47 protein-coding genes (2 of these 47 only partly in view) are annotated in these 57,671 nt (G+C 51.5%); 10 read left to right on the top strand and 37 right to left on the bottom strand.

All coding sequences use genetic code 11. The features are described from left to right. From BLR08_RS18965 to BLR08_RS18950, 4 genes are all read right to left on the bottom strand, one after another. The coding region annotated (locus tag BLR08_RS18965; protein ID WP_143014415.1) for an extracellular solute-binding protein crosses the window boundary (this coding region is incomplete at its 3' end): on the bottom strand, positions 1 to 864 show 864 of its 968 nt. Its footprint begins 104 nt before the window's first position. 59 nt (positions 865 to 923) lie between these two features. Next, positions 924 to 1,649, bottom strand: coding sequence for a carbohydrate ABC transporter permease (locus BLR08_RS18960; RefSeq protein WP_256257661.1), 726 nt, complete (start codon positions 1,647 to 1,649; stop codon positions 924 to 926). Between the two features lie 183 nt (positions 1,650 to 1,832). After that, the gene (locus BLR08_RS18955) at positions 1,833 to 2,801 is read right to left on the bottom strand and encodes an ABC transporter permease (protein WP_072331622.1); all 969 of its coding nucleotides are present in this window, start codon (positions 2,799 to 2,801) and stop codon (positions 1,833 to 1,835) included. 357 nt (positions 2,802 to 3,158) lie between these two features. Continuing rightward, complete coding sequence (locus tag BLR08_RS18950; protein ID WP_143014414.1) at positions 3,159 to 3,524, bottom strand: hypothetical protein; 366 nt, start codon at positions 3,522 to 3,524, stop codon at positions 3,159 to 3,161. Between BLR08_RS18950 and BLR08_RS18945 the strand changes: the two genes are divergently transcribed. Then, on the top strand, positions 3,513 to 3,695 hold the full coding sequence (locus BLR08_RS18945) for a tyrosine-type recombinase/integrase (RefSeq protein WP_371117496.1): 183 nt from the start codon (positions 3,513 to 3,515) through the stop codon (positions 3,693 to 3,695). The genes BLR08_RS18950 and BLR08_RS18945 overlap by 12 nt on opposite strands. Before the next feature lie 469 nt (positions 3,696 to 4,164). On the opposite strand, the gene BLR08_RS18940 is transcribed toward BLR08_RS18945, so the two are convergent. From BLR08_RS18940 to BLR08_RS18845, 19 genes are all read right to left on the bottom strand, one after another. After that, the gene (locus BLR08_RS18940; protein ID WP_072331614.1) at positions 4,165 to 5,166 is read right to left on the bottom strand and encodes a DUF3895 domain-containing protein; all 1,002 of its coding nucleotides are present in this window, start codon (positions 5,164 to 5,166) and stop codon (positions 4,165 to 4,167) included. A gap of 258 nt (positions 5,167 to 5,424) precedes the next feature. Beyond that, positions 5,425 to 7,134 carry a hypothetical protein gene (locus BLR08_RS18935; RefSeq protein ID WP_072331611.1) on the bottom strand — a complete coding sequence of 570 codons (1,710 nt, stop codon included), beginning with the start codon at positions 7,132 to 7,134 and terminating at the stop codon, positions 5,425 to 5,427. Between the two features lie 41 nt (positions 7,135 to 7,175). After that, positions 7,176 to 8,462, bottom strand: a complete 1,287-nt coding sequence (locus tag BLR08_RS18930; RefSeq protein WP_072331608.1) for an efflux RND transporter periplasmic adaptor subunit — start codon at positions 8,460 to 8,462, stop codon at positions 7,176 to 7,178. A 22-nt stretch (positions 8,463 to 8,484) separates the two neighbouring features. Then, positions 8,485 to 11,595 carry an efflux RND transporter permease subunit gene (locus tag BLR08_RS18925; RefSeq protein WP_072331605.1) on the bottom strand — a complete coding sequence of 1,037 codons (3,111 nt, stop codon included), beginning with the start codon at positions 11,593 to 11,595 and terminating at the stop codon, positions 8,485 to 8,487. Between the two features lie 124 nt (positions 11,596 to 11,719). Then, positions 11,720 to 12,364, bottom strand: coding sequence for a response regulator (locus BLR08_RS18920; protein ID WP_072331602.1), 645 nt, complete (start codon positions 12,362 to 12,364; stop codon positions 11,720 to 11,722). Next, entirely contained in the window at positions 12,361 to 13,584 is a 1,224-nt protein-coding gene (locus BLR08_RS18915) for a sensor histidine kinase (protein WP_072331599.1), read from the bottom strand. Before BLR08_RS18915 ends, BLR08_RS18920 begins: the two co-directional genes overlap by 4 nt. Positions 13,585 to 14,040: 456 nt before the next feature. Continuing rightward, on the bottom strand, positions 14,041 to 14,796 hold the full coding sequence (locus tag BLR08_RS18910; RefSeq protein WP_072331879.1) for an SDR family NAD(P)-dependent oxidoreductase: 756 nt from the start codon (positions 14,794 to 14,796) through the stop codon (positions 14,041 to 14,043). Positions 14,797 to 15,764: 968 nt separating this feature from the next. Further along, positions 15,765 to 16,337: a class I SAM-dependent methyltransferase gene (locus BLR08_RS18905; RefSeq protein WP_072331596.1), complete on the bottom strand. Its 573-nt coding sequence runs from the start codon at positions 16,335 to 16,337 to the stop codon at positions 15,765 to 15,767. A 386-nt stretch (positions 16,338 to 16,723) separates the two neighbouring features. Next, positions 16,724 to 17,143 (bottom strand): GNAT family N-acetyltransferase, encoded by a 420-nt coding sequence (locus BLR08_RS18895; protein ID WP_072331876.1) that lies wholly within the window; start codon positions 17,141 to 17,143, stop codon positions 16,724 to 16,726. Between the two features lie 182 nt (positions 17,144 to 17,325). Then, positions 17,326 to 17,610, bottom strand: coding sequence for a DUF1572 family protein (locus tag BLR08_RS18890; protein ID WP_072331590.1), 285 nt, complete (start codon positions 17,608 to 17,610; stop codon positions 17,326 to 17,328). Positions 17,611 to 17,763: 153 nt separating this feature from the next. After that, the gene (locus tag BLR08_RS18885) at positions 17,764 to 18,228 is read right to left on the bottom strand and encodes an arsenate reductase/protein-tyrosine-phosphatase family protein (RefSeq protein WP_072331588.1); all 465 of its coding nucleotides are present in this window, start codon (positions 18,226 to 18,228) and stop codon (positions 17,764 to 17,766) included. 158 nt (positions 18,229 to 18,386) lie between these two features. Further along, entirely contained in the window at positions 18,387 to 18,935 is a 549-nt protein-coding gene (locus tag BLR08_RS18880) for a hypothetical protein (protein ID WP_072331585.1), read from the bottom strand. A gap of 79 nt (positions 18,936 to 19,014) precedes the next feature. Then, positions 19,015 to 19,521: a GNAT family N-acetyltransferase gene (locus BLR08_RS18875; protein ID WP_256257659.1), complete on the bottom strand. Its 507-nt coding sequence runs from the start codon at positions 19,519 to 19,521 to the stop codon at positions 19,015 to 19,017. A 103-nt stretch (positions 19,522 to 19,624) separates the two neighbouring features. After that, positions 19,625 to 20,050: an NUDIX hydrolase gene (locus tag BLR08_RS18870; RefSeq protein ID WP_072331582.1), complete on the bottom strand. Its 426-nt coding sequence runs from the start codon at positions 20,048 to 20,050 to the stop codon at positions 19,625 to 19,627. A 92-nt stretch (positions 20,051 to 20,142) separates the two neighbouring features. Continuing rightward, positions 20,143 to 20,523, bottom strand: a complete 381-nt coding sequence (locus BLR08_RS18865) for a VOC family protein (protein WP_072331580.1) — start codon at positions 20,521 to 20,523, stop codon at positions 20,143 to 20,145. 50 nt (positions 20,524 to 20,573) lie between these two features. Further along, entirely contained in the window at positions 20,574 to 21,095 is a 522-nt protein-coding gene (locus BLR08_RS18860) for a DinB family protein (protein ID WP_072331869.1), read from the bottom strand. A gap of 144 nt (positions 21,096 to 21,239) precedes the next feature. After that, positions 21,240 to 22,037, bottom strand: a complete 798-nt coding sequence (locus BLR08_RS18855; protein ID WP_072331577.1) for an aminoglycoside phosphotransferase family protein — start codon at positions 22,035 to 22,037, stop codon at positions 21,240 to 21,242. 506 nt (positions 22,038 to 22,543) lie between these two features. Beyond that, complete coding sequence (locus BLR08_RS18850) at positions 22,544 to 23,488, bottom strand: SPFH domain-containing protein (RefSeq protein ID WP_072331575.1); 945 nt, start codon at positions 23,486 to 23,488, stop codon at positions 22,544 to 22,546. Beyond that, positions 23,489 to 23,923, bottom strand: a complete 435-nt coding sequence (locus BLR08_RS18845; protein ID WP_072331572.1) for an NfeD family protein — start codon at positions 23,921 to 23,923, stop codon at positions 23,489 to 23,491. It lies immediately after the preceding gene. A gap of 195 nt (positions 23,924 to 24,118) precedes the next feature. Between BLR08_RS18845 and BLR08_RS18840 the strand changes: the two genes are divergently transcribed. Next, positions 24,119 to 24,499 (top strand): hypothetical protein, encoded by a 381-nt coding sequence (locus tag BLR08_RS18840; RefSeq protein WP_072331569.1) that lies wholly within the window; start codon positions 24,119 to 24,121, stop codon positions 24,497 to 24,499. A 363-nt stretch (positions 24,500 to 24,862) separates the two neighbouring features. Here BLR08_RS18840 and BLR08_RS31200 read toward each other — a convergent pair whose 3' ends face one another. The 5 genes from BLR08_RS31200 to BLR08_RS18820 form a co-directional block, all read right to left on the bottom strand. Further along, a complete protein-coding gene (locus BLR08_RS31200; RefSeq protein WP_176835552.1) occupies positions 24,863 to 25,024 on the bottom strand; it encodes a hypothetical protein in 162 nt (53 codons plus the stop codon). A gap of 115 nt (positions 25,025 to 25,139) precedes the next feature. Beyond that, positions 25,140 to 26,393 carry a threonine ammonia-lyase IlvA gene (ilvA, locus tag BLR08_RS18835; protein WP_072331566.1) on the bottom strand — a complete coding sequence of 418 codons (1,254 nt, stop codon included), beginning with the start codon at positions 26,391 to 26,393 and terminating at the stop codon, positions 25,140 to 25,142. Between the two features lie 153 nt (positions 26,394 to 26,546). Beyond that, positions 26,547 to 27,785, bottom strand: coding sequence for an S-layer homology domain-containing protein (locus tag BLR08_RS18830; protein WP_072331563.1), 1,239 nt, complete (start codon positions 27,783 to 27,785; stop codon positions 26,547 to 26,549). Positions 27,786 to 27,994: 209 nt separating this feature from the next. Further along, positions 27,995 to 34,957 carry an S-layer homology domain-containing protein gene (locus BLR08_RS18825; RefSeq protein ID WP_072331560.1) on the bottom strand — a complete coding sequence of 2,321 codons (6,963 nt, stop codon included), beginning with the start codon at positions 34,955 to 34,957 and terminating at the stop codon, positions 27,995 to 27,997. A 15-nt stretch (positions 34,958 to 34,972) separates the two neighbouring features. After that, positions 34,973 to 39,955, bottom strand: a complete 4,983-nt coding sequence (locus BLR08_RS18820; protein WP_090586343.1) for an S-layer homology domain-containing protein — start codon at positions 39,953 to 39,955, stop codon at positions 34,973 to 34,975. Between the two features lie 239 nt (positions 39,956 to 40,194). Here BLR08_RS18820 and BLR08_RS18815 point away from each other — a divergent pair, with 239 nt between their 5' ends. Both BLR08_RS18815 and BLR08_RS18810 read left to right on the top strand, forming a co-directional pair. Then, on the top strand, positions 40,195 to 41,844 hold the full coding sequence (locus BLR08_RS18815) for an FAD-dependent oxidoreductase (RefSeq protein ID WP_072331554.1): 1,650 nt from the start codon (positions 40,195 to 40,197) through the stop codon (positions 41,842 to 41,844). Between the two features lie 233 nt (positions 41,845 to 42,077). Beyond that, the gene (locus BLR08_RS18810) at positions 42,078 to 43,577 is read left to right on the top strand and encodes a DHA2 family efflux MFS transporter permease subunit (RefSeq protein ID WP_072331866.1); all 1,500 of its coding nucleotides are present in this window, start codon (positions 42,078 to 42,080) and stop codon (positions 43,575 to 43,577) included. A gap of 697 nt (positions 43,578 to 44,274) precedes the next feature. On the opposite strand, the gene BLR08_RS18800 is transcribed toward BLR08_RS18810, so the two are convergent. Next, positions 44,275 to 44,811 (bottom strand): hypothetical protein, encoded by a 537-nt coding sequence (locus BLR08_RS18800; RefSeq protein WP_072331548.1) that lies wholly within the window; start codon positions 44,809 to 44,811, stop codon positions 44,275 to 44,277. A 24-nt stretch (positions 44,812 to 44,835) separates the two neighbouring features. Continuing rightward, the gene (locus tag BLR08_RS18795; protein WP_083537202.1) at positions 44,836 to 46,320 is read right to left on the bottom strand and encodes a DEAD/DEAH box helicase; all 1,485 of its coding nucleotides are present in this window, start codon (positions 46,318 to 46,320) and stop codon (positions 44,836 to 44,838) included. Positions 46,321 to 46,488: 168 nt separating this feature from the next. Here BLR08_RS18795 and BLR08_RS18790 point away from each other — a divergent pair, with 168 nt between their 5' ends. Next, the gene (locus BLR08_RS18790; protein WP_090586352.1) at positions 46,489 to 47,145 is read left to right on the top strand and encodes an MOSC domain-containing protein; all 657 of its coding nucleotides are present in this window, start codon (positions 46,489 to 46,491) and stop codon (positions 47,143 to 47,145) included. 17 nt (positions 47,146 to 47,162) lie between these two features. Here the strand turns inward: BLR08_RS18790 and BLR08_RS18785 are convergent, their stop codons facing one another. Next, the gene (locus tag BLR08_RS18785) at positions 47,163 to 48,020 is read right to left on the bottom strand and encodes an alpha/beta hydrolase family protein (RefSeq protein WP_371117500.1); all 858 of its coding nucleotides are present in this window, start codon (positions 48,018 to 48,020) and stop codon (positions 47,163 to 47,165) included. 311 nt (positions 48,021 to 48,331) lie between these two features. Between BLR08_RS18785 and BLR08_RS18780 the strand changes: the two genes are divergently transcribed. Then, positions 48,332 to 48,592: a DUF2573 family protein gene (locus tag BLR08_RS18780; RefSeq protein WP_072331537.1), complete on the top strand. Its 261-nt coding sequence runs from the start codon at positions 48,332 to 48,334 to the stop codon at positions 48,590 to 48,592. Positions 48,593 to 48,600: 8 nt separating this feature from the next. Here the strand turns inward: BLR08_RS18780 and BLR08_RS18775 are convergent, their stop codons facing one another. The 5 genes from BLR08_RS18775 to BLR08_RS18755 all read right to left on the bottom strand — a co-directional run bounded on the left by BLR08_RS18775 (position 48,601) and on the right by BLR08_RS18755 (position 52,636). Further along, positions 48,601 to 49,377 carry an SDR family NAD(P)-dependent oxidoreductase gene (locus BLR08_RS18775; RefSeq protein ID WP_072331534.1) on the bottom strand — a complete coding sequence of 259 codons (777 nt, stop codon included), beginning with the start codon at positions 49,375 to 49,377 and terminating at the stop codon, positions 48,601 to 48,603. 94 nt (positions 49,378 to 49,471) lie between these two features. Next, complete coding sequence (locus BLR08_RS18770; protein WP_072331531.1) at positions 49,472 to 49,930, bottom strand: chemotaxis protein CheX; 459 nt, start codon at positions 49,928 to 49,930, stop codon at positions 49,472 to 49,474. A gap of 259 nt (positions 49,931 to 50,189) precedes the next feature. Continuing rightward, the gene (locus BLR08_RS18765) at positions 50,190 to 50,666 is read right to left on the bottom strand and encodes an NUDIX hydrolase (RefSeq protein WP_256257657.1); all 477 of its coding nucleotides are present in this window, start codon (positions 50,664 to 50,666) and stop codon (positions 50,190 to 50,192) included. Positions 50,667 to 50,705: 39 nt separating this feature from the next. Beyond that, positions 50,706 to 52,004: a serpin family protein gene (locus BLR08_RS18760; protein WP_083537201.1), complete on the bottom strand. Its 1,299-nt coding sequence runs from the start codon at positions 52,002 to 52,004 to the stop codon at positions 50,706 to 50,708. 125 nt (positions 52,005 to 52,129) lie between these two features. Next, the gene (locus BLR08_RS18755; protein ID WP_072331525.1) at positions 52,130 to 52,636 is read right to left on the bottom strand and encodes a cysteine dioxygenase; all 507 of its coding nucleotides are present in this window, start codon (positions 52,634 to 52,636) and stop codon (positions 52,130 to 52,132) included. A gap of 272 nt (positions 52,637 to 52,908) precedes the next feature. Here BLR08_RS18755 and BLR08_RS18750 point away from each other — a divergent pair, with 272 nt between their 5' ends. From BLR08_RS18750 to BLR08_RS18735, 4 genes are all read left to right on the top strand, one after another. After that, complete coding sequence (locus tag BLR08_RS18750; RefSeq protein ID WP_072331523.1) at positions 52,909 to 53,601, top strand: response regulator transcription factor; 693 nt, start codon at positions 52,909 to 52,911, stop codon at positions 53,599 to 53,601. Then, a complete protein-coding gene (locus tag BLR08_RS18745; RefSeq protein WP_256257656.1) occupies positions 53,594 to 55,432 on the top strand; it encodes a sensor histidine kinase in 1,839 nt (612 codons plus the stop codon). Before BLR08_RS18750 ends, BLR08_RS18745 begins: the two co-directional genes overlap by 8 nt. A 19-nt stretch (positions 55,433 to 55,451) precedes the next feature. Then, positions 55,452 to 56,240 (top strand): HAD-IIA family hydrolase, encoded by a 789-nt coding sequence (locus BLR08_RS18740; protein ID WP_072331517.1) that lies wholly within the window; start codon positions 55,452 to 55,454, stop codon positions 56,238 to 56,240. A 155-nt stretch (positions 56,241 to 56,395) separates the two neighbouring features. Further along, on the top strand, positions 56,396 to 56,827 hold the full coding sequence (locus BLR08_RS18735) for a MarR family winged helix-turn-helix transcriptional regulator (RefSeq protein ID WP_072331514.1): 432 nt from the start codon (positions 56,396 to 56,398) through the stop codon (positions 56,825 to 56,827). 35 nt (positions 56,828 to 56,862) lie between these two features. Here BLR08_RS18735 and BLR08_RS18730 read toward each other — a convergent pair whose 3' ends face one another. Further along, positions 56,863 to 57,671 carry the 3' portion of a helix-turn-helix transcriptional regulator gene (locus BLR08_RS18730; RefSeq protein ID WP_072331511.1) on the bottom strand. 40 nt of this gene lie beyond the right edge of the window, so 809 of the gene's 849 nt are visible here — the last part of the coding sequence; its start codon lies beyond the right edge, outside the window — the gene reads right to left on this strand; the stop codon is at positions 56,863 to 56,865.

Below are 57,671 nucleotides of genomic sequence, written 5' to 3'. Positions count from 1 at the left end.
CCGCTGAAAGTTTTTGTCCGTCAAATATTCCTTGTCAACTAGCCCAGCTTCATACATTTGCTTCTCCAGATCCATCGCATCTCCGAACCGGTCAAGCGTTGCCCCGTATTTCATTCTGCCGTTCTCGAGGTACCACTGATTGCTGATCGCCGCGTTCATCGCCGCATAGCTGTCAAAAACCGTGCTGCCTACCAGCGCCGTTGTATCGTTCTGATTGTTGCCGTCCGGATCCTGCTCCTTGAACGCCTTTGCCACATCGATCAGTTCGTCCATCGTTGTTGGCGTCTTGAGGCCCAGCTTATCCAACCAATCTTGCCGGATCCACAGACCATGATTGGCGATGCCATCTGTCGTCCGAGCGGTCGCGACCGCATACATTTGGCCGTCGAAGGTCAGGTAAGGCAACAACTCGGGATGCTCCTGCAAATATTTTTTGTAGGATGTGCTGTACTGCTCGATATAAGCGTCGATCGGCTGCAGCGCGCCTTGAGTAATCAGCTTGCCGATATAAGCCCGATCGTACTCCCAGATCAGATCCGGCGCCTGATTCGAAGCGATGAGTACATTCAGCTTGTCCTGAGCCTGGTTGCGGGGCACGGGTACCATCGTAACGTCAATCCCGGATTGCTCCCGGATCCATTTCACCCATCGATTGTTTTCATAAGTCCCCTCATCGCTGGATACGGCCCCCCGGTCGAATGCGGAGATGCTGACCGCTTTCGGCAGATCGGCATACGGATCCGCAGTAGGCGATACGGATGAGCTATCCGCTCCTTTCCCTGAACATCCTGCCAATGTCGTTCCCGCCAGCATACATAAGGCAGCTGTTAAAACAACCCACTTTTTTTGTTGACTGAATTTCATGCACAGACCTCCTAAATAAATGCTATATATATATCAGGACCGCCTGGCGGTCGACGATATCAACCTTTGACAGAACCAAGCAGAACTCCCTTTACAAAATACTTTTGCAAGAAGGGATATACACACAGAATAGGTATAATCGAAAACACGATCGCTGCAGCGCGTATCCCCTCCGGCGTCATGCTCTGTTCGGTGACTCCCTCCCCGCTTCGCAGCATCTCGGGGCTGACCAAGTCAATCATCTGATAGAGCTTCACCATCAAAGACATCTTGTCGGTGCTTCGGATGTAAATCAGCACATTCATGTAGGAGTTCCACCAGCCCACGGCATAAAACAGGGTCAGTGCTGCGATCACCGGCATAGACAACGGGATAATAATCTTCAGCAGCAGCACCCATTCATTGGCGCCGTCAATAGATGCCGACTCCTCCAGTTCTGCCGGAATTCCTTCAAAGAAGGATTTCATCACGAACATGTTATAGACGCTAATTAAAGCAGGCAACCAGATTGCCCAGTAGGTATTGACCAGTCCCAGACTGTTGATGAGCAAGAAATGAGGAATCATACCGCCGCCGAATAACATGGTGAACAGCACACCCTGCAGCATGATACTTCTGCCCCGAAGCCTCGATTTCGACAAAGGGTACGCCGCCAGAATGGTAAACACCATATTCAGCAGAGTGCCCACAACCGTTATTAGAACTGTATTTTTCATAGCTACGATTAATTGGCCATCGTCAATCAGATTGCGGTAAGCATCCAAATTAAATTCGATAGGCCACAAGAATACCTCCCCTCCCGAGATCGCTCTGCTGCCGCTGAAGGATACCGCAATAATATTAAGGAAAGGAAATACAGTTGCAGCGGCGCATAACGCCAAAAAGATGTAGTTGAACCAGCGGAAAAGGCTCGCTGAGCTAAAATATTTCGTCCTCACGAAACAGTCATCCCCTTTCTTTCTAACGGTTTACCATAACCCTCGTTCTCCCATGATCTTTATCAGCTTGTTCACGCTTACGATCAAAATTAAGGCAACAATCGACTGGAACAAACCAAGGGCTGTGGTGTAGCTGTATTGGAGATTCTCAATGCCGCGAGTATACACAAAAGTGCTGATCACTTCGGCTACCTGGGTAACAGCAGGATTCTTCATCGTAAATACTTGCTCGAAGCCTACATCCATGATGCGGCCCACCTGGAGGATCAAAATAATCGCTGCCGTGCTGCGAATCCCGGGCAAAGTCACATGCCAGATCTGGCGAAGCTTATTGGCTCCGTCCATCTTGGCCGCTTCATACAGAGTAGGATCAATCCCCGCCATGGCCGCCATATAGAGAATGGTGCCAAAGCCTGCCTCCTTCCAGATCCCGGAGCCTACGAAGGATATCGGCCACCAGAATGGACTCGCCATAAAATAGATAGGCTCTACACCAAACAACCCCAAAATCGTGTTGATAATACCAGTGGAGGGGGACAACATTGCAATAACGATAGTACCCAGCACCACCCAGGATATAAAATGGGGGATGTAGAGCAGATTTTGCAGCACCCGCTTGTATCCATTCCAGCGAACCTCATTTAGAAGAATCGCCAGCACAATGGGCACCGGGAAAGCAAATACCAAATTGTACAGATTAAGCAGAAGCGTATTGCGCAATACAATATAAAATTCTTTGCTGGAAAACAGCTGACGGAAATGATCCAGTCCCGCCCAACTGCTTCCCCAGATGCCATCGGTCAGACGATAGTTCTTGAAGGCAATAATTTCCCCATAGAGGGGCGCATACTTGAATAGCAGAAAATAGACCGCCACCGGCATGAGCATCAGGTACAAGTATTTATCCCGAATGATATGCCTCTTTAGGCCCCGTTTAGGGACGGCTGCGGCCAAAGCAGTTTCGGTTGGCTGCGGGTGCAGACTTTGGGAATGCCGCATGGGAGTTGCTCCTTTCATGTGCTGACCATGTATTGAATCTGCCCTAACGATAGCACGAGGCAAAGGAGCCACGAAATCGCTACAATTTTTTTCATAAACGATTTTTGCGTATTTTCCATCTTTATTTTTTGCTGAAGTCTTTATTAATTGAGGAAAATAGGTTTTGGGGGTCCGGATACAGACCAGGCGTATGAGCACCACAGAACTGTCCGGTAACACAATTTGTGGACGCATGAAGACGTACCAGCACTTTTTGAAATTTTTGGCCCAGCGCAGCACCGGGAACCAGTCCGCATAACGCGAATCATTCAGCGTTTGCCGCAACTGACCGGCGTATTCGCCACTGACAGGAGCCGCTTACGCTTGATGCTGCAACAGCGCTTCCGCATCCATCCGACGGGGGCGCACCAGGAAAAATCCGGACCAAAGCCATTCGAAAATACGGATGCCCCAGATCGATATCGCCCCAGTGGAGAAAGCTTTGCAAAGTGCGATGCGGGTATTCTCCCGTATCGTGATCGGCGCTCCGGCGACGGCGGCGGCCTCGAGCGGCTGCAGCTCGCTCTCCTGGTGCTTCCGGATGAAGCCCGGCTTCCCCTCCTTCGCGCCGGAGACGGCGGCCTGCTGCGTGTCGAAGCTGCTGCTTCGGTCCCTAGAGGTTTTACCGTAGGTGCCCTGGGCTGATCGGCTCCAGCCGGTCTTGTACAAAAATTGTCGCCTCACAAGCTACGACATTTCCTGTTGACCTGGCTTAAAAAGCAGGGCATCGATGACGCGCTCATACAGCCTTATTCCGGGCACGAAAACCGTAAGTCGTTGGAAGTCTATTCAAAGCTGGCGATCATCGATGCCCAGCAGGAGTACAACGAGGTCATCAATAAATTTCCCACTTAATTCCTATCTACTTTGCGGGTGGTATCAGCTTCGCTGGTACTACCCCTATATATTAAATGATGTTTTTCAATGCAAATTAAAATGAAAGACTTAAAAGACGGTTGACTTAAAGTACCCGGCCGCTAATAAGCAAAGGTGTACTTTAGATCACGCGGCAGCACGGAGAGGTCGTCCGATCCGGAAAATCCTAATCATGCCATTCTCCAATTTTCTTCAGCAATTGGTTTATCGCCTGCACCGAGAGCCGACCATCCGGCTTCCGGGCAGGAATCTCACCGCGCTCAGGAAAAAAGCAGCCGTCTAATCTTTGGCGTCTCACGATCGCAGTTAGTAGAACTGGTGTTTGTATACATGTTTTATCATATTTTCATAATTTTCATAGAAAAAAGCTGCCTAATTCACCGGCAGCTCAACGTATTTGATGTCTTTCTTTATTTATAATAGAAATGAAGTTTAATGCTACGAATGCTTAATTCGCAATTTCATACTCTCGGTCTTCCATGGATTGATGTACTAAACGAAGCTGGCCAGAGTGAACTAATTCATCCAGGTAGATACACACAGGAACGTAAAGATGAAGTTTACCCGTAGAGTATCGGCGCCGATCGACTCCTGCAGCCTCCTGAAGCTGCTCGGTTATCACTCGAACGCTTTTTATTCCCTTCTGCAGTTCTCTCCAGACGATTGGCTTCAAATCCTCTTGCACCTTTGTTTCATGACCTTTATAGTATCTACCTTGAGCGCTGCTTCTTTCAATGGAATCAGGCGCTGAAATGATATCTTCGAACAGAGTGCCTTGGAATAAGGAGGTATTATTCTCGCTAACATGCTGCTCAAAATTTTCAGGAACTGGCCTCGCAAACCTCTCTCTCCTTGCTGCAGCTCGTTCAGTTTGCATTTGCTCCATATATATTCGCAGCTTTCGTCTCAGACGCTCCACTTGACGATCTAACAGGGGTAGATTCAATTCCAGATGGGCCTGAATATCGCTTGGTATTTCAAAGCCATCTTGAAAAAACCACTCATCTAGCCGCCAACCATCTTCGATCTTTAAAAGAATCTCATCAAGCTCATAATCAAGCGTTTGAAACCCTTTCATAATAAGAGCAACAATTTTAGGGTCTAGCCCGAGATGATCCCCTAAGTGTTTGATGCCAAAATGCATGATTTGTCCAGTCTCTTTGTGCTGAACCTGGTGCTGGTACCTCAATTGATGTCCACACTCACATAAGAGATCCGGAGACACTTTCCCGGCATCGGTGTAGCCCGTATAAATCCACCCATCGAGATATTTTTCGATGTCTTCCGGATCAGCCTCTTCCGGAATTACGGCTCCCTTTGCTTTTGCCATCTGTTGTGCAAAGATAGTCCTTCGACTACGAGTCATATTATGAATTAAAAAGTTCCGTTGTTCCTCACTCAATCGACTTAAGTAGTCATCCCGCTGTTCAACCCCTAATGTTTCTGCCATTGTATCCCCCACTTGTTTTAATATCACTCTTATTGTAGCAAAATTCTGACAACTGGCCAGCGGTGATTCAACCCCGGTTTCTGAAATTCCTTCCGTATGCCTCGGTATGATCGACTCGCCTGGCGATCCTCCTGCGAACCTTATATAGCTCATTGATGTATACTTAGTCCTATAAAATGAGAAGCTTTTCATTCTATAAAAATAGAGAAAGCTAAGAACTATTAATCGTTCAAAGATTTCCTGTCTTCGTTGTATATATTACTTGATGGTTTTCAATAACCGCTTCGATATGCCGTTTTTAGTCTCAAAGACCTCATACATGAGGATAGTAAAGGGGTAGTTGAATTGTTCTGTGGTCAGATCACTTGTCTCCAGGACTTGCTTACCACTAATCAGTTTTTTATTACCTGTCAAGACTGCGTCTTGTGAGCCTAAGATACGACCAGAATTATCAACAACTTCGAATCTAATTCGTGAAAAGTTCGGATCAATTACCACATTTTCCGATTGTTTAATATCAAGATCTAAATTAAATTTATAATGATATGTTCCAGAGTTATAAAGAAAACTGACCTGGACATCATTGACCTTTAAAGTAAATGGATAGAGCGATAGGGTACCATCTGCCTCTTCTTCCTGAATCTGTGCTTGGAATGCGGCAACCGACGTTGTATATGGTGTTGCAGATGTTTCATCCAACAGTTTCATAGTAAACCTGCTGGCCTCTTCATCCTGTGGCAAAGTGTAAGAATAATTTACCACATAGCTCAAGCCTGGATTCATAATCGTATCGGTAAGCACCTGCCTCGATCCTATATAGGCTACTCCTCTATCATTAAGCAACTCCGATCCAAATTCAGGTGTAGAGACCGGAAGTTTGCTTGTATTTGTCATTTTAAATTTAGCTATAGCCGTCTTGTAGCCTTCACTCTGGTTATCATGTACATGAAACTCCATGAGTGATACTTCCGTTTGTTGATCAATTACCTTCGTTAACGGATCAAATGAAATGGGTTGCCCCGTTGAATAGTTAGGCGTGTTTTCGATGGTTTGCATATTTTGCTGCCAAGCCAGAGCGAGTTTGCCCGTAGATACAGTTTGGTTTTCACTTCCTGATGCACCGACAAAAGTGTCTGTTGACATAACTAATAATTCTGATATGGGTTCGTTTGTTTTAATGGGAATAATATAATGAAGATAAGTTTCCCCACCGGCATCCAGTATATTCTTATCTGTTTCAACCCTGCTTCCCTCAAACGTGCTTCCATCCGTAGCGGCATCTACCCGAAAGGAAGGAATGATTTCGCGGCCTTCACCATTATTTTCAACTAGCACCTTAAAGACGACAGCCTTACTGTTATTGGCGTTTTGAATCTTGGCCTCTGTAGGAGTATAAATTAGTGAAGAATTAATACCAGGAATTCGAAAAGACTCGCCCCAAGCCAACCGGTCTAATTGATTGAAAGCTGTTTTCTCCTTTCCGTACCAAACAGCTCCTGCTGGTATTGATAACAAATTCGTTTCAGTCTTCGGATAGGTAAAGAGATTTACCTTCGTAAAAGATAGTTGATCAATAGCTCCAATTTCCTTGCTATCCACCACAGTTAAGTACACCAGCTCGATGATCTCTTTTGGCTGTAAAACGTTTTTATTAACCGCACTTGGGGATAGAACATAGGTTGTACCTTGTAGCGTTTTTACTCGAAATTCATGTTCCGGCACCCGATTCGGTGTATCACCTCCATTATATAAACGAATGGTTGCAGAGATTTGGGAGCCGTATTCGGTCTGCGTAACAGAGAGATTCTTGATTGCAGCTCTTATATGTTCCGTAAGTCCGTAGTTCACGCTTTGAGTGTTCTGTACCGTGTCCTTTATTTGCTCGGCAAGTACCGGTAGTCCACTCTGCAGCAACATAGAGCCAAGAATGAATACAGATAAACTTTTTTTCAATAACTTTGTTTTCATGTTTAGTTCCTCCTCTTTATTTTATGGGCAAACAATTTTATTTAGATCTTGGGTGTTGTCTCCGGTGCTGCCCGATTTTCAGACTGCTGCCCGTCTTTTAGTGTATTTTGGCCATTTATCACAAGCAGCTCGCCTTCCTTTACACCTTCTAAAACCTCTTGGAATTGCCCATTAATGCGTCCAAGCTTTACCATCCGCTTATGATACTGGTCCCCCTCAAGAACAAAAACGTAGGTATCGGACTCCTCGCGAATGAGGCTGAGGAGTGGTACAGCCACGACCTGTTCCTCCTGTTCAGTGGTTAATTGAATCATATACCTATTGCCAGGTTGCAGTTGGAGATCGGGGTTTGCAATCTCAAGCTCCAGTGTAAAAGTTTTAGTCGTTGCACTCATAATAGGAGCCAGGTAACTAATTTTGGCCTTTCCTTTTCGGTCAGGCGTATCTGGATCATAATATACGAGTTCTTGTTTACCCTTTACCATATTGTAATTAGTTTCGCTAAGCTCCGTTTTTATTTTGACTGGATCGACTTTCTGAATCTGTCCAATAGCGCCGGATGCCGCTGACACGGACTGTCCAGTTACCAAATTGAAATCAGTTAGTACTCCACTTTCCGGTGCTTTCACGCTATAGTCTTGCAACGCGCGGATACTATCCTCCAAGGACAATTTTGTTGATTCTAGCTGTGTTTTTGCGGATGATACTGAATCCGTATGATCAAATGAGGTTAATTTATTTTTGGCTGATTCCAGACTCATTAATGCGTCATCAGAGGCTTGCTTCGCTTGATCCACCTGATGTTGAACAGCAAGTCCCGCATCAAATTCATTTCGGATCTTGTTGTATGCCTCCTGAGCATTCGTGTAGGCAACCTCTGCACGGGTTACCCCATCCTGCAAATCACTACGATTATTTACTTTACTGTCCCTTGCTTGCTGTAAAGACTCCTCAGCATTCCGCACAGCAAGTTCATTTTTTCGTTTAGCCGAATCGGCGACTGAGCTGTCTACAATGAAGAGAACCTCCCCCTTTTCGACTGGCTCTCCTCGTTTTTTCAAGACCTTCAGGACTTCGCCGCTTACTTTTGGAACGATATCAAAACTTGTTCCCGCCATAACATCAGCTACCTGTTCAATTGGTTCACTAATTTGATAGGATTTAATGACCTCCGTTTTGACTGGCCTAGTCGCCAATTGAACATCAGCAGTCCCGGCTGCCCCTCCTAGTGAACAGCCTGTTACCAGGATAACCGCTGATATCAACACAGCCGCATACGGAACCCATTTGGTACTATATTTCTTTGTCAACTGTCTCTCATTTTTCATCTGTGCCTCTCCCCCTAGAATCTCAAGCCTGGATCTCTACGGAATCCAAAACTCCAGATTTTTTCTTTGATTTACTTCCAAGAGTTTTTCGTTTCAAGTTCTCAATCATTTCATAGATAATCGGAACAACTACAAGCGTCAGTACTGTCGAGGTAATCAATCCCCCAATGACAACCACTCCTAATCCCTTGCCGATCAATACACCTTCTCCAGCCATGCCAAGTGCTAATGGCAGCAAAGCAGTAATAGTAGCTCCGGCAGTCATTACAATAGGTCTAAGACGTACCTTGCCTGCCTCAATCAATGCCGAACGTACCGTATAGCCAGCTTCCCTCAGTTGTTGCGCACGATCTATCAGTACTATTGCATTGGTAACGACGATGCCGATGAGCATCAAAAATCCTATCATTGAGGTAGCGTTTAATACTTCGCCAGTCAAGAATAAGCCAAGCAAACCGCCGATTACCGCTAGTGGTAGTGAAAATAAAATCGCGAATGGCGCGCTAGCATTGCCAAATGAAAGCACCATAATGATATAGACCAGGAAAATCGCGACCCCCATGGCTACGAACAACTGTGAAAAGCTATCATTAATATCATCCGTTACCCCGCCGGCCTTTGGCGTAACCCCATCTGGCAGTTCAATTTCATCCAACGCAGCGGCAACCTTTTGACTGACTCCGCTTTTATCCTCCCCTTTGATCTTGGCTGTTACTTTGACCAATTGCTGCTGGTCTTCACGCGCGAGGGATGCAGAGCCGCGGGTTTCTCCGATTTTTGCCACTTCTTTTAAGAGTACAGTGGATCCATTACTGCTTTGCATTGGGATATTTCCCAATTTTTCAAATGTATCCTTGTCCGATTTATCTAGTGAAACTGTGGTTGTATAGACAATTGAGTCGAACTTCAGATCGCCAAGCTCCTGTTTTTGAATCCAAGCAGCAGCACGATCGCGTACGACGGAAGGATTTAATCCATATACTTTCGCTTTCTTCTGGTCCACAGTGATTTCAATTTCTGTTTTTTTATCAGACAAGTTATCCTCTATTTCCATAAGCTCGGGGAAAGTCCTAAGCTTATCTTTTACGATAAGAGCCGCCTTTTCCAGTTGAGTCTGATCTTCGCCTTGAAGGGAATACGCAAAGTCAGGAGATAAAGCTCCCGCATCGCTTTCCATCGATTTCGGTTCTACTTCTGAACCGGGTGGTAATTCAGTCAAGATAAATGCTTTTATTTTATCTTTTACTTGAGCAGGATCTAGATTTTCGTTTATTTCAACGAATAGTTGCGAAGCGTACGGAACACGGCTGTCATCATCCCCCGCATAGCCAACCAAAGCTTCCACGAATTTGAAGACGGGCTCGCCATTAGAATCCTTTTCGTTTAGCAAAATAGTTTCGATTTCACTTGTTTTAGCATTCGTCGCTTCAAAAGAGGTTTCATTAGGCATTTTGATTTGAAAATACATCGTTGGCGAGTTTTTAGGGCTCGGCAAAAGGGAAACTGATAATGAAGGCAAAGTCACAGCGATAGTGGCCAACAGCAATCCACCGGAAACGAGAAGAGTTTTCCAACGGTTTTTCAGGCTCCAGCCCAATGCTTTTTCGTAAAAAAGAGTGAGCCTCCCTGGCTTTGATTCATCATGAGTCGGCTTCCCAGGTTTAGCGCGCAGTACCATGATTTTAGCAAGCATCGGAATTACTGTTAATGCAACCAACAAAGAAGCTATAAGCGCTATTGAGATTGTAATTGCAAATGGCTTGACGAATTCGCCGATAAATCCCGAGATCATCCCCATCGGCACAAACACAGCGGCCGTAGCCAGTGTTGAAGACGTGATAGCTGACGCTACCTGACTTGTAGCCAGGGCTATCACTGATTCGTTGCGCTCATGTGCTTTTTCAAGAGAAGAATAAATATTTTCAATAACGACAATGGAATCATCTACGACCCGGCCTATGGCCATAAATATACCACCAAGCGTCATTGCATTGAGCGTTAGTCCGAGCTGCGACATCAGAAGTAATGTAACCAGGATGGATAGAGGCAGCGAGACAAGGACAATTAGAGTCATCCTCACATTCTTCAAAAAAATCAAAATCATAACGGCGGCCAGAAAAGCTCCAACTATGCCTTCGCGTACTAAACCATGTATCGAGTGTTTTATTTCCTCTGCACTATCATAGGTGTTTTTGAAGGTGACATTAGGCAAGTCGGTTCTCCACTGTAGAAGCTTTTCTTCAATCGCACTGGAAAACTCCACAGCATTGGCACTACTGGCTTTGTACAAAATAACCCCGATTGCTGGCTTTCCGTCAAGTCTCCCTATAAAGTCGGACTCGGTGATTGCCTTCACCTCGGCGATCCTTCCTAACTGGACATGATCTCCCCCAGCTGTTGCAATCTCCATTTGTTCTAATTCATGTAGGCTGCTCAAGCTGCCTGTAACCCGAGCCATTTTTTCGTTACCATTGATTTCAACACTGCCTATTGGACTCTGTGTTGCCGCGGAGCTTATCGCATTACCCACTTGGGAAGGCGACAAGCCATAATAATCTAGTGCGCTGGCATCCATCTCAATATCCAATGAGGTTTTACGGGCACCGATGATATCTAAATGGTCAATTCCTTTGATTCCTTCTAATCCGGGCTGAATCGTTTCTTGAAAATGCTTATCCAGTTCGTTTTGGCTCATCCCATCATTCCCGTAAACGACCAAGTAATTTGTGGGAACAGATGCAGCTCCAAACGTAGAAGCTTTTGGTGTACCTGCCGCGTCGGGAAGCACAACTTCCGCCAGCAAGTCTTGTACTTCCTGTTTCTTTTTGTCCGTATCCGCATTTTGCTTAAACATGAGAACGATGCTGGAGAAATTATCACTGGAAGTCGATGACATGGAGTCCAGATCCTCTAAATTCGCCAATTTTTCTTCCAAGGGCTCCGTCACTTGGTCAAGAACATCCTTAGGCGCTCCCATATACGTCGTCGTCACGGACACGACAGGAAACGATACGTCGGGCATGTTCTCTATTTTGAGCTGTGTGGTTGAATAAAAGCCGCCAATAAATAGCATGATCATTATAATGATTACTGCAGATACATTTTTCATTGAAAACTGTATAATCCGATTCATCCCTGTACACCCCTCATTCTGATAAATCTGTTTGACCTACAACCATATATTAGAACAGCTTGGAAATAAAAAAATCGTACATAAGGGTAACCCCCTTATGTACGATCGGGCAATCCATATTCAGTTAAAGGTGTAAGATGCCGCGTTCTACGGAAACTGCTACTGCTTCCGATCTGGAATCCACACCTAGCTTGTTATAAATTGAAGTTAAATGAGCTTTGACCGTTCGTTCGGACAATCCCATATCAAAAGCAATTTCTTTGCTGCGATATCCGCGGGCAACAGCTTGCAGGACAATCAACTCTTTTTCTGACAGTACCGGTTTCTCCTGTCTTGTTGGGGCTGAAGTTGTTTTCTTCAGCGCAAAAATACGGGCCGAAATTTCCGGCTGTAGCAGCGTTTCACCCCGAACTGCCGCCTGAATCGTATTCATTAAATTATCCCGGCTGCTGTCCTTCAACAAAAAACCTTTCGCTCCTAACGACAACCCTTGAATCATCAATTCATCTTCATTATACGTTGTAAGAATCACTACAGGAATCTCACACGCCCTCTCTTTTAATACTCGAATGGCTTCAAGACCAGACATCCTTGGCATATTAATATCCATTAGGACGATATCCGGCTGAAGCTCTTCTATTAATTCAAGTGCAGCTTGTCCATCGCCGGCCTCACCGATAACCTCATAATCGTCATCTGTTTCCAATATCAGCTTCAATCCTTCTCTGACCACCAAATGATCGTCAACGACTAGCACTTTACACTTCATACCCGCTCTCCTTGTAATGGGATCATTATCTGTATTTTTGTTCCTTCACTCGGAAGACTATATATCTCGATCGTTCCTCCTATAAGCCTTGCGCGTTCATGTAAGCCAAGTAAACCATAATGCCCTGGCTGCTTTCCAATTAATTCTGTATCAAATCCAGTCCCATCGTCTTTAATCTTAATTAGCAGTCTGCCCATTTCAACTCCAAGAGAGACCCCTACTTGCTTCGCTCCTGCGTGTCTCGCGATGTTTGTTAAACATTCACTTATCATAAATAAACTATGTTCCTGAATCAGACCGGATGGGACTCGGACAGAATGGATGTCTGAGATAACCGTAATGCCGGTCGACCCGGCAAAGCGCTGCACCTCTTCCCGAACCGTATCCGAGAAATCAACTGCTCCAGCTGAAATATTCCGCAAATCGTCAATTGCTCGCCGCGCATCAGCCAGAGCGCTTCTTGCACGAAACATCGATTGATGTACGATCTCATGAGCACGGTTAAGATTCCCCTTACTTAGATGGGTATTTATCGCTTCAAGCTGCATGATTAGACCGGTAAGACCTTGAGCAAGTGTATCATGCAGGTCTCGCGCCATTCGCTGTCGCTCGTTCACCAATGTTAATTTCTCAACTTGACTATGTGCGATTTCTAGTTCTTTTAGAAAAGCTTGCATCCGATAACGTGCTTCTACTTGTTGAAAAAAGAGATGGGCATATGCTGCCACAACAACAGCCATTAATGTAAATAGCGGAAGGAAAAAAAACAATTCTATAGTGTTGCCAAGTATGATAAATGGCAAGCAGAAGAGAAAAATAAAATATATCACAAGAAATACCAACTTGGAACGCTGGTAATAAACTCCTACACCTTGACCGATTAAAGCTGAATACAAGCCGAGAGACAAAGCAGGGTATCCATCCGGCTGAAGATAAGTACAAAAATAAACGATCAGTCCCTGCATCAAAAAATACAGCCAAGGCCTTGTCTTTACCAAATTTTCAGCATACCAGTACAAACCAATATGAAGAAGTATAATACTGGTAAACAATATATTCGATATGAGATTAGGATGATGAAAATTTTGTAAGATAAGTGTTGCTATATAAACGAGGATAACCCATATGATTACAGGAAATCTGGAACTCAGCATACTGCTACTTTCGCTTCTATGATTTGGATTCCAAGTCTTTTGACGTTTATCCGTATTTAACCTCATAAGCCACCCCCTCCTATTCTTATTATAATAGCTTATCCCGAAAGTAATTGGTACTTCCGTACATGCACAATTGTACAACTCCCTCCTGCCTATAGTAGGTTTATTTTTTAAACATTCATGAATATAACAAGCATCACGATTCTTAAAGCACAAAACGAAAGGAAGAGTGGAAAATATACGACAGCGAAAATTATGTCATCCAGAGGAGAGATTGCATCGTTGAGGACTTGGAGGGCTCTCCTCTTTCAACTCATTAGCAGGCAAAGTTGGTCCAAAGTATATTGGGATGCACAAAGAAACCGTTCCTTCGGTAAAAGAGGTTTGGTAGGTAATCCATTTTACCAAGAAACGATTTCATTTTTTGTTTTGTTATACACTATAACATTACCGGGACTGATCCCTGAGGTCAGTTTAGACCTTATGGGACAGCCCCATTGGAAGACAGCTTGTCCAATCTTAAAGAGTCAACCCACCGTCTACCGTGACGATTGAACCGGTCATATAACTGGACTTACCCGAAGCGAGGAACACGATCATCTCCGCAAGTTCTGCCGGTTCAGCAAAGCGCCCGATCCGCATGTTCGGGAATTCCTCCGGCATATAATTGCTTTCCTGCATCATTGCAGGAACGGCTTGTGTCAGCGCCGTGTCAACTCCGCCAGGGCAGACCGCATTGACACGCACACCTTTCCGTACATATTCGATTGCAGCTGATTTTGTCAGGCCAATCACGGCATGCTTGCTCGCTGTATAGGCCGCCATGCTATGCTCAGCACGAATGCCAGCGGTCGAGGCAGTATTGATTATTGATCCGAAGCCCTGCTTATTCATGACCTGCAGAACATGCTTTAATCCGAGGAACACACCGCGAACGTTGACGCCTATGATCCGATCGAACTCGGCCAACTCAATGTCTTCCAACAATGAGAACTTCTGAAGTACACCCGCGTTGTTGAGGAAAGCATCGATTCGTCCGTACGAATTAACTGCCGTCTTCACGTACCGTTCGACATCTTCGTTCTTCGACACATCTGCTTGCACGAAAATTCCTTCGCCACCTTGTCCGTGAACAAGTCTAAGCGTCTCTTCGCCCGTTGCTGAATTAAAATCAACGACAACGATCTTAAATCCGGCTTGTGAAAGCTTGAGCGAGGCCGCACGTCCAATGCCACTACCTGCCCCTGTTACAATAGCTACAGCATCTTCGGGCACTGTCTTATCCTTTGCGACAGATTCCTCTGATACGGACAACGGAGAACTTTCACCGGTAGTCGGCTGGACGGTTTGCGCTTCGATTCCCGCGAGGTCTGCAACAATCCCGTTTATCAAATCTTGCGGCATATTCGCTTGCGGCATGGCGGCTAGTTGCTTGAGAGTCAAAGCCTTGCCCATGCTTGCCATTGGGTTCGTAGAAATCCCGGGGAGATGCTTTTCCAATACGGCAATCGCCACTTCGTTCGCCAATAGCTCGCCTAATTTCGAATTTTCGTTAAAAACCATTTCCATTCCTCCGTTTATCGTTTTCTCCATCTAAAGCTCTTCAATCCTTCATCTGCGTATAAATATTCTAACAACCACGGCTTGGAAAAAAATCGTACATAAGGGCATACCCTACTGTACGTTCGGGCAAAATTCTATGATTGCAGTGATCTGTATTCAACTAAAAGAGCTCGATGTATGTTGGAGGGCTTTAAAAACGAATTATTATAGAAATCGATGATTTTCTGCAAAATTCCTGCTGTAGGATGTCCGAAATTCATTCCTCCATCCGCTATAAAAACTTGTATATTAATAAATTTCACATATTTTCAGGATTTAATACCATTCCCGGAACAATAGCATTTAAGCAAATGCACCGCTTTCCTTATTGGACAGTCGTTCATTTCGTCAATGCAATCACTCTAGCTTTGGCTGTCGAGTAAGCAGTCCTTGTCAATGCTGGATATAAACCCGAAATGGAGCTCGTATTAATGATCTACCGCAATGGGCCCAACATGACGGATCGAAGATTGTAGAGCATGCACTCATCCCAGAACACATTCAAGTTATGCGCGGTGCGCGCAACAAAAGCGAAGTAGATGAGTGGGTGAAACCCTTGTGGTACAAGGGCTGGAGGCGTTTTGAGGGGTTCAAAAAACACTGCGCATAATATGGTGTTATACGATGTCCCGCAACTTAAATCATTCCTTGATTGCATCTACAATTAGAGACACAAACCCGAGATCTCCATGCTTATTCCGATGATCAAACCTGAATGACCTATAAATAAACCCGCACTCAGGATCCCATTCTTGAAAATGAAACCTTCCATCCTCATCACAAAATTCAAGCAATTTCACCTTAAACCCAGCTTCCTCGAACATCTTCGTAAGACTTTTATAATCATGTACAATCTTGTGACTAGCTGCTGGATGATCTTTCGGGCCAGGTCCCCCAATCTTTACAAGATTCTGGTACCATTCATTTCTAAAGAAACGATCCGGAACAGCGCAACGTATATATCCATTTGGCTTCAAAAATTCATAACAAATCCGGGCAGCCTTTACTCCTTCCTCGTACGTAAGATGTTCCCACACATGTTCTGCCAAAATTACGTCAATTCTTTGTTCACCGAAAAGTTCTATCCAATCGGAACGCTGAAGTAAATTCAAATCCTCTTCTTGTGTTTGGATCCATCCAATATACGATTGTGATGATGCTCCGATTATGATTTTAATCGATTCTGTCGAATTGATATCCGAGAGGTCATTCATAATTTATGGCTCCTTTTTTCTTATAACTTCGCAGGATTGTCTGCGGTGTCATCTTCGAGTGGTTATTAATATTTATTAGACCTATCTTCACGGTCTCTTTATTTTTCCTTTGAATTCTCAGTGATTTTCGAGTCACTCATAGACAGCAAATTATTATTCAATCTTGATACTTCAATTCTTAATTGTTCAATATTGTAATTTAACTTTGAGTTATTGATTGCTATTTTAATTGTTAGGTATAGAACAAAGAACCCTAGCCCTAATAAAAAAAGATAAAAGATAATCATTAAAACCGGGAAATATGCAAAGACGAAACTACTAGCGCTGCTTCCAACTTCCATCTTCTCCAAAAACCTCCTATTAAAATACTTAAAGCTCAAGTATTGTTATTCGTATACTAAAACCCAATATTTCTCCCCAGGCTTTCCTTCTTCAACAACTTTCTTCCACCCATTTTTTTCGTAAAAAATTAATGCTCTATGATTTTCAGATACACACTTTAATCTTACCGGCCTGCTCATTTTTTCTAATGCGTTATTAATCAACTGAGTGCCAATACCTTTGCCGACAGCATCGGGGTGTACAAATAAATTATGAATAAAATTGTCAGGCAGATATAAAGATGAAAATCCAAGGATACGCGAATTTTCCTCTGCTAGTAATATGTATTCTTCAATTGTATCCCTATCAAAATCATCTAAAGTCATCTCTTCTGCGTTCGCCCAGTGAAAACTCTTAAGTCGCGATTCAAGATATAGTTGTCTTAACTCAGGGTAGTCTAATTTATCTGCTTCTCTGATAATAATCATATCAATCTCCTATCTATAAAGAGCTTTGTTATATTAGTCGTTCATTATCTACCATATTCGATTTTGCTTAAAATCTTTATTTCTTCTTTGGAATCGAAGTCGATATATACTCTTGATTCCTATATTTCTAACTATTTGTGTCTGAGTCATGGAACTGTTGGTCATTCCTTTTGTCGTTTCTATTCATTAAAGGATTTCTCCAATATTTCAATTAATTCAGATTTCTTTTTGGATACTGATTCAAATTCTTCATCTCTATGTCTGATAAAGTCTTTCTTGTTTATTCCTTTACCTACACGTTCGTTTATATTTCCGTCAATGTGAATGATTAGATTTGCAATACTATTACGTGATTTATTCGGTCTCCAATTCACTTCGTCATCACTTAGTTGTTCCATAACCAATTTTATTCTTTTCTCGATCTCCTGGAACTTCTTTACTAGGAGTTCCTTAACCTCTTCCATAAAAACACCCTCGAAATTTAATGTGTTTAAGACCCGTAGGGTCGGATGCGTGCCTGAATCTTCTACGACTCATCTACTGGCGACAGCAGGGACGACGTAGCCGCCCGATGCATGGACACATTGTTGACGAAGCAACTTTTACTCACAAATTGGTTAATTGCTCCTCATTTTTTCAATATTCTTCAGAAGACTTGGCATTGCATCCTTAAAGTACTGCACTAACGCTCTCATCTGAACTTCAAAGTTTGGACTGTCGGGTGAACCGATATTTACTGGAGTATTGAGACCGTTATACACTTTATTGAATAACGAGATCTCCCGATCGTACTCTTGTTTAATAAAGTCTATATGTAGCTCACTCATCCCAATTATCAAATCGTACTCAATAAAAAAATCTTCAGAGAATGGAGTCCTGCTCCACTCCGAAGTGTCAATATCCATCTCTTTAAGAATCTCAAAATGAAGTCTAGAGTATTTACTTATATCACTGTTCGCTCTGATCCCCGCGGAAGAAACCGATATATGTTGGATATGATTCTTTAGCAAATAATCCTTTAAACAATATTCAGCAATAATGCTCCTTGTAAAATTGTCTGTACATAAGAACAGGATTTTCATATTTCGTCTCCTTAATGAATACTCCATTCTTTTATCTAACGTCTTCCGCATTCACGAACACATAGACATTGTCCGCAGCTTCCTCCGAAATCACGTCTGCTGACCGAGGGCGTCAGCCTGATGTTGAATATGGCATCTGTAAAGATTGGCTTTTTAAGTCACCATCCTTCAAATCTGTGTATTCTCCAATCTTCTTGTTGTATAAGTTTCTCATCTTCAAGCACTGTATGATGCGCATGTCTAATTAGTTGATTACCTTCTAACTTTAAATCCTCTTGAGGATCAATCAATACGCCATTACAAATGAATGCTAATGAGGCTGCGGAGAACCACCCTATTCTAAACTCGAAACTATCTTGAGCGCTTATATTAAAAATAATCTCTATGTTTGCATTCTTTATTTTTCTTTCAATTGAGTTTAAGCGGTCTTTTTTAGAAAATAATCTGGATATTATCGACTTTTCATCCCGTTTCTTTTCCATTGTATTGACGTATAGCTCATAGCCCGTCAACAATTCCAAGTTATTTAACTCTTTATTTGGACAGTCATAGATAACCACTTTAAAAGGTAAGAATCCCGAGTGAGTATGAAAAGAGAACTCTGGATGTATTTCTACGTTCATATTGAATTTTCTTATCTCTGATATCCATTGGGGCACTATATTATCGTTTATTTCATTTACATGGACAGACAAATCATAACCCATAACGCATTCTCCTTAGAAATATCTTTCAAACTAATAAATTAATTGATGCCACTACTTCTTCTAATTCACTTACAAAGTTTTACATCTTTATAATAAATCCTGTTTTTACTCCTTTGGTAAATCCAACACTTTCGTAAAATTTATGTACTTCTCCTCTTTTGGAGCCAGTCATAAGCATAAGTTTATAACAATTACTTTCTTGGGCAATTTCGATTGCTTTCTCTAACGCTTTTCTTCCATATCCGTGTCTCCTAAAATCTTTATGCGTCACTACGTTCTCTATTAATCCATATGGCCGAGCATTCCTCGTCAGGTTCTTAACAATGACTAATACACAGGAAGCAACGATTACCCCATTACTCTTCACAACAATAATTTTCATGTTTCCATCGTTCAAAATATCCTTCCAATGTCTAACCAAATCCTCATTTCTAACAAGATCTGGGTCATCGGGCTGTAAATGCTTATATAATAATAAAAGGTTTTCAAGTTCATCTTCTTTAATCAGCCTACTAAAAGCATTCATCTTCTTTACACCATCTTCCACAACGGATTTGTTAGCTTTATACGTAGTTTCTGTGTTCACGAACTCGGGATCCTGAGGCCCCCACGGATGAAACCACGACACGGTTAGGTTCGCAGGTCATGTAATAATTGATAATGCCCGCCCGCGGCTTCTTGAGCTTCACTCATATATTCTTCTCATCATTAAACTCAATACAAAAAGGCTGCATGTCAGGCTTCAAACAATATTCTATTCTTTGTCTAAAATCCTTCCAATTAACTTTATTTAATGCTTCATCAATTGGAAAGAAGCCTGACTCCAAGCTTTCTGATGATTGTGTTAATTCTCCACCAATTGGTTTCGCTAGAAACAGAGTATTACAAATTGAGTTTCCTACATTCTGAAAAATCCCGCAAAACTTGATAATTTCAATGTCGATTCCTGACTCTTCTTTTGTTTCTCTTATCGCTGCTTGTGTTAAGGATTCTCCTATTTCCACTTGACCTCCAGGCATCTCCCAGCCTCTTCTTGGTCCTTTAATAAGTAACAATTCGTTTTTGTCATTTATTACAATGGCCGCTGCTGAAACAATATGCTTTGGTGGGTTCATTGTTCTACTCCTTGGCGGGGTTAATTTTATGTATGGATTAATGGTATTACCGTCTTCACATAATCTCCGCAGATTTCATATAACCTTCCATTTTAAGCTTCCTTTGGCTCATATGCTCCCAATTCATTACCGTATGGGTCTACAAACTTGATGACCCAACCAAATCCATGATCCTCATAAAGTCTTATAAGTACTTTGTAATTTTGAAGGGATGAATGCAGCAATTTGATATTTTTTGTTAAAAACATAAAGGATGGCATTGGAAAACCGTCTTCTGAGTACCATAAGGTCTTTTCATTTTTTGTGCTATAATGCAGCATCAAAACGGGTCCAGAGACAAACTTTAACCATGCCGCGTGAAGATGCACTGTAAGCGGTTCTAATCCTAATACTTCACTATACCAACTTACTGCTTTGTTAATGTCGGTTACTGGTAATTGAACATGATCTACGTGCTCAACTAATTTCTCCAAATTAATACTCCTCCTAGCTTCTCTGATTTTATGGCTTTGGTCAGTTTCATCTAACACACATTCAATCTCTTTCTAATCATTCTGATTTGACCTCTATGATTGATCTCATCTTCAAATACATGAAACCACATAAAATAATGGTTAGCTTGTTTGTTCCACCAAAACTTTTCTTCTTCATATAACCATTCATCATTAACTGATTTAAAAAATTCAAGCGTTCTATTCCTTACAAGATCTAATTTATTGATATAAAATGCTAAATCATTTCCCTTTATCTTCTCCTGCCCTTCTTTCCCTAAATCAAGCGCAGGGCCCCAAAGTGATAGTTCTTCTTCATTCAATTCTCGTTTTTCAAAAGTTGAAACCTGATAGGCATATTCAACAGCTGCAAAATGCAGTAATAAAGCTCCGATCGAATTGCTTTGTGAATCTAGCAAAAAATCAAGCTGGTCTTGTGTTAGATTTTTCACTGCATCTAATGTTGTAAATCTCACATAATTCATCATGGATACTAACCGGCTGATTTGAGGCGAATAGCCGGGAATATCGGTAATAAGTAAAAGGTTTTCCATGTTTAGCACTTTTTGTTCCTCCAAGTTCTTAGTTGAACTTCACCTAACGCTCCTCGCATTCACGAAGGGGTTGATCATGTTGGTTGTTCGATTGATTCCATTTCTCTGCCAAACGCTTCTGCCGGACCAAGTGACAGCCCGATGCTATCTATTTAATATCCTTCTTAAGTTCGTCAGTGTTTCAATTTTATGTAAACCTTTCATTTCTCCAATCCGATATGCTAAGGTTGGTGCCATCCAATCTACTATCTCTTCCTGCTTCCTCCCAGCTATCAATAAGTATTCTTTCAAATATTCTTCATGGAACAACTCTCGAAGTTCCCTTTTTATTAAAACATCGGGAGCATTAGGCGGTAATACATTAGACTGAAGCATCATTGAAGTTCTAGCTAAATCTGCTGTTTCATGACCAACCAATGCATTCAACCAATCAATAATAATCGGACCTTTCGAAGAAAGAATGATATTTCCAGGATGAAAATCATAGTGGCAAATTCTATTGCTCTCAGGCAGATATTCTAAAATGTCAGTGATCATTTGTTTCTCATCTTTATTTATTAATTCTTGGGTAACTATACTTTTAGATAATTCGGTTTTCAAATTCGGCTGAATTCCGACCCTTACTTGATGCATTTCGTACTGAACTTGCGCCATTTGTTTGGCATAGTAAGAAACACTGGATACGGTTGGTGCTATCTGTGATAGCATCGTATGTCCGTTAATTCTTTCATAAAGAAGACATTGCTTCCCTTCATATTCCAATGTGCCAGAAAACCTTGGTGCTCTTAAATTTAAATTATTAATGATTTCTGCGTTCTTAGCTTCTTTGCTCGCTTCAATCCTTGAGTTTTCCTGATCGTGGAAAATTTTTATGACTTCCGTCCTTCCCCAAAGATAAACATTTGCTGTATTACCCATTCCAAGTAATTCACCGAGTTTCATGGAATTTTCCTTTCTTCGAGCAATAGGATGTTGCGGCTCGAAGGAGGTGCCTCAAAGCCATGACTTTTCTCATGATACCAGCATTCTTGCCTCACAGGTTCTACTTGAAGTTCCACAGCTGCAAACGCTCCCAGAAGCGCCCCACCCCTTCAAGCGTATAGGAACGGTCCATAAGTCTTGCGCAATCCGGACTCTACTGAGCAAGGCGAGTATGCGCTCCAGCCCTTCCTTCTAATAGCTAACCACCTTAATCGCTAATTTGGTCTCATTGTGCTTGGAAATAGCAACTTTCATAAATATTCCCTTCATTATAGCAGGACGCCCACAAAGTGGAAATATAAAAAGGAGTCCCACACCATCCCAGTGACGGTGTGACCTCCCGATGCTTTCGGTCATATCCTTATTTGTCTTCCAGCACAACACGGAAAAAAGCATCCTCGTTACTCAACTGAAACGGCATGATCTGTCTGGGATAATGCCAGCCTCCGCATAACCGCTTCTTCCTCCTATTCCCCCTTCCCTCCGCCCGGCATCCCCTTCAGCATCTCGCCGATCGCACCGATGCTGCCCAGCGTCTCCAACGCTCTGGTGGGAAGAAACACCTTATTGGCCGGGCCGCTCGCAATATCCCGTAGCGCTTCCAGCGAGCGGTAGGTAAGCACCTGCTCATCGAGTCCGCCCTCGCGGAGCAGCTCGATCCGGCGCTTCTCGGCCTCGGCCACCGCCTGGATGGCTTTCGCTTCGCCGAGCGCTTCCAGCTCCTGGGCTTGACGCAGCCCCTCGGCTTCGCGGATGCGGGCTTCCTTGTCGCCCTCGGCCTTCAGGATTTTGCTCTGCTTGTCGCCCTCGGCGCGCAGGATCATATCCTGCTTGGCGGCTTCGGCCTCGAGGACGATGGCGCGTTTGCTGCGCTCAGCCTTCATTTGCTTATCCATCGCATCCTGGATATCCTTGGGCGGCTGGATGTCGATCACTTCGACGCGCTCGATGCGGACGCCCCATTTCTCCGTCGCCTCGTCGAGAGCCAGGCGGATGTCGCTGGAAATTTTCTCGCGTCCGGATAAGGTTTCGTCCAGCTCCATTTTGCCGATAATTTGCCGCATGGTGGCGGTACTGATGTTGCGCACTCCGTAGACATAGTCGGATATCCCGTAGGTTGCCTGCTCCGGTCCGGTGACCTGGTAGAAAATGATCGTATCGATCTGCACCTGCACGTTATCCTTGGTGATAACCGTCTGGGGAGGGACATTGGCTTGCTGGATGCGCAGGTCATGGTAGGTACGCACATGATCAATGACCGGCACCAGCACATTAACGCCAGGAGTCAGCAGCCGGTTAAACTTGCCGAGACGTTCCACCACGCCGACCCGCTGCTGCGGAACGATCTTGATCGACATCGCGGCGAACACGATCACAATAAGCAAGATTATAATGGTGACAAGGGTTCCCATTTAACCATCCCCTTTAGCTTTTTGGACGAACAAATGCGTACTGCTTCTGGCCTGGACCGTGACCGTTTCCCCTTCGGCGATACGTTCTTCGGCACGAGCGCTCCACATTTCGCTGCCTACCCTGACAAGACCCTGCGCCCCCGGTTCGATCGGCTCCAGGACAACCCCTGTTTTCCCAACCAGCTCATCTACCGCATCCCTGTAGCTTCCCGAGCTGCGGAACCGGCGGGTGATAGGCTTGGTGAAAATCGTCAGCACCAAGACAACGATGCAGCCCGCAAACACTTGCCAGATGACCAGACCCGGCCACAACCATGCCATCGCCGCAGCTACGGCAGCGCCAACCGCGATCCATAACAGATAAAACGTAAGCGTCATCATCTCGGCGATCAGCAGCACACCGGCAATGATTAACCAAATCGCCCAAAGCTCCATAGTCTTCCCTGCCTTTCCTCAGCGGCAGAAGCTCAGACCTCCGCCTCTTCTTCCGGCTGTGTTACTATCTGTCATAACAGAGTATGTGAGCTGAAGGACGGGTATGTGCCTGTTTGGAGAAAAGATGGAACTTTCCGTAGAGCTATATCGTCTTTGGAGTAGGAAGCCTAAGAAAGACAGGGAGGAATCGAAGGTATGCGAGGAAATTTATGGTTCAAACGGATACTGTGGTCCATCGTGCTTATAGTCGCATGCAGCGGCTGCACCCATGCTGACAATCAATCCGGGTTTGTCGGTTCAAGTATCGACGCGCAATTTCCCGTACCTGTCCGGGCTGAAATAACGGATCACACTTCGCAGGACAATTCAATCCATTATGTCCGCTACAAGCTCAAAGGGCTGCAGGAGGAAGACAGCATACCGGCTTATTATCTGGCTAAGCTGCAGGAATCCGGTTGGATCGAGCAGCAGGATGCCCAGATGGGCGCGCTTAGGGTATTTAAAAAAGAAGAGAAAATCATGAATCTAACAACTCACACCGGCTTTTTCACATTATATACGAAAAAAAGCGGCTGAATGATCAGCCGCCCGTAAGAAGGGACAACGGAAAAATACAGGTGCATGGCGTAGAAGCACGGCTAGCGGGGATGGCTTGGGGAAACCGCCTAGTCCCCGCTCCGACCGGTCAGCCTGCCCGGCCTGTTCCCCGGCCTCGACCCTCAACCGGCCGGCTCCGATCGCTCCGTATCGCTCAGATCCCTACGCTTAGTCGGATCGCCGGCCTGTTCAGCGCGCTCCGACTACCTAGCTCGTAAGCTGCCCGGAGCATCTCACGTCTGCACCTCGTGCAGCTCCCGGCGAGCTATGAGGCGCACGTACCGCTTGCTCTCCTTCGCCCCGCCCGCCCCAACTGCCCAGCCACGCAATCTGCCCCCATGCCTACAACCCGTTCGTCCCGCTCCGCCTAACCGCCAGTCCGTTGCGATCATGAGCGCAGCCTGCAACCGCCCGGCCGGAAGGCTTCCAGCGGTCATCGTCGTCATCGTCATCCTCATAATCTTCCAAGATCACGTCCGTAATCGGATGCTCCTTCTCCTCCACGCTCAAGCCACCTTTCCTGTTCCCCTATATCCCGCGTCAAGACTCGTCTGCTCCCTGATCATCCATATTCCGAGGGTAGCCACCCTGACGCATCCCTCGAAGCAAGCCGCCGCTGCTAGATCAACAGATTAAACAAATACGGGTCCTTGTTAATCTCACTATACTGCAGTCCCCGCTCATTCATGCGCTCCAGCAGAGGCCCGTAGTCATCTTTATGCTTCAGCTCGATGCCGACCAAGGCCGGACCGTTCTCCTTGCTTGTTTTCTTCGTGTATTCGAAGCGTGTGATGTCGTCGTTCGGACCGAGCACGAATTCCAGAAACTCGCGCAGCGCCCCGGCGCGCTGGGGAAAGTTCACCATAAAGTAATGCTTGAGCCCTTCGTAGATCAGCGAGCGCTCCTTGATCTCCTGCATCCGGTCGATGTCGTTGTTGCCGCCGCTGATGATGCACACGACATGCTTGCCGGCAATCTGCTCGCGGTAGAAATCCAGCGCGGCGACCGGCAGCGCGCCCGCCGGCTCAGCCACGATCGCGTTCTCGTTGTACAGCTCGAGAATCGTCGTGCACACCTTGCCCTCCGGAACGACGATAATATCGTCTACGACATCGCGGACGATCTCATAGTTCAGCTCGCCGACCCGCTTGACGGCCGTACCGTCCACGAACTTGTCGATCTCGCCCAGTGTCACGATCTCGCCCTTTTCCAGCGACTGGGTCATCGAAGGTGCGCCGGTCGCTTCCACGCCGATCACTTGTGTGGACGGACTGATGCTTTTGACGTAAGTGCCGACGCCCGCCATCAGGCCGCCTCCGCCGATGCCGCCGAAGACGAAGTCTACCGGCTCCTTCATATCCGTCATCAGCTCCATGCCGACTGTCCCTTGTCCGGCTACGACCTTGGCATCGTCAAAGGGATGGATGAAGGTCATGCCTTCACGCTCGCCGTAAGCGACCGCTTCTCTCAGCGAGTCGTCGAACGTGTCGCCCATCAGCAGCACCTCGACGAACTCGCCGCCAAACAGCTTCACCTGCGAAATTTTCTGCCGCGGCGTTGTCGTTGGCATGAAAATTTTGCCGTGAATTTTCAAGGCTCTGCATGAATAAGCTACGCCCTGCGCATGGTTGCCGGCGCTGGCGCACACGACGCCTTTGGCGAGCTGCTCATCCGCCAGACTGCGGATCATATGGTAGGCGCCGCGAATCTTGAACGAGCGAACGACCTGCAGGTCCTCCCGCTTCAAATACACGTGGCAGCCGTATCTTTCGGATAAAATATAATTTTTCTGCAGCGGAGTATGCGTCACAACGTCCTTGAGCATATAGCTCGCCATCATGATGTCCTCCAGCCTTACTCGATTGTCCTTCATGCTTGCGCTCCCCCTGCCCGTCTCTGCGGTAATCCTTCTATTATACACAGAGTTGCGCACATAGAACAGCCCTCTCCGATAGCCGTTGGGCCTCGAAGAGGGCTGCTCGCATGCGTGTAAAGCTAACCTTTTTCTCTATAGCTTGCTTCTATATTATCGAATAATAACGGTGTGAACGGATTGTTGTTTGCCTCTCAGCTCGATGGAGCGTCCGGCTGTCAGCAGGCTGACGTCACCGGAAATGTATACGTTTTGTGCAACGTTATACACGGCCGTTTGTACGCCCCCGCCGCTGACATTCTGATTAATCGAAATTGTAGCGAGAGAACCTTGGGAGTTCAGCGTGTAGCCATTCAGCGTACCGGTTACCACGAAGTCCACCGACTGCCCGTTGTCACCGGCCATCTTCGTTACTTCAACGAAGATAATTTTGCCGCCATACGTGCGCACCAGCACCTGGTCGCCGGCTACGAGCTGGCTTGGCGCAACCCGAACTCCGTTGCGGAATACATAGGCCGAGCCGTCCATCTCTACGCTGATCGTTTCGTTATTGGAAGCTTTCACAGAAAGCATGTTGGTCGTCACCGGGCCGGTTACCGTACCTTTGTAGGCCGTATTATCCGGCAGTTGGCTCCCCGTACGATCCAGCAGCGCCGCCAGCTCGGCGCGGGTCACCTGCTGATTAGGACGGAACGTATTGTCCTCATACCCGTCGATCAAGCCTCTTTCCAGCGCGACGGCCACGTAACCGACAGAGCCGGCAGGAATTTTCCCTGCATCCTTGAACGGCAGCTTCGCATTCATCTTCGACTTGGCTTCGTCCTGCAGCTTGAGCGCCTTCACCAGCAGCGTCGTCGCCCACAGACGGTCCGCTTCCTTATCCGGCTGCACGGCCGCATCCGTTTCGGTGAACAGGTCATTTTGCAGGGCAACGGATACATAACCGACAGCCCATCCATATTTTTCCTTGATTTTATTGGCATCGCTGAAATTCAGGTTCGCTTGCTTCGCTGCATCCGATTCAGCTTGATCCCGCAGGCCCATCAAGCGGACAGCCGCCGTGATCGCCTCGATGCGAGTAATCGTCTTGCGCGGCTGGAACGTGCCATCCTCATAGCCCTCGAATACCTGCTTGGAGGCCAGGCTTGCAATGTATCTCGCCGCCCACTCCACGTCGCTGCCCTTCAGGTCATCGAAGCTAAGCTTCAGCTTATTGTTCTTCTGCCCCGGCTTCGAATCCCCCCAGTTGCGTGCCTGCTCCGAACGGTGGTCATTGCCGCGTTTGTCGTCGCGGCCTTTGTCTTTGCCGTCCGCCAGTGCGGCGGAGGTGCCGCCGAGCACCATGGCAAGCGTCAATCCGGATACTAGTGTCTTCTTGAATATAGGGTTCATGTTCATATCTCCTCTGCGTCAATTTGTTCAATTGTCAAAGATAAGCTTCAGAACCTTCGCGAAGGGTTTCTGGATTCACTAGAATACGTTCGCCGGTTGGAAATATTTTGTGGGGGTCCTTTGATTTGCATTAAAAAAACTCCCGAAGCGGAGCAGGCCGGATGGCCGTGCTGCCGGTTCGGGAGCCGGTGCAAGCGAGAATGCAATGTTTAGAGGCGGCTAGTGAAGTATTGGTACGTTCCCTTCGGGAAAGTATTCCATTCCCCGTATTGGCTGAACGTCCCCGAACCACTAACTATACCTGCTTTGCGTACGATGGTTCCGCCCTTGGACATAAACTGCTCCGTGCCGTTCGGATTGCCAAGCACATCCAGAATTTGTCCGTTTCGTTTCAATACGATCGCCACGACGTTGAACTCCGTTTGCGCGTAGTCGTACAAAATAATTTCCGGATCGTTGATATACTGGATCGGCATTATATCCATCGGATCGTAGAAGGTGTAATTGGTAAACACGTAGGGACTAATAAACTGGTTAAACAGAGGTGTGGAAACCACTTCTTTTTTATTTGTTTTTTTCATGTACTTATGAACTTCAAGCGTATAACCGCTCGCAAATTTAGACGTATCCTCCGTGCCCGCATAGCTGACCTGCAGAGCAATTCTGCCGTCACCGCCATCCAGGTATTGGGAGATAAACCGCTCCGCGGTTCCCTGCGGATTAGACTTGTACTGAAAGACTGCCGCGCGGCCGTCAGCTCCGATTACCCAGGTGTACATCATTTGTTCCATGGGACCGAAAGTTAATTTGTCACCGCTGAGCGTTGTCGGTCCTGTGAATGTCGAATCCGGTGTGCCCTGGTATACCGTGAAGCTCGTTTCCCCCGGGAAGAGAGTCGACAGATCGAAGATAATAGGGTCCTTTACGCCGGTTTTGGTCGTGACCGTAATATGGCCGTTCGCCACCAGCTGAGCCGTCCTGACCGTCAGCACATAAGTTCCTTTGGCTCCGTCACCGTCCGTTGCCGTTATCGTCACCTGGGTGCTTGCGCTGCCCGTTCCCGGCGTCAGCGTCAGCGTGCTGCCGGACACCGAGGCCGCAGCAGCGGCCGATGATGCGGATACCGCGGTGAACGTCATGGCGTCGCCGTCAGGATCTTCGAATAGCTGGGACAAGTCGTACGAACGGGCATTGGTGACCCCAGGAGTCAGTACTTGCTCGTAAATCGCGGCTACTGCCTGCGGCGCCTGGTTGACCTTCGCCGGATTCACCGTGATCGCCACATTCCCTGCAGCCGTACCTCCGCGTCCGTCGCTGACCGTAACTTGAACGGATGTTTTGCCTACCCCAACAGGGGTGATCGTCAGTTGCTTGCCCGCCGCGCCGGCTGTCGCCACAGCCGAATCGGGAGCAGCCGATATGGATACCGTCAACCCCTGCACATCCCCGGAATCCGGGTCGGTCAGATACGGAGCGAGATCCAGGCTCATGCTGCTGTCCGTCACCTTCATCACCTGCTCAGGAACCGGGCTGATAGCCGGCGCCTGATTTTGCTTGATCGTCACGGATAGATGAGCCGTTGCTTTCCCTCCGCGGCCATCGTTCACCGTGAGCTCGATCTGGGCGGCTCCCGCCGCTTCCGGGTTGATCTTCAGCTTCTTGCCCGTCACCGTAACGGAAGCTACAGCTGGAGCGGAAGATACCGCGGACAGTTGCAGATTCGCTGTGTCCGCCGCATCCGGATCGGTAATCAAGGCTGTCAAATCCAGCTCCTGCTCGCCTTCGTGCATCCAGATGGTCTGAGCGGCAAGCGAGCCGATCACCGGCGGCTGGTTAACGGTCACTTTCCACGTAAACTCCGTTTCTCCACCCTTGCCGTCGCTCGCCTTCAGCACAATATCCGCTGAGCCTGAAGTGATCGCATGCACGGTCGCCTGACTGCCGGTTAACGTAACCGAAGCAATGGACGAATCGCTGGAGCTCGCCTCATAAGTCAGCGTATCCTCTGCGTCGGGGTCGGAGAATATCGTTGCCAGATCGAGCAGCTTGTCCGCTTGTCCGGCCGTCAGGATGGCAGGCGTCATCGGCTGCTGCACCACCGGGTCCTGATTGGGCGGCGTCACCTTCAACTGGAAGGAGCTGCTCGCCGTACCTCCGCGTCCGTCATATACCGACATCGTCACCGTGGTTTGCCCGATGCTAATCGGCGTCATAGTCAGCAGCAGGTCGTTAAGCGTCAGCGCCGCAATCGTCTCATTATACGTAATGCCCGTTACAGTCAGCGTATCCTGCTCCGTATCGGTCAAGTATGCGGACAGATCGAGCGTTCGCGGACTTCCCGGCCATACCAGCTTCTGGAGAGGAATGCCGGCAGCAACAGGCGGTTCATTCACAACCACGTTGAACGTGGAGCTCGCCTGTCCGCCCCGGCCATCCTTGGCAGTAACAGTGATCGCAGCGGTTCCCGACGCCAAAGCATGCGTCTTCAGAATGCCTCCTGTCTCGCTTGCCGCTGCAACCGAAGGGCTGGAGGAGGTCACGCTGTAAGTCAGCGTATCCGCATCCGGATCGGTAAAAATAAGCGACAAGTCCAGAACGCCGTCCTCTTGCCCAACAGTCAGCGATTGTTCCTGCGGCTGCTGCTTCTGCACAGGGGCCGTGTTGACAGCCAACGTTATACTGGACTTCGTTTGCCCGCCCCGGCTATCCGTCGCCACTACACTAATCTGAGCCGAGCCGGCTTGAAGAGGAGTGATCGTCAGCTCGAAGCCGTTAGCCTGCACCGACGCAATCGCCGCGTTATTGATGCTTGCCTGCAAAGTCATGGGTTCCTGTTCGGGATCTTGCACGTACGGCAGCAGATTGAGCACCAACGGCGCTCCTTGCAGTTGAATGATCTGATCCGGGATCGCTTGAATAACAGGCGCAGCATTGATTTCCACATCAAAGCTCATGTTTGCTGAGCCGCCCCGCCCGTCCTTCGCCGTAACTGTCAGCCTGGCCGTGCCTGGAGCCAGTCCTGAGATCGCAAGCTGTCCTCCGGCCTCGCTTCCAGTTGCAACTGTCGGCTGAGATGAAGTCACCTCGTAAGTTAGTGTGTCTCCATCCGCATCCGCGAAGAACGGAGCAAGGTCGACAAGCGCAGGAGCCTGGCCTGCCGTCACAATCTGCTTGGACAGTGTCTGAACAGAGGCCGGCGCCGTGTTGACCGCCACATAGACAGTGCCTTGGGCGATTCCGCCGCGGGCATCGGTCACCGTAACCTTAACTTCGGACATGCCCGCACCTGCAGGCGTGAGCAGCAGCTTCGTGCCGTTTGCCCCAACATCAACGATGGCGGCGGAGAACTCGTCTACAGCTGCGGTCCACGCATCCTGCTCTTTGTCCTGCACATACGGACTCAGATCGAATTCCTGAACGCCTGATCCAAGCTGTATAATCTGCACCGGTACGGTCTGGAACAAAGGAGCCTCGTTAACCGTCACCTGGAATGAAGCCGACCTCTCCCCGCCCTTATGATCGAGCGCCTTGACCGTTATCGTCGTTGTGCCGGAGGCGAGCGCCTGGATGGTCAGCCGGCCTGCCGTCTCGCTAAGCGCAACAACTCCCGCTTGCGCCGCGTTGGCCTCGAAGCTGAGCGCGTCCTGGTCAGCATCGCCAAATACCTGCTCCAGATCCAGCGAGCCGTCTGCGGCCCCTACGTTCAAAGTCTGGGCTGCGGGCTGCTGGACAAGCTCCGGCACGGTGTTCACCTTCAGCGCAAAGCTGGAGGCTGCCTTTCCCCCGCGCCCGTCGGCAGCGGTGAAGCTGACCTGCGCGTCCCCTGCGCTCAAGGCCGTAAACAGCAGCTTCGCTCCGGCAACGCTCACGGTTGCTATTGGCGTCGCATCCACCGTGGCCGTGACGATCAGCGTATCATTCTCCGTATCCGACAAATAGGGAGTCAAATCCACTTCCTGCACGCCTCCGCCGAGCTGGATAATCTGGGCAGGTACGGCAGCGATGACCGGCGCTTCATTTACCGTTACCTGGAAGCCGGCCGTTTTCTCTCCGCCTTTCCCGTCCTTAGCTTTGACTGTGATCGTGGAAGTACCGGACACGATCGCTCTAAGCGTCGCTACGCCAGCGGCTTCTTCGACATGCACCGTGCCCGGCTGGGAAGAAACGACTTCATAAGTTAACGCGTCTCCATCGGCATCGCCAAAAAACGGGCTCAGATCCACCACGCCGTCGGCGGTTCCTACGGTTAACTGCTGAGCCGGGAGCTGCTGCTGCAAAGCCGGCGCTGTATTGACTTTCAAGGAGAAGGAATTTACGGTTACGCCCCCGCGCCCATCCGCCACTGTCAAAGCGACGGTCGTATCGCCCGCTGCTGCTCCAGTTAATATAGCCTTAAGGCCTGAGACCTGGACGCTCGCAATAGCCGGATTGCCGCTCACCGCCGTCAAGATCAATGCGTCCTGCTCAGGGTCCGATAGGTACCCGGCAAGATCTAACGTATACGGAGCCGTTCCCAGCTGAATAATCTGTGCAGGAATGCCCGCGATCGAGGGGGCCTCATTGATATGCACGGTAAAGGTGGCGGCGGCTTCCCCGCCGTTGCTATCCCGCGACAAGAGCGTAATCGTGGAGCTCCCTGAAGCGATCGGGTGCAGCGTCAACTGGCCCCCGGCTTCGCTGACGGTCACCCGTCCCGGCTGGGAAGAGCTGACCTCATAGACGAGCGAGTCAAGGTCTTCGTCCGTAAACACTTGAGAGATATCCAGAATGCTGTCCGCCGTCCCCACGGTTAATGTCATGTCGGCCGGCGTATGCTGGACCTTGGGAACCCTGTTAATCTTAAGCTGGAGCTGGCCTGAAGCGATGCCGCCCCGTCCGTCATTTACGCAGAAGCTGACGGTTGATTGTCCTGCCTTGACAGGAGTAATGAGCAGCTTGGAGCCGGCAACGGCCGCCGATACGCTCGTGGCATCATACCCGTCCAGGGTGATCGTCAGAGCATCGTTTTCTTTATCCGTCACATAAGGAGTCAGGTCAATCTCCTGGACGCCTGCTCCCAGATGTACAATTTGCTCAGGGACAGGCAGGATGACAGGCGCTTCGTTTACGGTCACATGGATGGAAATAGAAGCGAAGCCGCCTCTCCCGTCGGAAGCCGTCGCTTTAATGACGCTCTGGCCTGACGCTTCCGGCGTGATTGTCAGCTTGCCCGCAGATTCCGTCACGGCCGCAATACCGGGCTGGGACGATTCCGCCGAGAAGGTTAATGGATCCTTGTCCGAATCGGTGAATAACGGATTCAGATCGATAACTTCATCCAGCTTGCCGACTGTAAGGACGAGCGAGGAAGGAACCTTGGCGGGATCGGCCACCTTGGGAGGCGCGTTAACGACTGCCTTGATGTCCACGGTAAGCTTCAAGCCGTTCTGATCGTCGGCAATCACCCGGACGCTTGTCGAGCCCGCCCCTGCCGCCGTAAGCGTTAATATGCTGCCTGCCAGGGAGCTTTTAATAACCGAGCTTTTGAGGGAGCTGGCTATGTATTTCAATGTGCTTTGTTCAGCATCTTTAAAATGCTTCGACAAGTCGATGACCAGAGGAGCATCGCCTATGGTCAGCGCTATATCGGGAATCGGCGTCTCAACTTTGGGAGCCGTGTTCGGCTCAGGCGCCTGGGCCTTCTGGACATTCGAAGCCGAGGCTCCATTGGTTGCCACCACATTGCCGACTTGGGATTCCGTGCCTGCGATCACTTTGGACCCCGCATTGTTAAGCTGAACCTGGGAGATCGTGGCCGCTCCCGTTACATTTACCGTAGCGCCGTTGTTAACGGCCATGCTCTGAATGGTCGGGCTTCCTCCCAGATTCACCGGCTGAGTGCTCGTTACAGTTACGGAAGGAACGGCTCCCTGAAGCTCAACGCTTTTTGCGCCCTCGGCAATTGTCAGCGACTTGATGCTGCCGTCCACGGATTGGATCGTGGCATTCGTCTGCACGTTCATGGAAGCTATGCTGCTCCCCTGATCGGATACAACGTGAACATCCTGCTTCTTGACGTCTACCTCTTGCAGCGTGGAGTTTTGGAAGACAACGGTGTTGCTGTCTCCGCCCTCGATTGTCGTCCTGCCTCGAACCGTCAGATTGGAAGCCAAAAAGTCATTTTCCACGTCCCGATGGATATGGAGATCGCCGGCTACGGTTAGATTCGTTATGGTGGAATAGTCTCCGGCTACGGTCAAGCTGCCGTCGAGGGTCGCATGGCGTCCGTCAAACTTGAGATTGCGGCTGAACTCGGCTTCCTTCTCTTCGGCGGCCGTACCGCTTGCTTGCAGCCGCAGCTCCGTCACCGATTGGATGGTTCCTGCAGAACTGCGGAACTTCAGCTTCGCTCCTTTCAGGATCGAACGATTGCTTTCCTGAAAAATGCCTTTTACATGATCGGACAACTGGTACGTAATACCGTTGATGCGGATCGAGTTTTTCCCGACCTCCTCAAGAAGCGCCGCCGTCTCATCCGGATAAAAGGCCGAGATGAGCATCTGCGCAATATCCGCTCTTAGCACAGGCTCTTGCGGCGAAAATTTCCCATGGCTGATCGGCATGATGCCGCCGTCGATAGCTGTCCTGACGAAGGCTTCCGCCCACGAGCTTACGCTGGACCAATCGGTGACCTCGTTCACTGGATTGCTCCCCGGAGTTGTCCCTCCGGCCGCACGAACCAGGGTAATGGCCAATTCTTCCCGGGTTATACGGGCAAAAGGGCGAAACTTATTAGCCTCATCCCCTTGCATAATCCCTGCCAGCTTAACGGCGGCCACATACGGAGCGCTCCAGCTCTCCGTCTCCACATCATCGAACGACTCCAGCGTCTGCGGGATCGGAAGCTTCAAGGCCCGGGTCAGCAGAGCTGCCAGTTCTTGACGGGTCAAAAGCTCATCAGGGCGGAAACGGCCCGCGTCATCGCCTTGAATAAGGCCAAGCTCCAGCGCTCGCCGAATCGATTGCAGACGATCCACCGAGATAGCTTGCAGGTCCAGGAGGACGGGAGCTGCGCCGCTTAGGGCTGGCAGACCCTGACCGCCGGACGCCGCAGAGCCTGCCCCTGACGGGGCAAGCAAGGCGGTAACGAGCAGACCGGATAACATGCTGTTTTTTAATGTTGAGGATTTCATGGGAGAAGCCTCCGATCAGTTGTCTGTGCCGTATTGATTGAGATTATCGAATAGTTCTTCGGACGCTTCTTTGTCTTGCCAATCCTGCGCGTTGTACTGATCCGTTCTACCGATCGTTGTGCCGGTTTTTCTGGAATAGGAGTGGCCTCTCGCAATTACCGCTTTGTCCAGCAGGATGTAATTGTCCGAGTCATCCACGTAATACAGCTCTAGGTCTATCGGAGATTCCAGAGCCTCGTCTATCAGCTCGAGCATGATGGCTGTATCCGAATTAACCACCAGAGAGTCGTTATACTTATCGTAGAAAATATCGCTTAACACGAACGTTCGGTTAGGCTGCATATCGGCAATCACATATTGATCATTAAAATTAATCTCTAAGCCGTCTGAACGCTTAATTCGGAACTTCGTGCTGTCCAGCGTAACATTGGTCGGGTTGTACAGCTCGATAAATTGATACACATCAGGCCCCCATACCAGTTCGGAGAAAAAGAGCCCGCTCTCCTGAAATGTTAAAGTAAACTGGGTAGTCGCCGAGGCTTGCTGAGCGTCTTTCGCCGTCAAGGTTATCGTAGTGCTCCCCAGCCCTAAGGGCGTAACAACCAAAGTGCTGTCCGTGACGACGGTCACAGCGACCGCTGGGTTGGACGAGTCTGCTGTCACGGTCAAAGCATCGCCGTCTTCATCCTCGAACACTTGGGAAATATCTAGGACTTCGTCCAACGGCTCACGCTGGAGGAGTGAAGTCAGAAGATTCAGCGTCTGCGATGGCAGAGCATTTTTCACGACGGGCGCTTTATTGCCTGCACCCGCCTGGAACGTCGCGGTAAAGGTCGCCTGCACGGTGCCGCCATTGCCGTCGTTGGCTGTTACCGTGACGGTTGTCGCGCCTGCGTTCAGCGGCGTGATCGTCAGATCTGTGCCGGTGATGCTCGCTGTCGCTACTCCCGGGATCATTGAAACGACTGTCAGCGTCAGCGCATCGCCGTCTGCATCTGCAAACACGTTTGCCAAGCTCACGACCTTCGGTCCGTCCGTAACCACTTGCGAGAAATCGCTTAGCGCGTTCGCGACCGTCGGCGCGTTATTTACCGGTACTGGCGCTGTAAAGGTTGCAACTAGCGTCGCCTGCACCGTGCCGCCATTGCCGTCGTTTGCTGTCACCGTGACGGTTGTCGCGCCTGCGTTTATTGGCGTGATCGTCAGATCTGTGCCGGTGATGCTCGCTGTCGCTACTCCCGGGATCATTGAAACGACTGTCAGCGTCAGCGCATCGCCGTCTGCATCTGCAAACACGTTTGCCAAGCTCACGACCTTCGGTCCGTCCGTAACCACTTGCGAGAAATCGCTCAGCGCGTTCGCGACCGTCGGCGCGTTATTTACCGCTACTGGCGCTGTAAAGGTTGCAACTAGCGTCGCCTGCACCGTGCCGCCATTGCCGTCGTTTGCTGTCACCGTGACGGTTGTCGCGCCTGCGTTTATTGGCGTGATCGTCAGATCTGTGCCGGTGATGCTCGCTGTCGCTACTCCCGGGATCATTGAAACGACTGTCAGCGTCAGCGCATCGCCGTCTGCATCTGCAAACACGTTTGCCAAGCTCACGACCTTCGGTCCGTCCGTAACCACTTGCGAGAAATCACTTAACGCGTTCGCGACCGTCGGCGCGTTATTTACCGGTACTGGCGCTGTAAATGTTGCAACTAACGTCGCCTGCACCGTGCCACCATTGCCGTCGTTAGCTGTTACGGTGATGGTTGTAGCGCCAGCATTCAGCGGCGTGATCGTCAGATCCGTGCCGGTGATGCTTGCCGTCGCTACCCCAGTATTCGACGAAACGACTGTCAGCGTAAGCGCGTCGCCGTCTGCATCTGCAAACACGTTAGCCAGACTCATGACCTTCGGTCCGTCTGTAACCACCTGCGAGAAATCACTTAACGCGTTCGCGACCGTCGGCGCGTTATTTACCGGTACTGGCGCTGTAAATGTTGCAACTAACGTCGCCTGCACCGTGCCGCCATTGCCGTCGTTTGCTGTTATCGTGACGGTTGTCGCGCCTGCGTTCAGCGGTGTGATCGTCAGATCCGTGCCGGTGATGCTGACAGTTGCTACGCCAGGATCAGAGGTCGTTGCTGTCAGCGTAAGCGCATCGCCGTCTGCATCTGCAAACACGTTAGCCAGACTCATGACCTTCGGTCCGTCTGTAACCACCTGCGAGAAATCGCTCAGCGCGTTCGCGACCGTCGGCGCGTTATTTACCGGCACTGGCGCTGTAAATGTTGCAACTAACGTCGCCTGCACCGTGCCACCATTGCCGTCGTTAGCCGTTACCGTCACGGTTGTCGCGCCTGCGTTCAACGGCGTGATCGTCAGATCCGTGCCGGTGATGCTGACAGTTGCTACGCCAGGATCAGAGGACGTTGCTGTTAGCGTCAAAGCATCGCCGTCTGCATCTGCGAACACGTTTGCCAAGCTCACGACCTTCGGTCCGTCCGTAATCACTTGCGAGAAATCGCTCAGCGCGTTCGCGACCGTCGGCGCGTTGTTTACCGGTACTGGTGCGGTAAATGTTGCCGTCAGTGTCGCCTGTACCGTGCCGCCATTGCCGTCATTAGCCGTTACCGTGACGGTTGTCGCCCCTGCGTTCAGCGGTGTGATCGTCAGATCTGTGCCGGTGATGCTTGCCGTCGCTACCCCAGTATTCGACGAAACGACTGTCAACGTCAGCGCATCGCCGTCTGCGTCTGCGAACACGTTTGCCAAGCTCACGACCTTCGGTCCGTCTGTCGTCACTTGCGTGAAGTCACTAAGCGCGTTCGCGACCGTTGGCGCGTTGTTCACAGGTACTGGCGCTGTGAACGTTGCAACTAGCGTCGTCTGCACCGTGCCGCCATTGCCGTCGTTCGCTGTTACTGTGATCGTTGTCGCGCCAGCGGTCAGCGGTGTGATCGTCAGATCTGTGCCAGTGATGCTGACAGTTGCTACGCCAGGGTCAGAGGACGTTGCTGTTAGCGTCAAAGCATCGCCGTCCGCGTCTGCGAACACGTTTGCCAAGCTCACGACCTTCGGTCCGTCCGTAATCACTTGCGAGAAATCACTCAACGCGTTCGCGACCGTTGGCGCGTTGTTCACAGATACTGGTGCGGTAAATGTGGTCGTCAGCGTCGCCTGCACTGTGCCGCCATTGCCGTCATTCGCCGTCACCGTGACGGTTGTCGCGCCTGCGTTTAGCGGCGTGATCGTCAGATCCGTGCCGGTGATACTGACAGTTGCTACGCCAGGATCAGAGGACGTTGCTGTCAGCGTCAGCGCATCGCCGTCCGCGTCTGCGAACACGTTAGCCAGACTCACGACCTTCGGTCCGTCCGTAACCACCTGCGAGAAATCGCTCAACGCGTTCGCGACCGTCGGCGCATGATTTACCGGTACTGGCGCTGTAAAGGTTGCAACTAGCGTCGCCTGCACCGTACCGCCATTGCCGTCACTAGCCGTTACCGTAACTGTTGTCGCGCCAGTATTCAGCGGCGTGATCGTCAACGTCGTCCCGCTTATGCTCACCTTCGCTACACCCGTATTAGACGAAACAACCGTCAGTGTCAGCGCATCGTCATCCGTATCCGCGAACACTCCAGCCAGACTCACGACCTTCGGTCCGTCCGTAATCACCTGCGTAACATCGCTCAGCGCATTCACTACCGTCGGCGCATGATTGCTGTCAGAGGAGGAATCAGACGAGTCCGTAGAACCCGACGTGGAACCCGAAGATCCTTGCGGCCCTGCGGAAGCTTGCGTCCCTGCATCGGCAGGCGTCTGGCTGATCTGATTTTTTATTTCATTAAAATTGGCAATCAGCTTATTAGCCGGCGCACCCTCAGGGAGCTCGAGCTTGTTAATGCTCACGGTTTTGCCAAGGCTCAAGCTTGCCTCAGGGTTAGAAATTCTTAGCTCTCCCCAAGCCCCGCTTCCGTCAAGCTTAACCGGCTTGCCGGTCTCCACTATAATTTGGGCTACTTTGGAGTGAAGCTCCAGCTGCCCCGCTCCCGGCATCAATACGACTTGGGCAAGCGAGTCTCCTTTGACGGCGATGTGGTCGGCAGCAATAGCGAGCTCTCCCCGGAAAGGCATACCGCCCAGGTCCAACTGAACAGGCTTTCCTTCCGTGCCGCTTTTCTTAATTTCGATGCGCTGCAGATCGTTGACATTATGGTTGACCGATTTGTAGGTAAGGACGGCCCCTTCCAAAGCTTCGCGGTTCCGTTCCCCCAGCAGCTCCTTCAGCTGCCCGCTTATCAAATACGGCTTGCCGTCGATAACGACGATATCCCCGTCGATCCGTTCGATCGTAGCCGTCCGCTCCTGTGTTTTGAAAATATCCAGCAAGTATTCCGCAATATCTTGTCTCTCCAGTGTTCCGCGAGGCTCAAATGCATCACCTGACGCATTCATTAGGCCGAGACGCAGGGCGTTGTTCACCGATTGTTCAGCCCATGGGCTGATATCCCCGCTGTCTGATATAAGCTTGTCTTGGCCGCCTTTGGCGTCCACGCCGTTAACTGCCCTGACAAATACAGCCGCAAGCTCCTCACGCGTCACAGGGTCTAAGGGCCTATATGCGTACGTCCCCTCACTGTCGATAAAGCCCGCATCCACCAAAGCTTCAATGTAGGGAGCCGCCCAGTTGTCTTTCAGATCAGCGAAAGTAGAGCCGGCCCCTTGCTTAGGCTCCAATCGCAATGCTTTGGCGAGCAGCACCCCAAGCTCCTGCCTAGTCAACAGCTGGTTCGGCCGGAAGGAAGCATCCGGATAACCCGACAGCAGTCCCTGCTTGACAGCTTCTTCAACTGCCGCACGCCTGGCGTCGGAGATGGATGCCCGATCGCTGAACATGATGGCGGCTTGTGCCGGTTGAACCGTTGTATCAGCGGCTCCTACTGCCGTAGTTCCCATTGCCATGCTCAGCAAGACTGCCGATAGCAGCCATTTATTCCATTCTTGGTTCACAAATTATCCTCCCTGTGTATAAGCCCTAAGAAGCATTACTTCGATATAATTCGACAAGCTTCACCATTTTCCTCCAATCCGATCTTCAAATATTTTTTGTATTGCTTTCAGGCAATTTTCTATTGATCGCAGCCACAGCCACATAAAATGAAGAAAGAAATCGACAATACTCGCTGCTCCGCCCAAAAGATGGTAAACTGGACAAGACCATTAATCAATAAAAGGAGTGCATGGCTTACATGAAACGCAAAGGCAGGAGATTGTCCGCGATTCTCACGATCTCGGCACTCATCCTTATCGCGGCCATTTACGTATTCGCCAATCAGACCGACCAGACAAAGCCGGGCAATAGTCCGGACAACAACGCCATAACTCCCCAAGCCGTAACTACACCGGGTCAGAAGCCTGCGGCTCCTCCTCCTTCCGAGCCCAAGGTGCCTGTAGAACAAGTGGATGTGCTAGTCGTCGGCACCGAGTTGGAGGGCTTGTACTTGGCCAGAGCGGCAGCCGATGAAGGATTGAAGGTAAAGGTTATTGATCCGCGGGATGCCTTCGGCGGCCAGGTGCTGCAGGGCGAGATGCTGTTTCTTGACGAAACGCGGGACGATCAGTACAAGCTGCTCGTGCAGGGCAGAGCAAAATCGCTGTTTGACGGCTTCCGCAGCGGCAAGATCCGCAAGCTGCAGGAATTCGAAGCCTATTTTGCCGAGTTGGTGAAAGGAATTCCTATTGAGCAAGGAATCAAAATCGAGGGGATGGAATACCAGCCGGGCGAATTCGGTCAGGAGCAGGCCGGCAAGCCTTCGGCTCAGCAGCAGGTGAAGTCGATCCGCTATGTGACAAAAAACGGCGAGAAGAAAAAAATCGAGGCGGCCTACTGGGTCGAGAATACCGATTATGCGGCATTTGCCGGCGGCCTTCAGGCCAAGCGCCTGCCGGGACTTGAAGCCTTCTATGGACAATCCAATATCGAATATATGAGCGCCGGCATGATGATGAAATTCAAAAATGTCGACTGGGCGAAATTCCAGAAGCACTTCAACGAGCTGACCAAAGAGGAACGTAATGCCAAATACGGCTATGGATCGGTTGACCATAATTTTGCGATCGGCCTATCAGGCATGACGAATAAATACAAAGCGACAAATGACCGCGTATTCCTGCGCGGACTGAATGCGGTATCCCAACGCGACGGCGAAGTGATCATCAACGCTTTTCTGATCTATACCGTCGATCCGTCGGATGATGTGTCGGTGAAAGCGGCCATGGAGCTGGGTAAGAAGGAAATCCCGCTTATTCTGGAGCATTTCCGCAAGAACATCGTTGGCTGGGAGAAGGCCGAGCTTAACGGCTTCCCCAACTATTTATACATTCGCGAGTATAACCATTATGAGACGGACTATGTGCTAAAGCCTTCGGACATGCTCGGGGCCAAGATGTTCTGGGATAATGTCAGCATCGGCGGCTATCCGCTCGATCTTCAGGGGACCAGCGCCAACAAGTGGGGCATCGAAATGGGTCGTCCCGACAAATACGGCATGCCGCTGCGCAGCTTCCTGCTCAAGGGTTATGACAATGTGATCCTGGCCGGTAAAAACGTCGGGGCATCCGCCATTGCCTACGGCAGCGCGCGCATTCAACCGAATACAAGTCTGGCGGCCGAATCGATCGGCGTCATCCTCGGGCAGATCCAGGGCAAGAAAAAGCTGCGCGAGCTGAAGGAAGCGGATATGCCCGCGCTGCATCAATACTTGCAGACCAAGTATGCGATCAAGCTGACGGGAGTAACCGGCAACAACAAGCTGGCGGGGTGGACCGCCGATGAGCTGGCCAAGCTCGACACCGGCGAGATCGTCTACGCGTCTTACGTCAAAACAAGAAAAAAATAGTTTCTACTCGCTCAGAAACAAGACATGCTGAACGGCACGGCGCGGAAGGCTCGCGGCTGCCCGGCATGTCTTTTTTTGAGGCTCGCGAATCCACGCTTTTCTTTGACAGTGATGCAGGTTAGAGATACAATAACGTAGTTCTATCTTAAATATTTTAGAAATGAAACATATACTATAACTTGTACAAAAAAAGGAGCAGCCGCTTTATGTCAGCCAATGATCAAACTGTCCGCATGTCCGGACAACCAAACCCGGAGCCGGGCTCAACAGCCTTCTGGCCCGTGTTGATCGGGATTTTCCTCGGATCGTTCGTTTCCCTCCTCGGGATGAGTACGATCAATGTTGCCATTCCCGTCTTGATGAAAGAGTTTCAAACCGACCTCGGCATGGTTCAATGGACCTTGACCGGCTTCATGCTTGCCACAGGCATTATTTCACCGATTACCGGTTATCTGGGGGACCGTTTCAGCAATAAGTATTTGTATGTGATCGCCTTGGTCGGATTCACCCTGATGTCCGGATTATGCGCAGCGGCGTGGAATGTCGAATCGTTAATTGCCTTCCGCATCCTGCAAGGCATATTCAGCGGCATGGTCATGCCGGCTACGATGACTATTATTTACCAGGTCATTCCGCGTGAACGGCAGGCTTTTGCGCTTAGCATGTGGAGTCTGTCTGCGATGCTGGCCCCGGCGCTCGGGCCGACGCTCGCCGGCTGGCTGATTGAGTCGCTGGATTGGCGGTGGCTGTTTATCATCAATCTGCCGCTTGGTGCAGCCGCCGTTTGGGTCGCCTGGCGTTTGATTCCTTTTTATAAGCTTAGCGCGCCTAAGTCCTTCGACTTGTATGGATTCTCAACGGTAGTCGTCAGCAGCGCCTCCCTGCTGGTCGCGTTTAGTGAAGCGCACCGCTGGGGCTGGCTGGGCTGGCAGACCTTGTCCCTGATAGGAGTCGGCATCATCGGACTCGTCTTGTTCGTACGCAAGGAGCGCTCCGTCTCCCAGCCGCTGCTGAATCTTGGCGTTTTCCGTTACAAACGCTTTACGTTCACGCTCGTCATCAGCTCCATGATAACCGTCAGCTTGTATTCCGGAACTTACTTGACTCCGGTATTCCTGCAAAATATCCAGCATGTGTCCGCCCTGCAAACGGGATTGATCCTGCTGCCGTCTTCGCTGGCGATGGCTTTGTTTATGCCCGTCACAGCCAAGCTGTACGCCCGGCTCGGTCCTGCGAAGCTCATAATCGCGGGCATTACTTTGATCGCCGTCGGCACGCTGGCCATGGCCAACCTCCATGTGGATACGACCCAAACCTATATTGTGCTCTGGATGACTGTCCGCAATATCGGGATAGCGCTGGCTATGATGCCCGCCTCCAATGCGGGAATGGAGGTCATCCCCCGGGAGCTGTCCGGCCATGCTTCATCGGCCAGCAACTGGATTCGTCAAGGGCTGGGCTCGTTCTCCATCGGCTTGTTCACCACTATGCTGGCCTCCCGAGTGGCGACCCATACGACGGACCTGACCGTGTCCGGCGAAATCCAGAACAAGACGCTGCTGGGGGCGACGGCATTCACGAACAGTGTCAATGACGTGTACCTGCTCGCGACCTTCGTCGTCCTGCTCGGCATTCCGTTCGCCCTGCTGCTGCGCGGCCGCTCCGGCAGCAAGCCGCAGACTTCAGCCGGTACCGCGGGTTCCGCCGATCAGGCCAGAGAGCATCAGGGCTAAAGCGAGGCGTACTTCCGTCACGTCATAGCTTGGACAAATAGACCCAATCTTCCCTGGTTAGGGAGATTGGGTCTATTAAAATTACTTTGTTATCCAGGGATGAATGCGGTCGAGAGGACCTTTATGCAACTTTGCATAGGACTCCTGGCATTTGATCGCCCACAGCGGGCATGTTAATGCGTTTTTTCCATACACGTTCCCTGCTACGAGCGCCAGCCAGGCGCAGTTTATCTGGTTTTTCGTACAACTTTCTGGCTTTGACCGCCTGCGGCGGGCAGGTTGTACGGTTATTCGTATAAAATCACTGCTTTCGGCAGCATCGGAGGGTATTTTGTATGGAATTCCATATAAAACCATAGCTTTCCTCGCCATCTTCCGTCTGACTGCCCGGCAAAAATGTCTACAAAACGCAGGTAGCATGGAAAAGGGAGTTCATCCGGAATCGAGCTAGGCGGCCCAAGGACGGACCAGGAGGATCGCAGCTCTGCCTCATCCCCTGCCTCTACGGCCAGCGAAACCGACTTGGCCAATTCCTCCTCACCTCTCCATACTAAAAAACTCTCCATGCTAAAAAACTCTCCATACTAAAGGGCGTGAGGCCAACAGATCATATATCTGCCGGTCTCACGCCCTTCTGGCGTCACACTATTCCGTCTGTCGAGCGAGCCATCCCCATCAGCCAAAGCCGGGAGTTCCGCTACCGCAGCTGAAGCCGAAGCTTCACTCCGGAGCTGTCGAAGCTCATGTCTGCCGCGCGCAGCAAACCGGGCAAATAATCATCCGGCGCCAGCCGGAGCGGTTCAAGCGAAAACCAGGAGGCGGGCAGGGACAGCCCTCGAAGCTCCGTTGCCGTATGCCTTACAACCATATAAGGCGCCTCCCAGGAGCAGGCGAAGCGCAGCGTGGCTCCGACCGGCCACCGTTCGCGAAGCAGCAGGCTGACATCGGCCCGGAGCCCGCCGTCCTCCAAGGTGAATCTCGCCCCTGTTATCCGGGCTTCTGGATGAACCTGGGGCTGCGCGGCGAGCTTTCGCTTGATGAGCGAGTTTACTTCGGCTTCACTGAGCTCCAGCTCGAACTTTCTCTTGAGCAGCATTTCCTTCGCCTGATCCTGCAGACGCAGCGGCTCGTAGCTCAGATCCAGCGCTTCTGCCGGCTTTACGAGCCACAATGCTGCGCCGACCAAAGCTGCAGCCAGCAGGGCCGCGGCAGCTATCGCTCTGATCCATCTCACCGGACGCCGCTCCCTTCCCGGAAGTTACTTGGTTTTGCCGGGGCGTGCCGGCTTGTCCTTCAGCCAGCGCGGCGCGCCTTTGTTTTTGCGCTCGCGCTCAAGCTCGGCCTTGCTCTTCACCGGCCGCTTGGGCCGGTCGGCTGGCCGGCCCTTGGCTCCGCCGGGCGGCACAACACCTGGCGCCGCGTCGCGGCCGGCGCCGGCAGGCTTCGCTCCGCCGCGTCCCTGAGCGCGCGGCGCCGTCTCTCCAGCAGCCGCGTCATGGCGCTGCGAAGATGCGGGAGGCGCGGCGGAAGCGATCCGCGCCTCCGGCGAAGACTGAGCCGGGCGGCTTTCCGCCGGCTTGCGCTTCTCTGCGACGGCCTCGCCTGACGGCCTGGCGTCATACACTTTGCCGTGCGACATATACTTGCGCTGGATATCGATCCCCAGCGACTTGGCGAACTTGTCCACGATGAATTGCTCTTTGCGCGTTATAATCGAAACGGCAGTTCCTTTTCTGCCCATCCGGCCCGTCCGCCCGACGCGGTGAACATAATGGTCCGCATCGATCGGCGGGTCCAGATTAAACACATGCGTGACCTCGGGGAGATCCAGTCCGCGAGCGGCAACATCCGTTGCGAGCAGCAGCTGGAAGCGGCCGGCCCGGAAGCCCTGCATCGCCCTTGCCCGCTCTTGCTTGTACGAGTCGGCATACAAGCCTTCCACTGACAAGCCGACATACTTCAGCTTGGCGACCGCTTCTCCGATATCGTCAGTTTCATTGATGAAAACGATCGCCTGCTTGGGATTCCACAGCCTGACCAGGCGGCGGAGCGTGTCGATTCGCTCCCGCTCCTCACAGACGAAGTAGATATGCTCGAGCGTCTCCGCCGTACGCTGCGCCGGGTTGACCCGCACATACTCCGGCTCGCGCATCCAATGCTCGATCACAGCCTGCAGCTGCGGGGGGAATGTCGCCGAGAAGAACAGCATCTGCCTGTCGCGCAGCATGCCCTTGAGCAGCGCCTCCACCTCATGCATGGAGCCGAGCTCGAATACTTGATCCACCTCGTCCACGATCAACGTGCGAATGCCCGCAAGCTTGAGCTTCCTCAGCTTCACCAGTTCCTGCACGCGGCCCGGCGTACCGACTACGATATGCGGCTTCAGCTTAAGCTTATCGATCTGACGCTCGATGGACGCGCCTCCGATCAGCTGCTGTACGCGCACCTCCGTTCCCTGGGTGAGCTGGTCCAGCGTGTGGACGATCTGCATCCCGAGCTCCCGCGTAGGAACGAGCACCATCACCTGGGCTTCACGCAGCGATACATCGATATGCTGCAGCGCCGGGAGCGCAAATGCCAGCGTTTTCCCCGTTCCGGTCTGCGACTGGGCGACAATATCCTTGCGCTGCAGCGCGAGCGGGATCGCCTCCGCCTGGATCGGCGACGGCTCCGTAATCCCAAGCTCGGCGAGTCTTTTCACATACGACGAATCTATGCCTAACGAAGCAAAACCCGTGTTCATCATCTCATCATCCTTTTTGGCTAATCATTCTCCCAGTATAGCAAATTGTTCCTCACTTTGCCCCCTTCGCGTCTTGACCTCCGGGTGCTTTTTGTATACGTTAGGAGCAGCATACCCGAGGCACGCCAAAACTTGTACTTTCGCAGAGCTAAATCCTATTTAAAAGAGGTGATACGCTTGAGCTTTTCCGTTATTTCCGTCAATATCGCACAGCCCCGGCCGCTCGCTTACCAGAGCAAATTCATATCCTCCGGGATCGACAAAAAGCCCGTTCAAGGCTCTATGCAGCTATCTTTCACGAATCTGGACGGGGACGGCCAGGCCGATCTGGTTCATCACGGCGGACCGGATAAAGCGCTGTGCGCTTATCCGCAGGAGCATTACGCCTATTGGGAGCGGGAGCTTGACAAAACGCTCGGCTATGGGGCATTCGGCGAAAACCTGACCGTGGCGGGTCTGGTGGAAACCGACGTTCACATCGGGGATATCTTCCAGTGGGGAGAAGCCGTTATCCAGCTCAGCCAGCCGAGGCAGCCCTGCTTCAAGCTGTCGGCCAGGCACGGAGTGCCGAAGCTCCCCAAGCTGTTGGAGGAGACCGGCTACACCGGCTATTACTTCCGTGTCCTCCGGGAAGGCGCCGTATCCGCACAAGAGCCCTTGCAGCTGCTCGAGCGCCATCCGATGGCTGTTTCAGTTGAATCTGCCAACCAGGTGATGCATAAGGACAAGCGGAATGCCGATGCCATCCGGCGGCTGCTGGAGCTTCCCGAGCTGTCCGAAAGCTGGCAGGATACGCTGCGCAGCCGCTTGTTCGCGCTCGGCTGACAGGGCAGGCGGCCCGGTTAACCGCGCTGGCGCTGTCCCTCGCCCTTGCCCGTCATCTCCGCCCGCTTGCGGGTTATCCAGGCGAAGACGGCATCCAGCGCCCGCTCGTCGTCTTCCTTGGGAAAGCGGTGGCCCAGCCCGTCGTACAGCTCCATCGCGTAATCCTTGCCGGCCGCTTCCAGCGCCAGTCCCAGCTTGCGGGCTTGATCCACGCTCACCTGCTCGTCGGCCGTGCCATGCACGATCATCACCGGCACGTGAATCCGGTCCGCCCAATATACCGGCGAGCGGTCCTCGTAGGCCTCAAGCTGCTTTTTCGGATGCCCAACCACACGCTTCAGCATCCGGCGAAGATCGACGCGTTCCTCATAGGTGTCGAACAGGCTGCTGACGCCGCCCCAGACGACGACCGGTCCGGCGTCCGGGCATTCCCGGGCTGCGAGCAGAGCCATCATCGCGCCCCGCGAGAAGCCGATCAGCGCGACCGGTCCGGGCGCCGCCTCCGGCAAATTCCGGACCATTGCGATCGCATGGCATACGTCCAGGCGGTCCTCGCCGGCGAAATCTTCACGGCCTTCGCCTCCTTCATTGCCGCGGTAGAAGGGAGCAAACACGACATACCCGCGGCGGGCCATGGAGAAAATCCGGCGCTTGCGGACCATGCCGACCTTGCGGATGCCTCCCCGGCAGAAGATCGCCGCCGGCAGTTTTCCTTCGCTTTCAGGTACAGCCAAATACCCTTTGACCTTCAATCCTTGCGCCATATAGGTCAGCAGATACAGCGAGATTCCCTTCGCCAGGCTGCGGAGCGGCTGCCGGTCGATCAGCATGCCGTCCAAAGCGATGAGTTCTGCCGCAGGTCCGCTGTCTGTCATATCGCTCGCCCCGCTGTCCCTCGCACCGCTCATCCCACCATCCGCCGTGCCGCTTGCCTCGCCATCCGACACATCGCTCGTCGCACCGTCCCCCGCGCCGCCCGCCCCGCTGTCCCTCACACCGCTCGCCCCGCTGCCTGCCGCATCGCGCATCTCACTACCTCCGGCGCCACTCGTCACACGGTGTGCCGCATCACTGCCGCCCGCCCTATCATAAGCTTCCGCTTTCATAAATAATCACACTCCATTTTGACACCTATGAATTCCCAGAGTACACTAAAGCTTATTATGACCGGAAAGGTGGATTTTCAATGGATTCCCGTTTTACAGCCGAATTTGACGCATTGGTCGAAAAATTCGCCGAGCTGCTGACCGGCGACGCTTCGGAGGACATGACCAGGAAGATCAAAATCTGGTCCATCTACAATCATATCCATAAAACAATGCCTGCCTTGGCCAGCCACTGGAATCAGAATCATCCCGAAGCGAGAGCCGAGATTCGCGCTCTTTACGAAGAGGTCCGCGATCTGAACCAAAAGCTGCGGGAAGCCAACAAGAAAGCCGAGGAATAGCCCCCGTTTTACTTTTTATTGAGCAGCCGGTTGCCGATCTTCTCGAATACGCCCGGGAACAGCTGAAACAGCTTGACTCCGGCTGCCGCGGTAAAAGGCAGGTTGATTTCGGAAGCGCGGCGTTCGATAGCCCGCAGCGTCCGATCGACCACCTTATCCGGCTTCAACATAAACCATCTCACATTGCTCACATAAGTTCCGCCCGGATCGGCGCGATCGAAGAACGGCGTATCGATCGGACCCGGATTTACTGCGGTCACGAACACGCCGGTCCCGGCAAGCTCCGCCCGCAGGGAGTTCGTCAGTCCCAGCACGGCGTGCTTGGTAGCTGAGTAACCGCTGGACTTGGCCGAACCGATCTTCCCGGCCATCGAGGCGATATTGACGATATGACCGCACCGGCGCTCCAGCATATGCGGCAGCACGGCCTTGATGCAGCGCACCGTTCCCATATAATTGACATCCATCATATCTTCGAATTCCCGGAGGGGCGCCTCGACCAGCCGCTCGAACACGCCATAGCCGGCATTGTTGATCAAGATGTCGATGCGGCCGTATTGCTCCATGATCCTGCTCATCACATCCTCCGCCTGATCCGCGCGCGTTACGTCCAGCACGAACATGCCATGCTGCCCCCGAACCCGCTTCGCCGCTTCAAGCAGCTTGGCTTCGGAGCGCGCGGTCAGCACCGGGACGGCTCCGCGTTCAGCCAGCCTCTGGGCCATCAGCGCTCCGATGCCGCTGGATGCTCCTGTAATTACCACGATTTTATCTCGAAAAAACATACGGCTTCCCCCTGTTCTCATCGGTCCCGAACCAACAAAAAAAGCGAAAGCGCCTCTGCTCCTGACGGAACAGCTGCAGCCCTCGCTTACAACTTTAAGCAATCAATACTTGAATGTCCAGCTCGCCGATACCGTCCATGATGAGCGGTATGGTCAGCGCCCGCTTGGCATCGAAACCGGCCAGACTCGCCGAATGCATCAGCTTGGGCGGAGTAATGTCAACCCGTACGCCCTGATTGAACAGCATCGTGCTCGCATTGCCGCTGATCATATTGCCCAGCTCGGAGATCGCGCTTTTGCTCATGTCATCCATCTCCGTAATCAGGAAGCCGCCCATCATAGCCGAAACGACCTTCAGAGCCACGCTTTCGTGGAGGCCGAATACGATATCCCCCTGCATCTGCCCCGTCATGCCGATCTGAATCCATATGTAATTCTCTACATACTTGACATCCTTAATCCCCAGTTGGCCGGTGGATGGCCGGATATTGGCGACCTGTTCGATGACGATTCTAGCGGATTCCAGAAAAGGATTGATTAGCTCTGCTTTCATTTTGATGACCGGTCCCCTTTCGACAAAATCCTAACTTCCCGTAGGACTCATTGTTCCTTCATTATACCTAAAACCGAGTCCTGCGTATAGGATTTTTTACCGTCATCATTCCTGATTTTTCCGGATCATTTCAAGAAAACCCGGGTTTTAAGCCGATTTTCCCGGACTTTTAACCCATATATTTCCATAATTGATCCCAAAATATTCCGCAGGTTTCACCAGGAATATGCCTGTTTCCCCACGTATATGCCGCAGCCGGTCATGCCCGGGCTTCGAATCCGAAGCTGTCGTAAAAGCCTTCTCCGCGCACAATCTTCTCCACGGTCTGCTTCACATAACCGATCATATCCGAGGGCAGCGCATCCAAGGGGAACCATCCCAGCTCCGAGCATTTATCCGGCTCCCGGTTGCATGGCTCCCCTTCCCAGGCGCGCACGTTCAAGAAAAAATCCACCCATTCTCCCGAATCCGAATTGCGGTGGATCACCTGCACGACCTCCAGATCCTCGATCTTCACCAGCAGCCCGCTCTCCTCATAGGCTTCTCTCACGGCCGCCGCTCTTACTTCCTCGCCGCCATCCAGCTTGCCGGCCACCAGACTGAACTTTCCGTCCTCGAAGCCGGTGTTGGCGCGTCTGAGCAGCAAGATCCGGCCGTCGCGGATAAACAGCAAATATACGGCGCTATGCAAACCGAACCATCGTCCCGACATCCCGCTTCCTCGCTTTCGTCTCATTCTCTTCCCGCTTCCCGAACGGAGGCCCCGGCGAGCGCGTCAGCCCGGCTTGCGGACCGTCCCCAGAAACAAGAGGCTGCCCGTCTCCGTGCTCTGGATCGCTACGATAAACGGCCGGTTGACCGTCATCCGCACCGGCTCCTTCTGCACGGGAGCAGATCCGGCCATTCCGATGGCGGTCACGGCGGCCGCCTCCGTCCCCTTTTCATTCACGTCCAGATAGGTCTTATGCAGCACTTGATCCATATGGAGCGGCGCAGCGCTGATCCCCGCGAACTGCGCCCGGCCGGCTTCGAACGCCTCCTTCAGACCCAGCGACTTCAGCGGATCGTTCAGCTTGTAGAAGCCCTCCAGCTTGAACCGGGGCAGCTCGAGTATGACCCGCTGCGCCTCCGGCCGGCGGCTCCAGAACGCCATGTCCCCGGCCAGCTGCTCCGCTACGCGGCCTGCATCCGTATGCTCCGAGGGCAGCACGATCGTCATGGCCAGCCTTCCGCCCGCATAAGGCAAGCTCACCGCCTGATAGGAAGGGTCTTCGGCATAGCTCATGAGGCTCTGCTGCTTCATCATCTGAACCTGCTGCGGCCGCTCCGGCGTGACGAAGAAATCCGCGGGTTTCGTCTGCCCTTCCGGGAAGGGGTTCTGCCATTCTCCTTTAAAATATAAAGCATTAATGACATAAAGAACAGCTTGCGGAGAAAGCGGTCCATCTATAATGCCGCCGATCTTGCCTTCGGTCTTTCGGCTGACCCAATCATTTATCGTCTGCGATGCTTTGCTTTCCTGGGAGAAGTCCAGCTCCTTCACCTCTGCGGCAAATACAGCCTTTGCCTGCTCGATATAGTCCGTCTTGAGGCCCGCCCCTTTGCGCGCCCATATCGAATTCGCCACGGACAAGCTCACTTCCGGACCGGCATGCTCCAGCAGGTCCCTGAGCACCTGCTGTCCCTTGCTCCAAACTTCCGGCGTAAGCCGGTCCGCGCGAAGCGTCTGAGCCAGCTCGGCCCGGGTCGAGCCCTGCGCTCCCAAACCCACCATCCCCAGCGCAGCGGCCACGCTGTAGGGGGACATGACAATATTGCTTTCCGGGTCGCTCTTCATCATCTGCAGATACAGATCCAGCCCGAACCGGTTCCCCGCCTCCACAACGGCCGGCTCCAGCTCGCTTGGCGCATACGTTCGCTCGCTTATTTCTCCGCCCTTCGGCGCCGTCTCCTGTCCGCAGGCGGTCGTCATAACCATAAGCGCTGTCAAAGCCGCCGCCGAGCAAGCCTTCACTTTCCGCACAGCTTTGGTCGCCGGCCGATTCCGTTCTCTATCCATTGAGTCCGCCATCATGCGCCCCCTCTCCAAGTCTATGCTCCTGACGCATCATGCCCGCATGATGTTGCAGGTTCATCCCTTGGCTTATACAGGGAGCTGCCGACATAGCCGACCTGTTCGTCGCGCCGCACGCGCCTCCTTCAGATGACGAAGTCAAGCGCATCCTCATACGCATAAAAGGTTCGCGTCCCTTTCAGGGCGGGAGCGTACACATGGAGCGAGACGGTCCGCACTTCGCCTTCGTTGCGCATCTGATGAATCTGCCGCTTCGGTGCGAGCAGCCATTCATGGGCATCTATGACGGATTTTTTCTTGAGCTGGGGAAAGCCGTAACTATCGAGCGAATAGATGCAGTTGGACAATTGTCCCTCCAGTACGAAAGCGCAGCCTACGGACCGGCCATGATCATGAATCCAGGTCTGCGCGCCCGGCGGCAGATGGACGAGCACCACATCCATGGCTTCGCTGTGATGCAGCACTTTTCGGCCATAAGGGAGCTCCTGGGGGAGAGGCGCTTCCCGTCTCAAAGCCTCCGCCGGCACCTGCCATTCCTGCAGCCACCGCTGCAAGGTGCGCGGAGAAGCCGCCTTTCTGCTTTCGTTTCCGTTTAATCCGGGCATACGCTCAAGCATTTCGAAGCCATTCATCGGGATGGTTGCCTCCTATATTCGATTAACTTATTAATTCAATTAATTTTCCTTATATATAGGTATTCGCATGTAAGCCTCCGGGTGAATATCCCGGCTCGATTTTCGCCGATGCTTCTTGTAAGGGATGTCCCTCCAGCGGTTAATTTTAAGAATGTCTTAAGAAAATGGCACTGCACTTGTTAAGATTTAACGGCTATACTGAAGTCTGTCAGCAAGTCCTAGTCCGTACAACCCCACTAACAGTCCTGACGGGAGGAGGCCAGCCTCTGATGGCACAGCCAACCATTTTGCTGGTCGATGATGAGCAAGAGATCATGGATCTGCTTGAGATTTATTTGAAAAACGAGGGCTACCGCCTGCTGCGGGCCGGCAATGGCCTGGAGGCGTTAAGCGTCCTGGAGAAGGAGTCCGTCGATCTGATCGTGCTCGATATCATGATGCCGAAGATGGACGGGATCGAAGCCTGCTTGAAGATCAGGCAGGACAACAATATGCCGATCATTATGCTTTCGGCCAAAACTCAGGATATGGATAAGATTCTGGGCCTCAGCACGGGGGCCGACGATTACGTCACGAAGCCCTTCAATCCGCTGGAGCTGATCGCCCGCATCAAGTCCCAGCTGCGCCGCTACACGCGCCTTAACACGGGACCCGCCAACAGGGATCATGAGCTGGAGGTCGACGAGCTCTCCATCAACACGGCAACGCATGAAGTGAAGGTAGAGGGACGCGAGATCAAGCTTACTCCGCGAGAGTTTGCGATTCTGGAGCTGCTCGCCCGCCATCGCGGCACCGTCTGGAGCATTCAGAAAATTTATGAAGCGGTCTGGAAGGAAGCTTATCTGGATTCCGACAACACAGTGATGGTACATATACGAAAAATCAGAGAGAAAATTGAGGAGAATCCGCGCAAGCCGAGATTTATCAAAACCGTATGGGGAGTGGGATATAAAGTTGAGTAAACAACCAAAAATGCCAAAGCCGCCTAAACCGCGCAAGCCGCTATTGGAGCGTTTTCCGTTCACCTGGTTTCCCTTTAATCTGATTAGAGCCGGGATATATTTCCTTATAGATCTGGTTCGCATGATACGCGGCCATGTCGAGCAGAGCATTCGCCTGCAGCTCATGCTGACGTTCGGGCTCTGCTTCGGCGCGGCGCTACTGTTCTACGGGATCAGCTCCGAGCTGTTCGGGCAGGTGAACAAAGGAACCGTTATCGATTACTCCTCGGGCGTCCGCAGGATCGACAGCCAGGCCAGGGAGCTTGTGCATCTGCTGGAGCCGCCCTCCGAGCGTGAGCCGGAGGCATTCGACCCCCGACCAGAGGAAGGCACGGTACAAGCTGAGCCTGTCCCGCCCGGCGCCGCAACCCCGGAGACACCGATTCCGGCGCAGCCGAACAACTCCTCGTCGCTGGGCCAGCAGCCGGCCTATCAGAACGGCTCGCAGCCGGGAAGCGGCTCCTCCGGATCGGCCGGGACCGGACAGTCCTCCGGGAACGGGAACGCTCCGGCCGCATCATCAGAAGCTGCCGGGCCTGGCAAAGCCGGCACTTCGGCCGAAGACTTGAAGAAAATCAACGAGTCCAGACTGCGCATGTTCACCAATACAGTGAAGAGACTCGCCGCCAATGAGAAATATAAAGTGGTGATAACGAATCTGGAAGGCAAGGTTGTTTTCCGCAGTGATAACGCTCCGGAAACGTATGTCGATGTCCATAGCGTAATCCGCAACGCGATGGATACGCGCAGCAGCTATGAACGATATTCGCGAACCGAATTTTCGAGCTTCTACCCGGTTACCTACAATAATCAGAAGTCGTACCTGATCGTAAGCGCCATTCCGGAGCCCGAGATCAGCTATGAGAAAGGCGAAAGTCCCGTTTCCATGCTAAGCGCGCTGGCTGTCTTCATTTTCCTCTTCTACTTCTTCACCCAACGAAAGATGCGCTATGTGGAGGAGCTGGCAGGAGGACTCCGCATCATGGCGACGGGCAATCTGGAGCACCGGGTCATGGAGCGTTCGCGGGATGAGCTGGGCTCGCTGGCCCGGGATATGAATCAGATGGCTCTGGACTTAAGGCGCAAGATGGAGGAGGAGCGGAAGGCCGAGCGGTTGAAGAACGAGCTGGTCACCAACGTCTCTCATGATCTGAGAACGCCGCTGACCTTGATCATGGGCTATCTGCGGCTGCTCCACGACAAAAGCTATGAATCGAAGGAGCAGGCGGCTTCCTATGTGTCGATCGCTTACAATAAAGCCGAGAAGCTGAAGGGATTGATCGACGATCTGTTCGAATACACCAAGCTGTCCAATCAGGATGTTCCGCTTCATAAGCGGGGCGTAGCCATCAACGATCTGCTGGAGCAGCTGCTGGAGGAGTATGTGACCATCAGCGAGGAACAGGATCTGAAGCTGGTGCGCAGTATTCCTCAGGAGAGGCTGACCGTGCAGGCGGATGTGGACAAGATGATTCGCGTCTTCGATAATTTGCTGGGCAATGCGATCAAATACAGTCCGAAGCCGGGCGTGATCTCCGTAGGTCTCGCCAAGGACGGCCAGCATGCGATCATCCGCATCAGCAACAAGGCCGATGCGCTGACCCGGGAGGAGCTGGAGCAGCTGTTCGACCGCTTCTACCGGATCGATCCCGCGCGCAGCTCGATGACGGGCGGCTCGGGTCTCGGCCTCGCTATCGCCCGGAGCATCGTAGATTCGCATGACGGACAGATCTGGGCGGAATCGGCCGACGGGGATATCCACTTTTATGTTAAACTTAGACTGGCAATCTAAGGAGAGGAAGTCGTAGCGAATGCCAGGCTATTTATTGGATTTGGATGGAACTTTGTATCACGGCGACCGGCCGATCCCCGGCGCTGCGGACTTCGTGCGGCAGCTGCGCAAGCAGGGATATCCGTTCGTTTTCTTAACCAACAACTCCTCCCGCACGCCGCAGGAGGTCGCCTCCCATCTGGAGGCGACAGGCATCGAAGCCTATGCGGAGGAAGTGCTTACTTCCTCCCAGGCGGCTGCCGGTCATCTGCTTCAGCTTCCGCTGACGAGCCGGCGCGTCTATTGCATTGGCGAGGGCGGGCTGCGAAGCGCTCTGGAAGAGGCGGGCTTCGAGCTGGCCGGCCCTTCCGGCGAGCCGGGGAGCGTGAGCGCCGTCGTCCAGGGCATCGACCGCTCGTTCGACTACGGGAAGCTGATGACCGCGGTCTCCCACTTGCGCCGAGGGGCTGTGTCCGTTCTTACGAATCCGGATCATCTGCTCCCCTGGAACGGCGAGCTGACGCCAGGGGCGGGCTCTCTCGGAGCCTCTATCGAACGCGCCTCGGGCGTCGTCCCCATCGTCATCGGCAAGCCTTCCGCCATTATTATGCAGGCGGCCATAGACAAACTGGGGCTGCCTGCCTCGGATATATGGACGGTCGGCGACAATTTGTCGACGGATATTCAGGGAGGGATCGCGATCGGTACGCGAACCGCGCTTGTATTAACCGGCCTGCTGACCGACGCGGCGGCCGCCGAATCGGCGATTGGCCGATCCGGTATTCGTCCGGACCGGATATGCGCGCATTTGCAGGAGCTGCTGGCTTGAGCGCGGCGCGCTGCGGATGGCTAAAGCTCTTTCGTTGTCAAACGAAAGGGCTTTTTGCGCTGCTCCGTTGACTTTTTTGCAGCAGAATGATACGATTTTGTTAAACAGTTAAAATATTTTGTGATCAATTATTTACATGGAAGGATATACCGACGATGACAAAGCGCGAACCCTATATCGAACGATTCGAACAGGCTTTCTTCACCTTGTTCCGCAAGCTGGGACCCGAGCTGGGACTGCCTCCGCATATTGCTCTAACGGGCCCCCAGACGATGATGCTTTATAAACTGCGCACGATGGGTCCTTGTCCCGGCGGCAAGCTGGCTCAGCAGATGGAAGTTACGCCAAGCGCAATCACCGTGATGATAGACAGGCTGGTCGCGCAGGGGCTCGTGGAGCGGACGCATGACGAGCATGACCGGCGCGTCGTGCTGCTGTCCATCACGGAGCAAGGCATGGATACGCTGCAGCAGATTCGCGCCGTCCGGGATGAGACTATCAAGAAATATTTGTCCTATATCGAGCCGGATGAGCTGGAGCTATTCCTGTCGACCTTCGAGAAGATCGTCAGCCAAAGCGCGGAGTAGCAAGGTCAGGCTCATGCTCCTTCGCCCGCTGTCCTTCAGCTCTGACGCCGCTTCATGGCCAGCCCCAGCTTGGCGGCCGTATCCGAGCCGGGAGAAGGCGTATACACGCTGATCCGCAAATCCGTCGGTCCCTGCACCTGAAGGGAGCTCAGATCGAATAACATCTTGCCGGCCTTCGCATGTCGGAATTCGATGAACACCTCCGGGGCGGGACTTACATCGTTTCGGTTCCAGATCGACAGGAAGTCCGGGTTCTGCTCGCTAAGCCTCGCAATAAACTCCCCATACCACGGATCTCCGACGTAGCGGCCGTAATAATAGCGAAAGATCGCCAGAAATCCGCATACGAACTCGTACCAGTTGGCGGCCAGAGCGCGAAATTCCTTGCGCGTGAACAGCAGCCAGATCAAATTCCTCTCCTCCGGCGGCACCTGATCGAACTCCATAAACACGGCCGCCGCCGCATCGTTCCAGCCCACAATCTGGCAGCGGCGGTCCGAGACGATCGCCGGACAGGAAGCCAGCTCCGTCAGCAGAATATGCAGAGACGGAGGCATGGCCCCGGTCTCGGACGCTCCCGCTGAGGCAGTCTGACTCGGCTGCTCCGAGGCCAGCGCGAATAAATAATGCCGTTCGTCCTCATTAAGCCGCAGCGCCGCCGCTACGCATTCCAGCACCTGCGGGGACACGGTGATTTCTCTCCCCTGCTCCAGCCATGTATACCAAGTCGTGCTCACCCCGGCAAGCTGGGCGACCTCCTCTCGGCGAAGGCCCGGGGTGCGCCTTCTCGTCCCTGCTGGAAGCCCTACATCCACCGGCTGCAGACGGGCGCGGTGACTCACCA

It is taken from the genome of Paenibacillus sp. cl123 (genome assembly GCF_900101595.1).
Classification (GTDB): domain Bacteria; phylum Bacillota; class Bacilli; order Paenibacillales; family NBRC-103111; genus Paenibacillus_G.
Note: the sequence above shows the minus strand (reverse complement) of the source record. Positions and strands in the feature narration are given on the sequence as shown.

Excerpts from the sequence above, each read along its gene's own strand:
- BLR08_RS18955 (WP_072331622.1), bottom strand. The coding sequence starts at position 2,801 with ATGCGGCATTCCCAAAGTCTGCACCCGCAGCCAACCGAAACTGCTTTG.
- BLR08_RS18940 (WP_072331614.1), bottom strand. The coding sequence starts at position 5,166 with ATGGCAGAAACATTAGGGGTTGAACAGCGGGATGACTACTTAAGTCGA.
- BLR08_RS18935 (WP_072331611.1), bottom strand. The coding sequence starts at position 7,134 with ATGAAAACAAAGTTATTGAAAAAAAGTTTATCTGTATTCATTCTTGGC.
- BLR08_RS18930 (WP_072331608.1), bottom strand. The coding sequence starts at position 8,462 with ATGAAAAATGAGAGACAGTTGACAAAGAAATATAGTACCAAATGGGTT.
- BLR08_RS18925 (WP_072331605.1), bottom strand. The coding sequence starts at position 11,595 with ATGAATCGGATTATACAGTTTTCAATGAAAAATGTATCTGCAGTAATC.
- BLR08_RS18920 (WP_072331602.1), bottom strand. The coding sequence starts at position 12,364 with ATGAAGTGTAAAGTGCTAGTCGTTGACGATCATTTGGTGGTCAGAGAA.
- BLR08_RS18915 (WP_072331599.1), bottom strand. The coding sequence starts at position 13,584 with ATGAGGTTAAATACGGATAAACGTCAAAAGACTTGGAATCCAAATCAT.
- BLR08_RS18905 (WP_072331596.1), bottom strand. The coding sequence starts at position 16,337 with ATGAATGACCTCTCGGATATCAATTCGACAGAATCGATTAAAATCATA.
- BLR08_RS18890 (WP_072331590.1), bottom strand. The coding sequence starts at position 17,610 with ATGGAAGAGGTTAAGGAACTCCTAGTAAAGAAGTTCCAGGAGATCGAG.
- BLR08_RS18885 (WP_072331588.1), bottom strand. The coding sequence starts at position 18,228 with ATGAAAATCCTGTTCTTATGTACAGACAATTTTACAAGGAGCATTATT.
- BLR08_RS18880 (WP_072331585.1), bottom strand. The coding sequence starts at position 18,935 with ATGGGTTATGATTTGTCTGTCCATGTAAATGAAATAAACGATAATATA.
- BLR08_RS18870 (WP_072331582.1), bottom strand. The coding sequence starts at position 20,050 with ATGAACCCACCAAAGCATATTGTTTCAGCAGCGGCCATTGTAATAAAT.
- BLR08_RS18860 (WP_072331869.1), bottom strand. The coding sequence starts at position 21,095 with ATGGAAAACCTTTTACTTATTACCGATATTCCCGGCTATTCGCCTCAA.
- BLR08_RS18855 (WP_072331577.1), bottom strand. The coding sequence starts at position 22,037 with ATGAAACTCGGTGAATTACTTGGAATGGGTAATACAGCAAATGTTTAT.
- BLR08_RS18850 (WP_072331575.1), bottom strand. The coding sequence starts at position 23,488 with ATGGGAACCCTTGTCACCATTATAATCTTGCTTATTGTGATCGTGTTC.
- BLR08_RS18845 (WP_072331572.1), bottom strand. The coding sequence starts at position 23,923 with ATGGAGCTTTGGGCGATTTGGTTAATCATTGCCGGTGTGCTGCTGATC.
- BLR08_RS18840 (WP_072331569.1), top strand. The coding sequence starts at position 24,119 with ATGCGAGGAAATTTATGGTTCAAACGGATACTGTGGTCCATCGTGCTT.
- ilvA (WP_072331566.1), bottom strand. The coding sequence starts at position 26,393 with ATGAAGGACAATCGAGTAAGGCTGGAGGACATCATGATGGCGAGCTAT.
- BLR08_RS18830 (WP_072331563.1), bottom strand. The coding sequence starts at position 27,785 with ATGAACCCTATATTCAAGAAGACACTAGTATCCGGATTGACGCTTGCC.
- BLR08_RS18825 (WP_072331560.1), bottom strand. The coding sequence starts at position 34,957 with ATGAAATCCTCAACATTAAAAAACAGCATGTTATCCGGTCTGCTCGTT.
- BLR08_RS18815 (WP_072331554.1), top strand. The coding sequence starts at position 40,195 with ATGAAACGCAAAGGCAGGAGATTGTCCGCGATTCTCACGATCTCGGCA.
- BLR08_RS18810 (WP_072331866.1), top strand. The coding sequence starts at position 42,078 with ATGTCCGGACAACCAAACCCGGAGCCGGGCTCAACAGCCTTCTGGCCC.
- BLR08_RS18795 (WP_083537202.1), bottom strand. The coding sequence starts at position 46,320 with ATGAACACGGGTTTTGCTTCGTTAGGCATAGATTCGTCGTATGTGAAA.
- BLR08_RS18785 (WP_371117500.1), bottom strand. The coding sequence starts at position 48,020 with ATGACAGACAGCGGACCTGCGGCAGAACTCATCGCTTTGGACGGCATG.
- BLR08_RS18780 (WP_072331537.1), top strand. The coding sequence starts at position 48,332 with ATGGATTCCCGTTTTACAGCCGAATTTGACGCATTGGTCGAAAAATTC.
- BLR08_RS18775 (WP_072331534.1), bottom strand. The coding sequence starts at position 49,377 with ATGTTTTTTCGAGATAAAATCGTGGTAATTACAGGAGCATCCAGCGGC.
- BLR08_RS18770 (WP_072331531.1), bottom strand. The coding sequence starts at position 49,930 with ATGAAAGCAGAGCTAATCAATCCTTTTCTGGAATCCGCTAGAATCGTC.
- BLR08_RS18765 (WP_256257657.1), bottom strand. The coding sequence starts at position 50,666 with ATGAGACGAAAGCGAGGAAGCGGGATGTCGGGACGATGGTTCGGTTTG.
- BLR08_RS18760 (WP_083537201.1), bottom strand. The coding sequence starts at position 52,004 with ATGATGGCGGACTCAATGGATAGAGAACGGAATCGGCCGGCGACCAAA.
- BLR08_RS18755 (WP_072331525.1), bottom strand. The coding sequence starts at position 52,636 with ATGAATGGCTTCGAAATGCTTGAGCGTATGCCCGGATTAAACGGAAAC.
- BLR08_RS18750 (WP_072331523.1), top strand. The coding sequence starts at position 52,909 with ATGGCACAGCCAACCATTTTGCTGGTCGATGATGAGCAAGAGATCATG.
- BLR08_RS18740 (WP_072331517.1), top strand. The coding sequence starts at position 55,452 with ATGCCAGGCTATTTATTGGATTTGGATGGAACTTTGTATCACGGCGAC.
- BLR08_RS18735 (WP_072331514.1), top strand. The coding sequence starts at position 56,396 with ATGACAAAGCGCGAACCCTATATCGAACGATTCGAACAGGCTTTCTTC.